Annotated in this window: 48 protein-coding genes (2 of these 48 cut by a window edge); 38 read left to right on the top strand and 10 right to left on the bottom strand. The window is 44.4% G+C overall.

From position 1 onward, the window contains the following. The 26 genes from A3860_RS37070 to A3860_RS36945 all read left to right on the top strand — a co-directional run. A protein-coding gene (locus A3860_RS37070) for a RagB/SusD family nutrient uptake outer membrane protein (protein WP_081155649.1) crosses the window boundary here: on the top strand, positions 1-143 show its 3' end. Its footprint begins 1,636 nt before the window's first position; 143 of the gene's 1,779 nt are visible here — the last part of the coding sequence; the start codon falls outside the window, past its left edge; the stop codon is at positions 141-143. Between the two features lie 103 nt (positions 144-246). Further along, complete coding sequence (locus tag A3860_RS37065; RefSeq protein ID WP_081155648.1) at positions 247-732, top strand: CHRD domain-containing protein; 486 nt, start codon at positions 247-249, stop codon at positions 730-732. Between the two features lie 167 nt (positions 733-899). After that, complete coding sequence (locus A3860_RS37060) at positions 900-2,387, top strand: glycosyl hydrolase family 28 protein (protein ID WP_081155744.1); 1,488 nt, start codon at positions 900-902, stop codon at positions 2,385-2,387. A 29-nt stretch (positions 2,388-2,416) separates the two neighbouring features. Next, positions 2,417-4,240 (top strand): glycoside hydrolase family 97 protein, encoded by a 1,824-nt coding sequence (locus tag A3860_RS37055; RefSeq protein ID WP_245843712.1) that lies wholly within the window; start codon positions 2,417-2,419, stop codon positions 4,238-4,240. A 1,190-nt stretch (positions 4,241-5,430) separates the two neighbouring features. Further along, entirely contained in the window at positions 5,431-5,982 is a 552-nt protein-coding gene (locus A3860_RS37050) for a UpxY family transcription antiterminator (protein ID WP_081155742.1), read from the top strand. After that, positions 5,979-6,782, top strand: a complete 804-nt coding sequence (locus A3860_RS37045) for a polysaccharide biosynthesis/export family protein (RefSeq protein WP_245843706.1) — start codon at positions 5,979-5,981, stop codon at positions 6,780-6,782. The genes A3860_RS37050 and A3860_RS37045 overlap by 4 nt, the downstream gene beginning before the upstream one ends. A 2-nt stretch (positions 6,783-6,784) precedes the next feature. Next, positions 6,785-9,166: a GumC family protein gene (locus A3860_RS37040; RefSeq protein WP_081155647.1), complete on the top strand. Its 2,382-nt coding sequence runs from the start codon at positions 6,785-6,787 to the stop codon at positions 9,164-9,166. A gap of 1 nt (position 9,167) precedes the next feature. Further along, entirely contained in the window at positions 9,168-10,256 is a 1,089-nt protein-coding gene (locus A3860_RS37035; protein ID WP_081155646.1) for an NAD-dependent epimerase, read from the top strand. An 11-nt stretch (positions 10,257-10,267) separates the two neighbouring features. Then, positions 10,268-11,869 (top strand): lipopolysaccharide biosynthesis protein, encoded by a 1,602-nt coding sequence (locus A3860_RS37030; protein ID WP_081155645.1) that lies wholly within the window; start codon positions 10,268-10,270, stop codon positions 11,867-11,869. Between the two features lie 9 nt (positions 11,870-11,878). Beyond that, positions 11,879-13,012, top strand: coding sequence for a glycosyltransferase family 4 protein (locus A3860_RS37025; RefSeq protein ID WP_081155644.1), 1,134 nt, complete (start codon positions 11,879-11,881; stop codon positions 13,010-13,012). A gap of 13 nt (positions 13,013-13,025) precedes the next feature. Further along, positions 13,026-14,294, top strand: a complete 1,269-nt coding sequence (locus A3860_RS37020; protein WP_081155643.1) for a hypothetical protein — start codon at positions 13,026-13,028, stop codon at positions 14,292-14,294. 7 nt (positions 14,295-14,301) lie between these two features. After that, a complete protein-coding gene (locus A3860_RS37015) occupies positions 14,302-15,768 on the top strand; it encodes a nucleoside/nucleotide kinase family protein (RefSeq protein WP_081155642.1) in 1,467 nt (488 codons plus the stop codon). Positions 15,769-15,824: 56 nt separating this feature from the next. Next, a complete protein-coding gene (locus tag A3860_RS37010; RefSeq protein WP_081155641.1) occupies positions 15,825-16,658 on the top strand; it encodes a hypothetical protein in 834 nt (277 codons plus the stop codon). A gap of 3 nt (positions 16,659-16,661) precedes the next feature. Next, a complete protein-coding gene (locus tag A3860_RS37005) occupies positions 16,662-17,861 on the top strand; it encodes a glycosyltransferase family 4 protein (protein ID WP_081155640.1) in 1,200 nt (399 codons plus the stop codon). Next, positions 17,848-19,020 (top strand): glycosyltransferase, encoded by a 1,173-nt coding sequence (locus A3860_RS37000; RefSeq protein ID WP_081155639.1) that lies wholly within the window; start codon positions 17,848-17,850, stop codon positions 19,018-19,020. Before A3860_RS37005 ends, A3860_RS37000 begins: the two co-directional genes overlap by 14 nt. 40 nt (positions 19,021-19,060) lie before the next feature. After that, positions 19,061-20,089 (top strand): glycosyltransferase family 4 protein, encoded by a 1,029-nt coding sequence (locus A3860_RS36995; protein ID WP_081155638.1) that lies wholly within the window; start codon positions 19,061-19,063, stop codon positions 20,087-20,089. A gap of 86 nt (positions 20,090-20,175) precedes the next feature. Then, a complete protein-coding gene (locus tag A3860_RS36990; protein WP_081155637.1) occupies positions 20,176-21,195 on the top strand; it encodes a polysaccharide deacetylase family protein in 1,020 nt (339 codons plus the stop codon). Next, entirely contained in the window at positions 21,179-22,198 is a 1,020-nt protein-coding gene (locus A3860_RS36985; protein ID WP_081155636.1) for a DUF354 domain-containing protein, read from the top strand. The genes A3860_RS36990 and A3860_RS36985 overlap by 17 nt, the downstream gene beginning before the upstream one ends. A gap of 6 nt (positions 22,199-22,204) precedes the next feature. Beyond that, a complete protein-coding gene (locus A3860_RS36980) occupies positions 22,205-23,512 on the top strand; it encodes a nucleotide sugar dehydrogenase (protein ID WP_081155635.1) in 1,308 nt (435 codons plus the stop codon). A 75-nt stretch (positions 23,513-23,587) separates the two neighbouring features. Further along, positions 23,588-24,328 carry a class I SAM-dependent methyltransferase gene (locus tag A3860_RS36975; protein WP_081155634.1) on the top strand — a complete coding sequence of 247 codons (741 nt, stop codon included), beginning with the start codon at positions 23,588-23,590 and terminating at the stop codon, positions 24,326-24,328. 44 nt (positions 24,329-24,372) lie between these two features. Next, the gene (locus A3860_RS36970) at positions 24,373-25,416 is read left to right on the top strand and encodes an exopolysaccharide biosynthesis polyprenyl glycosylphosphotransferase (RefSeq protein ID WP_081155633.1); all 1,044 of its coding nucleotides are present in this window, start codon (positions 24,373-24,375) and stop codon (positions 25,414-25,416) included. A 59-nt stretch (positions 25,417-25,475) separates the two neighbouring features. Continuing rightward, positions 25,476-29,945, top strand: a complete 4,470-nt coding sequence (locus A3860_RS36965) for a T9SS type A sorting domain-containing protein (RefSeq protein ID WP_081155632.1) — start codon at positions 25,476-25,478, stop codon at positions 29,943-29,945. 34 nt (positions 29,946-29,979) lie between these two features. Next, positions 29,980-30,984 (top strand): NAD-dependent epimerase/dehydratase family protein, encoded by a 1,005-nt coding sequence (locus A3860_RS36960; RefSeq protein ID WP_081155631.1) that lies wholly within the window; start codon positions 29,980-29,982, stop codon positions 30,982-30,984. A 5-nt stretch (positions 30,985-30,989) separates the two neighbouring features. After that, positions 30,990-32,201 carry an aminotransferase class V-fold PLP-dependent enzyme gene (locus A3860_RS36955; RefSeq protein WP_081155630.1) on the top strand — a complete coding sequence of 404 codons (1,212 nt, stop codon included), beginning with the start codon at positions 30,990-30,992 and terminating at the stop codon, positions 32,199-32,201. Further along, complete coding sequence (locus A3860_RS36950; protein WP_081155629.1) at positions 32,186-33,874, top strand: GNAT family N-acetyltransferase; 1,689 nt, start codon at positions 32,186-32,188, stop codon at positions 33,872-33,874. The genes A3860_RS36955 and A3860_RS36950 overlap by 16 nt, the downstream gene beginning before the upstream one ends. A gap of 20 nt (positions 33,875-33,894) precedes the next feature. Next, complete coding sequence (locus A3860_RS36945) at positions 33,895-35,595, top strand: GNAT family N-acetyltransferase (protein ID WP_143774453.1); 1,701 nt, start codon at positions 33,895-33,897, stop codon at positions 35,593-35,595. Between the two features lie 16 nt (positions 35,596-35,611). Here A3860_RS36945 and A3860_RS36940 read toward each other — a convergent pair whose 3' ends face one another. From A3860_RS36940 to A3860_RS36920, 4 genes are all read right to left on the bottom strand, one after another. After that, on the bottom strand, positions 35,612-36,421 hold the full coding sequence (locus tag A3860_RS36940) for a polysaccharide lyase (protein WP_081155627.1): 810 nt from the start codon (positions 36,419-36,421) through the stop codon (positions 35,612-35,614). An 89-nt stretch (positions 36,422-36,510) separates the two neighbouring features. Further along, complete coding sequence (locus A3860_RS36935) at positions 36,511-37,821, bottom strand: polysaccharide lyase (protein WP_081155626.1); 1,311 nt, start codon at positions 37,819-37,821, stop codon at positions 36,511-36,513. Positions 37,822-39,033: 1,212 nt separating this feature from the next. Beyond that, complete coding sequence (locus A3860_RS36925; RefSeq protein WP_081155624.1) at positions 39,034-40,419, bottom strand: PQQ-dependent sugar dehydrogenase; 1,386 nt, start codon at positions 40,417-40,419, stop codon at positions 39,034-39,036. Between the two features lie 401 nt (positions 40,420-40,820). Then, entirely contained in the window at positions 40,821-42,197 is a 1,377-nt protein-coding gene (locus tag A3860_RS36920; protein ID WP_158085482.1) for a PQQ-dependent sugar dehydrogenase, read from the bottom strand. Between the two features lie 450 nt (positions 42,198-42,647). Between A3860_RS36920 and A3860_RS36915 the strand changes: the two genes are divergently transcribed. Beyond that, the gene (locus A3860_RS36915) at positions 42,648-42,896 is read left to right on the top strand and encodes a hypothetical protein (RefSeq protein ID WP_143774452.1); all 249 of its coding nucleotides are present in this window, start codon (positions 42,648-42,650) and stop codon (positions 42,894-42,896) included. A 229-nt stretch (positions 42,897-43,125) separates the two neighbouring features. Here the strand turns inward: A3860_RS36915 and A3860_RS36910 are convergent, their stop codons facing one another. Continuing rightward, positions 43,126-43,386: a hypothetical protein gene (locus A3860_RS36910; protein ID WP_081155621.1), complete on the bottom strand. Its 261-nt coding sequence runs from the start codon at positions 43,384-43,386 to the stop codon at positions 43,126-43,128. 195 nt (positions 43,387-43,581) lie between these two features. Between A3860_RS36910 and A3860_RS36905 the strand changes: the two genes are divergently transcribed. Further along, the gene (locus tag A3860_RS36905; protein WP_143774451.1) at positions 43,582-43,821 is read left to right on the top strand and encodes a hypothetical protein; all 240 of its coding nucleotides are present in this window, start codon (positions 43,582-43,584) and stop codon (positions 43,819-43,821) included. Positions 43,822-43,914: 93 nt separating this feature from the next. Here A3860_RS36905 and A3860_RS36900 read toward each other — a convergent pair whose 3' ends face one another. Continuing rightward, positions 43,915-44,817, bottom strand: coding sequence for a hypothetical protein (locus tag A3860_RS36900; RefSeq protein ID WP_081155619.1), 903 nt, complete (start codon positions 44,815-44,817; stop codon positions 43,915-43,917). A 395-nt stretch (positions 44,818-45,212) separates the two neighbouring features. Further along, on the bottom strand, positions 45,213-45,533 hold the full coding sequence (locus A3860_RS36895) for a hypothetical protein (protein ID WP_081155618.1): 321 nt from the start codon (positions 45,531-45,533) through the stop codon (positions 45,213-45,215). On the opposite strand from A3860_RS36895, the gene A3860_RS42415 reads away from it, so the two are divergent. The 4 genes from A3860_RS42415 to A3860_RS36875 all read left to right on the top strand — a co-directional run bounded on the left by A3860_RS42415 (position 45,528) and on the right by A3860_RS36875 (position 49,624). Next, positions 45,528-45,740 (top strand): T9SS type A sorting domain-containing protein, encoded by a 213-nt coding sequence (locus A3860_RS42415; protein WP_158085481.1) that lies wholly within the window; start codon positions 45,528-45,530, stop codon positions 45,738-45,740. The genes A3860_RS36895 and A3860_RS42415 overlap by 6 nt on opposite strands. A 270-nt stretch (positions 45,741-46,010) precedes the next feature. Then, positions 46,011-46,445, top strand: a complete 435-nt coding sequence (locus A3860_RS36885; RefSeq protein ID WP_081155616.1) for a hypothetical protein — start codon at positions 46,011-46,013, stop codon at positions 46,443-46,445. Between the two features lie 64 nt (positions 46,446-46,509). Beyond that, positions 46,510-47,199 (top strand): sigma-70 family RNA polymerase sigma factor, encoded by a 690-nt coding sequence (locus A3860_RS36880; RefSeq protein WP_245843705.1) that lies wholly within the window; start codon positions 46,510-46,512, stop codon positions 47,197-47,199. Between the two features lie 253 nt (positions 47,200-47,452). Beyond that, positions 47,453-49,624: a TonB-dependent receptor family protein gene (locus A3860_RS36875; protein ID WP_081155615.1), complete on the top strand. Its 2,172-nt coding sequence runs from the start codon at positions 47,453-47,455 to the stop codon at positions 49,622-49,624. A gap of 439 nt (positions 49,625-50,063) precedes the next feature. Here A3860_RS36875 and A3860_RS42220 read toward each other — a convergent pair whose 3' ends face one another. Next, on the bottom strand, positions 50,064-50,279 hold the full coding sequence (locus A3860_RS42220) for a GDCCVxC domain-containing (seleno)protein (protein WP_081155614.1): 216 nt from the start codon (positions 50,277-50,279) through the stop codon (positions 50,064-50,066). A 229-nt stretch (positions 50,280-50,508) separates the two neighbouring features. Next, positions 50,509-51,021, bottom strand: coding sequence for a hypothetical protein (locus A3860_RS36865; protein WP_081155613.1), 513 nt, complete (start codon positions 51,019-51,021; stop codon positions 50,509-50,511). 175 nt (positions 51,022-51,196) lie between these two features. Between A3860_RS36865 and A3860_RS42185 the strand changes: the two genes are divergently transcribed. The 5 genes from A3860_RS42185 (at position 51,197) to A3860_RS36835 (ending at position 55,819) form a co-directional block, all read left to right on the top strand. Then, on the top strand, positions 51,197-53,284 hold the full coding sequence (locus A3860_RS42185; RefSeq protein ID WP_143774450.1) for a T9SS type A sorting domain-containing protein: 2,088 nt from the start codon (positions 51,197-51,199) through the stop codon (positions 53,282-53,284). A gap of 125 nt (positions 53,285-53,409) precedes the next feature. Next, a complete protein-coding gene (locus tag A3860_RS36850; protein WP_081155610.1) occupies positions 53,410-54,108 on the top strand; it encodes a DUF1826 domain-containing protein in 699 nt (232 codons plus the stop codon). 123 nt (positions 54,109-54,231) lie between these two features. Beyond that, positions 54,232-54,657 carry a YybH family protein gene (locus A3860_RS36845; RefSeq protein WP_081155609.1) on the top strand — a complete coding sequence of 142 codons (426 nt, stop codon included), beginning with the start codon at positions 54,232-54,234 and terminating at the stop codon, positions 54,655-54,657. A gap of 82 nt (positions 54,658-54,739) precedes the next feature. After that, on the top strand, positions 54,740-55,318 hold the full coding sequence (locus A3860_RS36840; protein WP_081155608.1) for a Crp/Fnr family transcriptional regulator: 579 nt from the start codon (positions 54,740-54,742) through the stop codon (positions 55,316-55,318). Positions 55,319-55,408: 90 nt separating this feature from the next. Beyond that, positions 55,409-55,819 carry a VOC family protein gene (locus A3860_RS36835; RefSeq protein ID WP_081155607.1) on the top strand — a complete coding sequence of 137 codons (411 nt, stop codon included), beginning with the start codon at positions 55,409-55,411 and terminating at the stop codon, positions 55,817-55,819. 138 nt (positions 55,820-55,957) lie between these two features. Here the strand turns inward: A3860_RS36835 and A3860_RS36830 are convergent, their stop codons facing one another. Further along, positions 55,958-56,950 carry a quinone oxidoreductase family protein gene (locus A3860_RS36830; protein WP_081155606.1) on the bottom strand — a complete coding sequence of 331 codons (993 nt, stop codon included), beginning with the start codon at positions 56,948-56,950 and terminating at the stop codon, positions 55,958-55,960. Positions 56,951-57,044: 94 nt separating this feature from the next. Between A3860_RS36830 and A3860_RS36825 the strand changes: the two genes are divergently transcribed. Continuing rightward, positions 57,045-57,671, top strand: the 5' portion of a protein-coding gene (locus A3860_RS36825; RefSeq protein WP_081155605.1) for a GlxA family transcriptional regulator. The gene runs 342 nt beyond the window's last position; the window shows 627 of its 969 coding nt (coding positions 1-627); the start codon lies at positions 57,045-57,047; its stop codon lies beyond the right edge, outside the window.

Below are 57,671 nucleotides of genomic sequence, written 5' to 3'. Positions count from 1 at the left end.
TTACGCGGGCCGCTAATGGCACCTTTTCTTACCGCATCATTCCAATAAGGAAACACGTGTTTACCGATGCCATGTATTTCTGGCCTATTCCGCAAAGCGAGATCGTAAAATCGCCTTCACTGGTGCAGAACCCGGGTTATTAAGTTTACAGCTCAAAGTTTACAGTTGCCTCGCAATTCAACTTTGAACTTAAAACTTTGAACTGAACAACTAAAAAACTTTTTAACAATTAAGAGAATCAGTTTTATGAAGATAATGACAATCATACTCATCATATTCTCTCTGGCCATCGCCTGTACCAAAGGTGGTAAACTCCGTGGCATCAGTGGCGTTCAATATTCCGTAATAGCGAAGGCCAGCAGCAAACAGCTGGTGCCCATGATCGATACCACCTCCACCGCCACGTTTACCGGATTGTACGATAAGGAAACAAATATTTTAACGTATACCATTACGTGGAACGATCTGTGGCGTGATACGAAAAAAGATACCATCACCGCCATCAATTTTTATGGACCTGCCGCTGCTACGGAGAACGGCCCATTGCTGCGTACGCTTCCATACGTAAACACCAATAAAGCCGGCAGTGTTAATCTTGGCCTGGCCGGCAATAACGGGTTCACCACCGATGAGCAGGCCGGTTTTTTGTCGGGTGCTTATTATTTCACGATCAATACCAAACGGTATGCAGCCGGAATTGTAAGAGGTCAGTTGTCGGTTGCAGAAAGATGATTATGGTGAATTGGTGAATGGTGAATTGGTCTCTCAATTTTTGTGTCTCGCTATTGATTTCGAGGCTTGCTCAATAGGGTTTTATTGACCATTGACGATTGACCATTGACCATTACAGTGAACACGATATTCTGGTTATTTTAATAAAGAAGAAAAAAGAAAGATGTATGAAGTATAGCCCGTGCGTGCCTCGAATGGCCTTGTTTGTATTATTGACCGTTTGTATAGTGAAATGGACAACCGCTTTTGCCTTTGATCCTGTGTTGCCCGGTTTAACGGTATACCCGGCCCCCACCAACGCGGTGTTAAATAAGGATTTTACCGTAAAGGTGCGGCAAAAAGGAAAAGCCTGGCAGTCGTTGGCCGTTTATACGGTTAAAGTAAGCAGGGCCACTGCTGCCGGCCACAAAGAAGAAAAAGCCTCTATGTGCTATTTTGATTTTACAGGAGTGGTAGAAGTGGCGGTAACCTATAACAAAGGCCTGGTGCAGCAAGCCAGGGTTAGGCCGCTTTCTTACAGTATTCCGCCTACGATCAACGGCAAAACGGTCTTCTTTCAGTTAAACAGGCCGGCCAACCTGTCGGTGGAAGTGAATGGCGATATCTTTCACAACCTGCATCTGTTTGCCAACCCGGTCTCTGCATTTAAACCCGACCTGCGCGATACCAACCTCCTGTATTTTGGCCCCGGCGTGCATGAAATAAAAGGACAGGTTTTGCATGTATCATCGGGTAAAACGGTATACCTCGCCGGCGGCGCCATTCTGAAAGGGCAGGTGCTGATCAGCAATGCGCATGATGTGCGGGTGTTGGGAAGAGGCATGGTAGACCAATCGGTAAAGCAGGGCGTTCGCATTGCCAATTCAAGGAACGTGGAGGTAGAAGGCATCTTCTGCACCCAATGTTTTACCGGCGGTAGCGACAGTGTGACCATTCGCAATGTAAAGTCGATGAGCTATTATGGCTGGGGCGATGGCATGAATGTGATCAGCAGCACCAATGTACTCCTCGACGGCGTGTTCAACCGCAATTCAGACGATTGTACAACGGTGTACGGAACCCGCCTCGGGTTCACCGGCAGCAGCCGCAACATTACCATGCAGAATTCAACCCTGTGGGCCGATGTGGCGCATCCCATTTTAATAGGCACGCACGGCAATACGCCTAATCCCGATGTATTGGAAGACCTGCATTACATCAATATTGATATCCTTGACCACAAAGAAGCGCAGATCGATTACCAGGGCTGCCTGAGCATCGATGCCGGCGACAATAACCTGGTGCGCAATGTACTTTTTGAAAATATCAGGGTGGAAGATTTCCGCCAGGGACAGCTCATCAATATCCGCGTGTTCTTTAATAAGAAATACTGTACGGCGCCGGGAAGGGGCGTAGAGAATGTACTATTCAAAGACATTACCTACAATGGCCAGCACGCAGAGCTCTCCATTATTTCAGGGTATAATGAAGAACGGAAAGTAAAGAATATCGTGTTTGAAAATTTAAAAATAAACGGCCGGGTCATTTCAGACGATATGGAAGGAAAACCAGGCTGGTATAGAACGGCTGATATGGCCCATATAGCGCTGGGCGATCATGTGGAAGGCGTGGAGTTTCGCGCTTCGGCTTCGCTCAGACTGAACAAAAACCAGTAATATCGCTTAAAAATCAGCAACCCTTGAGAGTGATCAAAGAATGGCTGCTTTTATTGACAGGTATGTTTGTGCTCACCGAAAGCAGGGCGCAAACCGGAAGGTCGTATACTGTATTCTCACCCGACCGGTCAACTTCGTTCGAGGTAAAAACAGCGAACGGGCTTTTATTGTACCGGTTTTCGTTTGCCGGCCAGGCCATAACGCGCTGGTCGCAATTGGGATTGCAAACAAATGCCGGCGACACAGCAGCGGGTATAGTCATAAAAAACAAACAGGAAGGCAGGCATACAGCCCAATTTCCCTGGCCTTTGGGCGAAGCAGACAGCATTACCGATAATTACAATGAGCTGGTATTGTCGTGCAGCAGCGGGCCAACCCGGTTCAATGTGCTTGTGCGTGCGTATAAAGGCTGTGTAGCCTTCCGGTACGAGTTGCCTGACATTTACAATGGCATCAACTGCATCAAAAAAGAAAGCACCACGTTTGGCTTTGAGGCACCGGTCACCCTGTACCAGTACAACCAGGAATCGGTGTTTACCCCGGTATCCATTGATACGTTTACAAAGACCTGCGATCTGCCCGCCACATTAACCAATGGGAAGTTCTTTGTAAGTATTGGCGAAGCAAACAATGTGAACTATACCAAAGCGGAGTTGAAAAGAAGTGGCGGGCCGTATACCCTGGCGGTTGTTTTTCCGCGGGATTCGGCTGTACAGGTGGCCGGTGCGTTTTCAACGCCCTGGCGCACCATCAGCGTGTCAAAAACGGCGATCGGGTTACATGATTTCAGTCAGTTGTATTTGAAGCTGAACCCGGCAGCCAGCAAGGACTTACCAGATTGGATAAAGCCCGGTAAACTCATCAGGGCGCAGTTAACTACACAAAGCGGACTCGATTGTATTGACTTTGCGGCAAAACACAACTTACAATATATAATGTATGATGCCGGCTGGTATGGCGCAGAGTTCCGCACCTCCTCCGATCCCACACAGGTTATTCCCGCCATCGATATGCCGAAAGTGATACAGTATGGAAAGGAAAAAGGCATAGGCGTTATCCTCTACGTGAATTATGTTGGGTTGAAAGCAAAGCTCGACACCATTTTACCTTTATACAAACAATGGGGCGTGGCAGGCTTGAAATTCGGTTTTGTAGATGGCCTCACCCAGCACGGGTTAACCTGGCTGGCAGGCGCTATTCAAAAAGTATATGAAGCTGGTTTTATCCTCGACATCCACGACAATTACAAACCAACCGGTTTAAGCCGTACCTGGCCCGCCTTGTTGACGCAGGAAGGCATTCGGGGCGATGAGAACAGTCCTGACGCATTTCATACCACCGTATTGCCCTTTACGCGTTTTTTGGCGGGACCGGCGGATTTTACGTTTTGCTATCCGAATGCAAAGAATCAGTTCTCAAAGAACCTGAAGGTAAGCAGGGGGCAACAGCTTGCTCTTACTGTTGTTTATTTCAGTCCGCTGCAGGCCCTTTTCTGGTATGGCATACCAGCCGATTATACCAATGAAGACGAAATAGAATTTTTCAAACTGGTCCCCACCGTATGGAACGAAACGCATTACCTGGCCGGCGATATTGGTAAAGGCATCAGTGTGGCCCGCAGAAAAGGCGGCACCTGGTTTATAGGCAATGCAGCCGGTTTGGATGACTGGCATGCTACTGTCCGGCTCGATTTTCTTCAAAAAGGAAAAAAGTATATTGCCATCGTATATGAAGATGATGCGGAAAAGAACAGTATCCGCAAAAGAAGTATTCCCGTAAAGAAAGGCGATCAATGGCCTGTTTCGCTGAAAGGAAAAACAGGCGAGGCCGTCATCATTCAACCCATGGAATAAAAGACCGCATTGCCCCGGTAGTTTGAGTTCCTATTTTAGTATTGCCTATGTAAAACTTTAAATTAGTATTACCTCACCTTATTAAGATAAAGCAGGGCTGCCTAAGGCCCTGTTCCTTTTTTAATGTGGAAAATTTTCCTCTCAAAGAATCATGAATATTTTTGAATAAAACGTTCCGGCTGCTGCTTATTTTAATTTTTGTATTAAATAAATATCATTAAATTTGATTTGCATTCACAAACGGAATTTATTTAGGGAAGTAATATTACCCTACAGTCCTTGTAGAATGTATTACAAGCAAGGAAATAAACGTTGAAATGCTTTGACCAAACACCCGCTAATCAATAACCTGGTAACTTAGTGTTATTCTTCTTTCGTTTTTCTATCCATTATTCATGCTAATACTTCCGCTATCCATTATCCATTCATACATTGTGAGGTAAGGTTAGTGCTCTAAGGCAATTTTTTATCTAAATCCATTAATGGGATGATGAGTGGCGAAGCCCTATATTCAAACTGACCTTATTCTAATAATGCCTACAAACTCCAAACCAATAAGCAGTTCTTTTAGTATTATTCTTCATGCAGGTTTTTATTCCAATCCATTATTCTTGCTAATTCGTTTCCAATCCATTATCCATTTATTTTAGTGGATCTTATTTTTACGGCCGGGGAAATAGGTGAGCATGATTGGCGGAGGCCATATGACGATGGTCATAAAATCATGCGATCATTTAGCGTGCAATTAACAGTAAACCCTTAGTGTGATTAAAAAAAAGGGTACTGTACTTGAATTGTTTTTCTAATGTTGCTATCTTTTGTTAACTATAGAATAACGATTACCAATCATCCCCTGAATATCGCTGTATCCCGAAAGCTTTGTAACAAGTAATGATTCCATCCCTTTGGTAATATATAACCTTGCCTGGTGTGATGCACGCAAACTCCATCTATTGATCGGTTCTTTTGTACCATTCTTCTTTCGCGTAGACCATTCCAATCCATTATCCATTCTCTATTCTCATCAGTATTAATCCATGTTTCATCCTGGAGAATTAATCCATTTTCTATCCATTAATTAATAGTAGTGGCCTTTAGGCTATTTGTCAAAATCAGGCAATGTGATTATGATAGGCGAAGCCCTTTATTCGTCTGGGCCATTGATCAATACCAACTTTAAAATTGCGCTTATGAAAAAATGGTATGCAATCTATACACATGCCAAATGGGAGAAAAAAGTTGCTACTTTATTAACCCGTAAAGACATCGAAAATTATTGCCCGCTGAACAAAGTAGCGCGGCAATGGAGCGACCGGAAAAAAATTATGTTTGAGCCATTGTTCACCTCTTATGTTTTTGTGCGCATAACCGATAAAGAATATTTAAGCGTGCTGCAAACAGATGGCGTACTTAATTATGTAAGCTGGCAGGGTAAGCCGGCCGTAATACGCGATGCTGAAATTGAACTGGTCAGGAACTTCCTGCTTGAATACAGCAGCGTTAGACTGGAAAGACTGGACGTGGAAGTTGATGATACGGTACGCATAAAATGCGGATTATTTATGGAACAGGAAGGTAAAGTAATGGAAGTACTGGGCAAAAGTCTCAGGGTATTTCTGCCTTCATTGGGTTATGCCATGCTGGCTGAAATTCCCAAATCGAATGTAGAGGTGGTTAGCACCAGAAGCAGGGGAGAGCTGTTGTTCATCCTATTATTTTATTATCAATTATTATTATCGTGAAAACATATCAAAAAAACAGCAAGCCGCACAGGCATGCCTGGCTGTATGCCGCTGTAGTATGCGGTGTATTGTTCACGGCCTGTACCAATATGAAAAAGGTAACGTACCTGAATGACGTTAATGGTACAGTAATTAAAAATGCCGTTGAGAACCTGGAGCCTGTTATTCAAAAGAACGATCTGCTTAGTATTACCGTCAGCAGCCCGAATGCAATAGCAAGCCAGCCTTTCAATACGGCTATAACCGTGTCGACCCAGGCGGTTGGTTATACCTCCACGCAGGCCGTCGGTTACCTGGTTGACCAGGATGGGTATATAGATATGCCTATGCTCGGCCGCATAAAAGCAGCAGGCCTTACAAAAAAAGAGCTGAAAGAAAATATAACAACGAACCTTGTTGAAAATAAATACCTGCTGTACCCGGTTGTAAACGTTCGTTACCTGAATTTTAAAGTTACTGTGCTGGGCGAAGTAGCCCATCCAATGGTGATCAATGTGCCCGATGAAAAAATAAATATTCTGGAAGCCCTGGGCTTTGCCGGCGATCTCACGGTTTACGCCCGGCGCAACAACGTTGCGGTGATCAGGGAAGAAAATGGAAGCAGGATCGTGCAGCGAATTGATCTGAACTCGGGCACCCTGCTTACCTCGCCCTATTATTATCTCAGGTCGAATGATATAGTTTATGTAGAACCCAATAAAGCGAAAGTATCTACTTCGGGCAATGTTCACAACTGGCTCCCGGTTATCTTGAGCGGGCTCTCGCTGGCCGCTGTACTTTTTTATCGTTTAAACAGATAGTCATGCAAACACACAAAAAGACAGGCAATGAAATGAATATCATTTCACTTGCCCTAAACTGGTACCTGCCCTACTGGCCTTTGTTCCTGATACTGATTGTGCTTGGTTCTGCAGGGGCATTGGTTTACCTGAATTTTTTTGCTACTCCTGTTTATGAAACCTATGCTACCGTAATGGTAAAAGACGAAAAAAAGGGTGTGGATGAATCGGGTATGGGTGAAGCCCTGCAGATCTTTCCCACAAAAAATATCGTTGAAAATGAAATGGAGGTCATTCATTCCAGGAAACTGATAACAGATGTGATCAACCAGCTACATTTATATGCGCCGGTGTCTGAGGCGGCTGATTTTGGCAGCCTGAAAATGCATGCCACTTCAGCTTACCTCAGCTCACCCATTACCATTGTGGCCCAGGACCCTGACCAGGTGAAGGAGACGGGCGATACGGATGTACTTTTCTCAGTTAATTATTTTCCCGGCCCAAATGGAAAAGCCTCAAAAGAAATTAAAGAAGTGGTCATTGATAAAAAGGCCTATCCAATGAACACCTGGTGTAATACACCGTATGGCGTATTGAAGTTTGAAAAAAATGCCAGGCAAACAACTGACTCTACCGGCCAGCTTTATTTTGATCTGTACAAAACGAAGAACCTGGCGCCCACCATCAGTCTCAATCTCGTTGTGACATCCGAGAACAAGTTGTCTTCAACAATGGACCTCACGTACAGCGATGCAGTGCCTCAACGGGGTGAAGATATTATGAACCACCTGCTGCTGGCGTATAACCAGCTATCAATAGACGAACAAAGAGGAACCGCGGCCAATACGCTCGCTTTTATTGAGACCCGTTTGAAAAGTGTTCGACATGAGCTGGATTCTATAGAAGGTAAAATACAAACGTTCAGGACAAATCAGGGAGTAGTTGATCTTACTGAGCAGGGCAAACAGTATTTGGAAAATGTGGGCACCAATGACCGGAAAATAGCCGATCTCAGTATGGAACTGGCGGCATTGGATGAAATGGAGCGCTATGCAAATTCGAAAGATAACAACACCGAGACAGTGCCTTCTACTATGGACATACCCGATCCGGTGCTCACCGATCTCATGCAAAAGATGTACACCGCAAAGGTCGAATACGGGAAGCTGATGAAAACAACCGGCGAGAATAATCCTGCTGCCATTGAATTGGCGAAAGTTATAGAACAAACCCGTCCAATGATCCTCGAAAAACTGCGCATGCACCGCATCAACCTGGAAGCCGGAAAAAAAGACCTCACGTCTACAAGTGGCAATTATAATTCCATGCTGCGCGGCATTCCCCAAAAGGAAAAAGAGTTGTTGGCTATTAGCCGGGAGCAGGCCATAAAGAGGAGCATCTATGACTTCCTGCTCGAAAAACGGGAGCAAACCGCATTGGCAAGTTCCTCTGCCGTTTCAGACAGCAAGATCATCGATATGGCCAATTCTTCCGTTTTGCCAGTTAGTCCCAAAAAGATGCTGGTTTATTTTGCGGTTTTGGTTGGTTTCCTTGGCCTGGGCATCGCGTACGTTTCTGCCAAAGAATTGCTGAACAAAAAGATCCTGTTCAGGTCTGAAATAGAATCGTTGACCAATGCGCCAATTATTGCAGAAATTTCAGCCAATAAAGAAGATGCTTCGCTTATAAAGACCGGTTCCAAAGTATCGGTCGTTGCCGAGCAGTTCCGGCATCTGCGGGCTGCCATTGCATTGGTTGGCCGGCAAAAGGAGCTGGCAATAAAAAGGATCCTGGTCACTTCCAGCATATCATCAGAAGGAAAGACCTATATCAGTACCAACCTGGCCCGAAGCCTGGCCCTGGCCGGTAACAAAGTGGTGCTGGTTGACCTTGATATTCGCATTCCAAAAGCTTCTTCTATTATGGGTGTGGCCAACGAAGCGGGCGTTGCTGAGTTCCTCGAAGGAACAAAGACGCCTGAAGAGATCATCAGCAGTACCACTGACGATAATTTATTTGTGATTGGGGCCGGTCAGCAAAAAGATAATTCAAGAGAACTTATTTTGAGCAGCCGGTTAAAGAGCCTGCTACAGTATCTCAGCAATACATTCGATTACATCGTGCTCGATGCTTCCCCCATTGACCCGGTTTCAGAATCATATGTATTCTCTGAATATTGCGATATGACCCTGTTTGTTATGCGGCATGGTCGTACACCAAAAGCTATGGTGCAAATACTCGATAGCAATAATAAATTCAAAGCATTGAAAAATCCGCACATTGTATTCAATGGCATCAGATCGAGAGGTGTTTTGAAGCGCATGTATGGCTATAGTTATGGGTATGGCTACGAAAATGTATATCGCGAAAAACGGAGCCGAAAACACAAATTGCAACACGCTTAGTATGAAAATACTGGTTACAGGAAGTGCCGGCTTTATTGGCTACTTCCTCACAAAAAAATTGCTTGAACGGGGCGACGACGTAACAGGCATTGATAACATCAATGAATATTACGATGTTAATTTAAAGTATGCCCGTTTGGCCGATAACGGGATCGACCGAACCAGCATTGCCTGGAACAAACCGGTGAAAAGCCGCAGGTACAATAATTACCGGTTCATTAAACTGAACCTGGAAGATAAAAGAGAGATCATAACCCTTTTTAAAAAGGAAAAATTTGATCTGGTTGCCCATCTGGCAGCCCAGGCGGGCGTGCGGTATTCCATGAGCAATCCCGATGTTTATATACAATCAAATATTACCGGCTTCCTGAATGTATTGGAAGCCTGCCGGCAAAACAACATATTGCACCTGGTTTATGCAAGCTCAAGCAGCGTATATGGTTTGAATGAACAGATGCCATTCTCGGTTACCCAGTGCACCAATCATCCTGTTTCATTATACGCAGCTACAAAAAAATCAAATGAGCTGATGGCGCATGTATACAGCCATTTGTTTAATATACCCACTACCGGTTTGCGCTTTTTCACGGTGTATGGGCCATGGGGCAGGCCCGATATGGCCTGTTTCCTTTTTGCAGATGCCATAATGAAGGGGCAGCCTATTACCGTGTACAACCAGGGTAAAATGAAACGCGATTTCACTTATATAGATGATATCGTGGAAGGCATTGTGCACGTGCTCGATAAACCGGCAGCACCCGCTTTCGCCTGGAATGGGCTGAGCCCTGATCCATCCTGTTCATCAGCTCCATATCGCATTTATAATATCGGTAACGATAACCCGGTTGAGTTAATGGATTTCATCAGGGAAATAGAAATGAATTGCGGAAAAAAAGCAAAAATAGAAATGAAGGACCTGGAACGGAGTGATGTGCTCACTACCTGGGCCGATATAAATGACCTGGCAACCAACTTTGACTATAGACCCACTACACCGGTTCAAACAGGGCTTCGGCAATTTATAGCCTGGTACCGGCAGTTTTATGCGGTTGAACAGGTGGAAATAGATCATTTGAATAAAGCATATTAATAACAAACGCAATGATTGAAAAACCAATAATAGGTAAACCCTCTGAAGATGCTGGTCTTGAGAAAAAGAAAAGAGGGACCAAAGAAAACCTGAAGCAACGAGCGTACCTGAATACCGTATCAAGCATACTGGATTATACAGCAAACCGGCTCGCCGGTTTGTTTGTAAATCCTTTCATGATCACGGGACTGGGAACTTCTTTATTCGGTATCTGGCAAATGCTTGGCCAGTTTACCAATTATGCTACTATTGTAGATACCCGGTCATCACAAGTGCTGAAATGGACGGTGGCACAGAAAAAAGACGTGGCTACTGCAGAAGAATTGAAACGCGAGGCTGGGGCCGCTTTTGTTGTAATGCTATTGGTAATGCCGGTGATATTAATTGCCGGTACTGTTATCACCTGGTATGCTCCCTATATTACGCATGCAGCCAAAGCGCATTACAGCCTGATCAGGATCACTTGCTCGCTACTGATCTTTTCAGTGCTTGTGTTTAAGATCTTCGAAATGTTTGAAGCCATACTGCGGGGAATGAACCTTACCTTCAAACGCATGGGACTGCGGGCCGCTATCGTGATCGCCGGCGGGGGCCTGAAGGTGCTGGCGCTTAAATTGGGTTATGGGTTAACAGGGCTGGCCCTTGTTCAGCTATTGGATACGCTGGTGATCGGAATATCATTTTATGTGGTGGTAAAAAGAAATGTGGAATGGTTCGGGTTCAGCAAACCAAACCGGTCAGATATTTTCCGGTTCGGTAAATTAAGCGCCTGGTACCTGGCCGATGCAGGCGCCAATATGCTGAATACGAACAGTGATAAGGTGCTGCTGGGGGTAATAGCAGGACCGGTCACCGTAGCATATTACACATTGACGAAGTTTATACCTGCCGCTTTACAGGGAATCATAAACAGGTTGATCCTTGGCATAATGCCCGGAATAGGAAAGCTGCTGGGCCTTAAAGATTATGCCCGGGTGAATGCCGTAAGAAAAAAATTAAACAATATCTCTTTACTGCTAACTACAGCGTTTGGGGTTACCATCATACTTTTCAATCAATCATTTTTAAGCGTATGGGTGGGCAACAGGCATTTTGCCGGCCATACCGCCAATATGCTGATAATGATCATGACCATTCAGGATACTTTTGTAAAGAATGACGCCTGTATCATCAGCGCAACATTGGACATTAAGAAAAAGGTTATTCTTACCCTCATTTCTGCGTTGTTGTTTGCCGGTTTTGGCGTTTTACTGGTGAGTTATATGGGCATTTCCGGACTTTGCCTCAGTTTTATGATAAGCAGATTGTATTTGTTTATAGGACAACGGAAAGTACTGTCAACAATAATAAATGCCGGAACACGGGCTGCATCCATCATCAACTTCAGGCCCTCTGTAACGGCGCTGCTTATGCTGGCGCTGGCCTGGTGGCTGGCCACAAAAACAGCAACAGCCGGCATTTATCAGTTAATAGTTTTTGCCCCCCTGGCATTCGTTAGCGCTTTGCTCGTGTTTTATTTTTTGGGATTGAATAGAACAGACAGAGGAGAATTACGGGACCTGGTTACGTCGATAAAATTCTTCAGATCGGATACAGGCTTCAGTAAAAATTAAAAGAAACTTATGAAAATTCTTTTCGTGGCCCCCCGGTTTCATACCAACCAGGTTCAATTGATAAAAAAGCTGATCGAAAAAAAGCATGAGGTAATTTTTCATGCCGCAAGTATTGGCCCAACCGAAGATCACAGCATAATAAAACCTGCACAATTCAAACAAAGTAAATTGTCGCTGGTCGCCGAAAAACTTTTTGGAAAAGGCGCAGCTACCCGAAGAAATTATTTTCCGCAGTTGGCAAAGTACTGGCGCACTTTTAAACAACTGAAGCCCGACATGGTGGTCATTCGCGATCCTTTTAAATTATTTTCTCTTACTGTGGCAATTTATGCGCGGCTTACAAACGCAAAGATCATTTTTTATACGCAGGAAGATATAAACAGATACAGATCGTGGCGAACGCTGTTAAAACAAAAAGGGACCATTCGTTTTTTTAAAGCTGCCTGGATGAGCCCGGTAAAAACCAGTCCTGAGTCAGTAAATAACGGTGCGTTGAAATATATGTATTATGTTCCTTTGCCTGTTATTGTTAACGGCGAAGAAAAGAACAACAACAATTTTTCGGGGGAAGCACCCAGGATATTGATGGTGGGCAAGTATCACCAGGAAAGAAAGAAACACGCCTTGTTCCTGCAGGCCCTGCACTCCCTTAAAGACAGGTACCGGTTTTCTGCAACCATTGCCGGCGAATGTGCAACCCCCGAGCAACAACTCAATTACAGGGTCATCAGGCAGGAAGCAGATAAGCTGGAACTGAACGGCCGCGTTGAATTCAAACAGGACATTCCTTATAATAAAATGGCCGAACTGTATGCCGCGCACAACATTTTTGTACTGCCAGCTATAAACGAACAATACGGAGTTTCGGTCAATGAAGCATTGGGCTATGGGTTGCCTGTTGTTTGTACCGATACCTGCGGCGCCAGCTTCAATATCACCAATGGCGGTAACGGTTTTGTTGTAAGGTCAAACAGCCTGGAAGAACTTACCTCCTCGCTTGAAATATTGGTTTCAGATCAGCAGAAGCTGCATCAAATGCATAGGCAATCTCTCCAATATGCCAGGGAAAACCTGAGCGCCGATGTTTTTTATGAAAAATTTTCCCAATTGGTCCTCGATCGTTTTTCAATTGTAATGAACTGAAATTCCCGCAGCCATGACACCTTTTTTCTGGTTCGTTGAAATTGTATTTTTCTATGGCCTTTTCTTTTATTGTTTGCTCGTAAAAAATGAGCTGAGCATTTTTTATATGCCGGTATTGCTTTTTGTCGACAAGATCATTGGTACAACCCATCCTGCATTTATTTTTTATGGGATGTTAAGTTTGATCGTTATCATACTCATCTTAAAAAGCGGCCTGTTTATTAAGTATAATGTTTGGGCAATACTTATAAGTATTTATTTTCTCCTTTTACTAAATAAATCGCATGACCTTGACCTGATACGCCCATATGCTTTTTCTGTTACCTGGTTCTTTGTTATGATGCCAATAATTCCTGCGCTCTACAAAAAGATCCCGCGCGATGTTGCATTCAGGGAACTAAGTAATGCTTCGTTCCTGATACTGGCGCTTTTTATAGTCAATGCACTGTTCAGTACTCATTATAAGTTTGCGCCTACCGATATGTATGGTTTCACCAACGGTATTTTATATGGCAACCTTTGGGCTGCTGCATTCAATACCATGCCTTTCGCTTTTTTTGTGGTATTCCTGAAAGGCGTCAGTGAACGAAAGCTCCTTTTTATTCTCCTTGCGGTGGCATCGTTCTTCTTTATCATGCTTACGCTGCGGCGTACGGTTATGGGATTAAGCGCATTAAGTGTTGTGGTTGCCCTGTTGACCATGATGACGCAACAGAAAGCAAAAATGGTTTTCCTTATCGGGGGGCTGGTCTTTGTGTTAGGTTATCTGGTGTATGCCAATACAGGTTTTATGCAGGAGATCAGGGATAGGGTAGAGGAACGTAAACTCGATGACCGGGCCCTGACAGAAGAAAAGCGCTTTATTGAATATTCCCTTATATACAATGATATGTTTGTTTACCACGCCTATAGTCCCTGGTTTGGATTTGAATTATGGAACAGCGCCGGAAATTACGGTCATGGCGTGCTGGGCGACAGAAGCCTGCATGGCGATTTAACCAACATCGTTCATTCAAGCGGATTTATCGGTTTAACCCTGTATCTTTTAATGGTAGCTACTGCATTCTGGCAGGCGCTGAAGGCTTCAAAGGGCTACCAGGATAAATTAATAATTCTTTTTTGTGCGTTGTCATTTGGGGTATTTACCGTTACCGGCCGGTATACCGAAACGGCGGCAACCACCTTGTTATTCCTCGTGCTCCTATTGCCATTGACAAAAAATGAAGATCCGGAAGCTTCTGAAGAAGAAACCCCACCCGTTTCCCCGGAAGCAGTAAAATAAATAAAATATGGTGCTGTTAACAGACCCTTCTGTTTCCCATTCTGATAGCGGGGCTGAATTGTCACGCGATCACATTACCCGTGAATCGGTTGAACTGCTGGCCGATTGTAAACGGGAACATCTCCGTTTTGCCCATTGGAAAGGTAATTCGCACCTGTTGCAATCACTCGAAGGAAGATCCGATATCGAGATATTGGTACACCCCAATTGCCGCCTGCAGTTTGAGGCCATATTACGGCGGCGTTCCTATAAAAAAATGCAATCGCAACCGCGCAATGCCTATCCGGGCATTGAAGATTGGTTGGGGTTCGATCCCGATACCGGCAGGCTCCTGCATTTGCATACGCATTACGATCTGGCCACCAAAACCGGTAAAGAAAAATTTCTCCATTTGCCCTGGCTGGAATTTTTCTTTCAGCAGCTGAAAATAGATCAACTAACCGGGTGGCCTGTACCAATACCCGAAATGGAAACCCTGGTGCTGCTGGTACGCATCCATGCCAATATGCTCCATGATAAACCGGTGATACCGATAGTAAAACAAAAGGAACTGCAGCAGCTGTTAAGCCAGGTACAGCTACAGCGCTTCAGGGAGGTTTGCTCCGGATTGCAATTGGAAGTGCCTGCCGGGTTGGAGGTAGAAATAAACAACATAGTACAATACCACAGCGTGCCTGCCATGATCCATCTCTCCGCACAGATCTATCACCAGCTTTCAGCCAGTATTATAACCGCCAGCCCAATGGCTGCAATAAAGACTTTTTATTATAAATATTTTCTCAAATTCTATAAGCATGCAGGCCGGTTTACCGGGCCTGTTCAATTAAAAAAAACACTATTGGCGGGTGGTAAGGTCATAGCATTGGTAGGCAGTGATGGGGCCGGCAAAAGTACGCTGTGTAATGACGTCATTAAATGGCTCACGTTTAAAATAGATACCCATTATTTTTATTTTGGCAAACGGCCATTCATCAAAAGTTATGGGTGGCGGCTTTTTTCCATAACGGCGTTCCTTTTCAATGACCGGGCTGTTTCAAAATACTTCAGAAAACTGGCAGGTAATATTTATTATCTGCTGCTGATACATAAAAAAATAAACATGCTACGGCTTGCCAACCGGTTGCGCCAAAAGAGAAGCCTGGTGATCTGCGACCGGTTCCCGCAAAAAGATATACTGGGGTTTTTCGATGGCCCCAAATTGCAGGCGAATACAAACACCTGGTTTGCCCGGCTTGAAAGAAAACAGTTCAGCCTGTTTTGCCAAAACGGAGCTGATGTAGTTTTCAAATTGCAGGTACCTCCTGAAATAGCTGCCCAACGTAAACCTGAGCACGATAATAAATTGATCGAAAAGAAATGTGAAAATCTTTCCGGCATATCATTCGGCCATGCAACCGTCATTGACATAGATGCCGGAAGGCCTTATGAACAGGTGCTGCTTGAAACAAAAAGAAAACTTTGGGAAGTGCTTTGACCGACCATTTGACCCATTTGACTTTTTTAAACCCTTTAGACACCCTTCGTTCAACTATGAAGCCAAAGATCATTGAAATAATTGGCCCGCCGGGAGTCGGGAAATCTGCTATTTACAAATCGTTGTGCAGAACCTGGAAGCCTGGTTCGCAATGGGCATACCCTGATGTGCTCCTGACAGCCAGGCCACATTTTTTTTCAGCCAGAAAATGGCTTGCCTACCACCTGCGTATGGTGCTGCATAGAAAGTTAACAAAGACAATTCCGGTAGAGTACGGCTTGCGATTTGCTGCAAAGGAACAGGAACTGGCAGCATTTTGCTGGAAACTTATTTCCTATATCCAATTTTATAATGACGATGAGATCAACCAACGCTACCGGTCGGCCTATTTTTTATTCACCACTTTTAGCACCTATCAGGCTGTATTGGAAAATGCGTCGGAGAAACCCTGTATTATAGAAGAAGGATTTTTGCAAAAATCTTTTTTTATAAGAGATACCAAGGTTGATGAACCGCTCACCAATTGTATGCTCGATAAATATTTACAGCTGGCGCCATTGCCTTATGCAGTCATTTATATGGATATACCCGATAACAGTGAGATCGTAAAGCGGCTTCGCGGCCGCAACAAGATCATCGCTTCGCACAGTGGCAAAGATGATGCGGCTTTGCTAAGGGATATTGAAAACTGGCGGCATGTTCAACACATCATCCTTGAAAAAATTCAACAGGCAGGTGTTGGGGTCGTGCGATTTAATGGGCATCAACCGGTAAAGGAAAATGTTGCCCGTATAATTAAGTTGTTAAAGAAAATTGAGACCACCCGGGATGCCGGATCAGAAAACAATAAAGAAGGGTCAACGCTGAATTTAATTACACAATCCTGTTAAGTTATGGCGCGGTTTTTATTTTACGACGACAAGCTCATCAACCTGATGATGCAGGCTGAAAAGCCCTGCGGCGGATCAGCCGTTCAAACATATGGATGGATCAGGGGATTGATGGAAGAAGGGCAGGAGGTATATATTATGACCGATTCGCCCGGCGCCAACCCGTTAAAAGAAGAATGCCGCAATATTCCGGTTGTTCCCATGTATGATCGCAACAAAGGCGTTCGCTGGTTGCGGTGGTTGTATTACCGGCTGCCGTATATCTGGAAACAAATGAAGGCGGTAAAACCCGATTATCTCTATGTGAGCATTCCGGGTTGGACCTCCCTGCTGCTCTGTATCATTTGCCGCCGGTTAAACATCAAATTCATTCAACGCATTTCGAACGACAACCAGTTAGACAACCGGTTCCGTAAAGATCATTCGCTGATCCATCAATTATTGTTGTTCTGGGGTTTCGGCCTGTCGCATCACATCTTATGTCAGAATAATTTTCAGCTTATGACCATCCGGAAAAAGTTCCCAGTTAAATCAGCCATCAAAATGACGAACCCGTTTTACTTAAATGATCAGGAGCTGGTTGTTACGAACAGGACCCGGCGCTATATTGCCTGGCTGGGCATTTACCGGTACCAGAAAAACCTGAAGCTTTTATACCAGATCGCCAGCCTGATGAAAAAAGAGCAATTCCTTATTGCCGGAAAAGAAGGGGCAAATTGTGATGAGGAATCACTTTGTTACCTGGAAAAATTAAAACAATTGCCGAATGTACAATTTGCCGGTTTTCTGCATCGTACGCAGGTGCTGCCCTTTTTGGCGAATGCCCGGTTTTTGTTGAATACCTCGCATCATGAAGGGTTCAGTAATACATTTCTGGAAGCCCTGTCGGTGGGTACACCGGTTATTTCAGGTGTGAATGTTAATCCTGATTCAATTATTTCAAAGAACGATCTGGGAATTATTTACGATGATGTGTTTGACCTGTGCAGGCAATACGCGGCTTTAACACCGGAGTTGTATCAGCTTATGTCGGCCAATGCCCGGGATTATGTTTCGCTCAATCATAATTACCGGTTGGTGTCGCGGAAACTGCTCCGGTATCTTTCCGTGACCGATAAAATAATACCCGGCAAAAACGACCGCACGCAGCTACCGATCAATTATACCATTAAGGAAAAATTAAAGGAACATGAAACTGAATAACTACAGGAAGCGTATCCTTTTTTTTATCGGCAGTTTCAAGGGGGGAGGAAAAGAACGGCGATTGATAGAATTATTATCTTACCTGTCGGGCAAAGACCGTTATGAATTATTAGTTGTAGTTACCGATCCCATAGTTGATTATCCCGCTTTCTACAATCTGAACCTTACCTGCCGCATAATTAAAAAGAAATGGCAAAAGAACGACCTCACCGTGTTTTACCAGTTCTATAAGATCTGCCGGCAATTTAAACCGCATCTTATCCATACCTGGGGCCGCATGCAAACATTTTATGCGCTGCCGGCTGTAATTGGCCAGGGTATACGGCTGGTGAACGGACAGATCACTTCTGCTCCGCCCCATGCAGCAAGGTGGTCGCTTAAAAAATTGATCGATTGCATCAATTTTAATTTTTCAACGGTTATTTTATCAAACTCCCGGGCAGGTATAGAAGCGTACAGACCGCCATTCGCAAAAATGAAAATAATTTACAACGGAATAAGTTTTCAGCGATTTGAGCACCTGCCTCCGCTGGAACGGGTACGGTTGAAATACGGGATCACTACACCATTTGCCGTGGTAATGGTTGCTACCTTTTCGGCCAACAAGGATTATAAACTGTTCTTCAGCATTGCAGAAAAGATCACCAAACAAAGAAATGATATCACCTTTATTGCAGTGGGCGATAGTTGCAAAGACCCGGACGCCTGTGCGCGTTACCAGGAGTTGACCCGCTGCAATCCCCTGATAAAAATGACCGGAAGGATCTATGACGTGGAAGCGGTTGTCAATTGCTGTACAGTGGGGGTGCTTTTTTCGAATACCGCCGTGCATGGAGAAGGCATTTCAAATGCCATTATAGAATACATGAGTCTTGGCCTGCCGGTGATCGCCAACGATGCGGGTGGAACCAAAGAAATAGTGCAACACAATGTGAATGGTTACCTGGTAACGCGGCAATCACAAACCGAAATTAGCGGCATGATCCTGAGCCTGATCGATAACCCGGAGAAATGCACTGCTTTTGGAAAGGCGGGCCGGAAGATCATTGAAGCAACTTTTTCTATCGACAGAATGGGAAAAGCTTTTGAACAAACCTACGATGAGATTTTGGGGTTTCGGGATGTAGGGATTTCAGGATTTGTAGGATCGCCACAGTAAATAAGATCTCAAAATCTCAAAATCAAAAAATCAGAAATCGATGAGAATATTATTCGTCTGTAGCGGTAATAGTAAAGAATTCGACATCGCTCCTTTTATTAAAGAGCAGGGCGAGTCGTTGAAAGCGGAAGGAATTGAAGTGGAATATTATCCGGTTGTGGGAAAAGGTTTGCGGGGTTATATAAAAGCAGGGTTCAGTCTGCGCAAATTGCTGAAAAGGGAACCCTGTGATCTTATTCATGCACACTTTATTTATTCCGGTTATGCCGCCCTTATAGGAGCAGGTAGAAGAACACCTGTAGTATTGTCGTTAATGGGCAGCGATGCCAATGGGGAATATAAAGGGAAGAACAAGGTTAAATTAAGCAGCAGGATCTCTTCGTTTCTTACCTGGCTCATACAACCTTTTGTAAAAGCCATCATTTCCAAATCGGCGAACATAGAAGAATCAGTGTACCTCAGGCATAAATCTTTCGTTATTCCCAATGGCGTGAATCTGGAAAAATTCAAACCGCAATGGCGGGTAATAAATAATGATCATTCAGGGGAAAATAGAAAGATGAAAGTGTTGTTCCTCGCCAGTAAAACAAAACCCGGTAAAAATTTTCCGTTGGTACAGGCTGCCATGAGTTACCTGGAAGGGTCGCCTGTAGAACTGATATGTCCTTATCCTGTATCGCATGCCGATGTGCCACGTTATTTGAATGAAGCGGATGTGCTGGTTTTTCCTTCGTTTATGGAAGGCTCGCCCAATGTCATCAAGGAAGCAATGGCCTGCAATTGTCCCGTTGTTTCAACCGATGTGGGTGATGTACGCTGGGTGTTTGGTAAAACAAAGGGCTGCTATCTTGCTTCATTTGATGCAACCGATTTTGCGGAAAAAATAGCGATGGCAATACATTTCTCGCAAACGCATGGGCGCACCAGCGGAAGGCAACGGCTCATAGCACTGGGGCTCGATCAGGGAACTGTTGCCCGGCGCATTATAGCTGTGTATAAGCGGTCATTGGGGAGGGCTCCCGGCTTGCAGCTTGCAGTTAATAGTTCAAAGTTTACAGTTCATAGTTAATAGTAAGCGCCTTTGCCTATTGTAAATTGTTTATTGCCTGTTGTTTCTTTTCTCCCTGGTTTGTTCAACTTTAATGGAACTGATTTATGAAAAAAAGTTTTAGAAACTTATTGGGTTATCTGGTAGCGACTGTATTCATCATGACAGGCTTTGTAAGGCATGCCAGGAAAAAGGCCCAGAATACAAATTGTATTCTTGCCCTGTATTTTCACAAGCCTGCCAAAGATGAATTTGAACAGTGCGTCAGGTGGCTGAAATCAAAGGGATTCAAATTTTTAAGCCTGCATGATATCAACAAAATAAAGAATGAGGAACTGCCCTTTCCAAAAGGTGCAGTGTTGCTTACGGTCGATGATGGCTGGCAATCGAATGTGACCAATGTTGTGGAGGTGGCAAATACGTATGAAGTGCCGGTGACTATTTTTGTTGCTACCACGCCGGTTGAAGAAGGGCCGTATTGGTGGTCGTATGTACAGCAGGCAAAAGAATGTGGGCTTATACAATATTCCAAAAAGGCGTTGAAAAAAATGCCCGAAGAAAAACGGCAGGGCATTCTGCAGGAAGTAAAAAAGAAGGTAGAGCCCGGCAGGGACGCTATGACCGTAGAACAGGTAAGGGCTATATCTGCATCGCCCTTTATTACGATCGGCGCCCATACGCAAACGCATCCCATTCTTATTAACTGCAGTGAACGGCAGGTGTATGATGAAATGAAAAAATCACGGCAGAAACTGGAAATGTGGACCGGTACCGAAGTAGCCTCGTTTGCTTATCCGAATGGCGATTATAGCAACCGTGAAATACAGATCCTGAAGGCCTTGAATTACCGGCTGGCTTTTTCTTCAGATCCTGAATACCTGACACCGGAGCTGCTGAAAGATAATTTTACCTTACCAAGGTTCGGTTTCCTCGAAGGCGCTTCAATGGCAGAGAATATCTGCCGCATCACTGGCGTATGGCAACCGATCATGTTCAAATTGCCACATCACCCTTCGAGGCGTTCGAATGTTAAAACAGAAGAAGGTTCAGTACTGGAAAAGGTTTTACAGGATGCATTATACCGGATATTGATAATTGCAGTTCTCCTTTATGAAAATTCTCTTTGATATCAAACACCCCGCCCAGCTCAATCTTTTTAAAGGGTTGTGCAATGAGTTACGCAATGAAAACTGGGATGTAACAATATGTTACCTGCAAAGGGGCAAATTGCCAAATATTATTAAAAAGGAATATGGTGGCTTTACTGCCATCCCCGTGGGAAGCAGCAGGGGTACCAGGTGGTCAATACTATGGGATGGAAATGTGAAACGAACATTCGCCTTCCTTGAACTGATAAGAAAAGAACAGTACAATATTTGTGTGGCGGCAAGCAGCATCCCACTGGCTCTGGCGGGTAAGCTCGCCGGCATTCCGGTCATCCAGTTTTACGATGATCCCGAAAGGAAGCGGATCAATGCTGTAAATGCCAGTCTTTCTACCCAGCTGTTCTTTCCGCCAATAGTAAAAAAAGACCGGAAGGTATCGGTTTTCAATTGCCTTAAAGAATGGAGCTATCTGAGCCCCCGGCGGTTTCAGCCCAATGAGCAGGTGCTGCAACAGTATGGACTGGCGCCTTATGAATATGTTTTTGTGCGGGAAGTGAGCAATAGATCTTTTAATTATTATAATCAGCCCGATGGCATCATCAGCTGTTTCGCGAATGACATAAACACCAACACAAAAGTTATTCTATCGCTTGAAGATAAGAGTTACACCAACAGGTATCCTGCACACTGGACCATTTTGCAGGAGCCCATTGCCGACATTCATTCGCTTATTTATTATTCCAGAATGGTGATCTCATCGGGCGATAGTATGGCAAGGGAGGGCGCCATGTTGGGCGTGCCGAGCGTGTATTGTGGAACAAGGAAAATGAAAGCCAATGACCTGTTAATACAGGCAGGTATGCTGGAACATTTATCCGGCTTCGGCGCCCTGTCTTTTATAAATAAGACCATTGAAAACAAGTTTGATCCCGGAAAACAACTCAGCACCAGGAACAACCTGCTTGAGCAATGGGATGATATGACCGCATTCATGAAAGAACAGATAAACCGTTATAAAATTTAGTTCACCATGAAAATTTCAATTTTTGGTTTGGGATATGTTGGCTGCGTCAGCCTTGGCTGCCTGGCAAAGAACGGGCACGAAGTGATAGGTGTTGATGTAAGCAATTTTAAAATTGAGCTCATCAACAATGGCCGGCCCACGATACAGGAAAAAGATATTAACGAGATCATTGGCGAAGGATTTGAAAAAGGCCGTATATCAGCAACCCCATTCGTTGAGGAGGCGGTGTTGAATACTGAAGTAAGCATTATTTGTGTGGGTACACCGCCTTCTTCGAATGGGCATTTGAACCTCTCCTATATTTTCAAAACGGCAGAACAAATAGGAAAAGCGTTGCGGGCAAAAGATAGCTTTCACACAGTGGTCATTCGCAGCACGGTGATCCCCGGCACCAACCGGCGTTATGGCGACATCATAGAAGAATTTTCAGGTAAAAAAAGGGGCGTTGATTTTTCAGTGGTCTCAAATCCTGAATTTTTACGGGAAGGAACGGCCGTCCATGATTATTACCACCCCGCGGTTACAGTGGTAGGTGGCGATAATACGTTCGCCATGGAGCAGGTGGCTTCTTTATACCGTTGTCTCGATGCGCCCATTGAAATAACGGATGTTAAAGTGGCCGAGATCATAAAATATGTCAACAATTCCTTCCATGCCCTCAAGATCGCTTTTTCGAATGAAGTGGGCGCCATCTGCAAATCGTTGCACATCGATCCGTTTAAAGTAATGGAGCTCTTTTGCAAAGACACCCGGCTGAATATTTCAACCGCTTACTTAAAACCGGGATTTGCCTTTGGTGGTTCCTGCCTGCCGAAAGACCTGAAAGGCCTTGTAACCCTGGGGCACGACAATTACCTTGATACCCCCATTTTGTCAGTGATCAATTCCTCGAATGAACAGCACCGGCGAAAAGCATTTGAATTAATAAACGATACGGGGAAGAAAAACATCTGTATGGTAGGCCTAAGCTTTAAAGAAGGTACCGATGATCTGCGTTTCAGTCCTTTCGTTGAACTGGCCGAAACCCTGATCGGGAAGGGGTATCATGTTACCATTTATGATGAATATGTTTGTCTTTCAAAACTCATTGGCGCCAACAAGGCGTACATCAATGAACGCCTGCCCCATTTATCGGAGCACCTAAGTAACAACCTTGAACAGTCCATTGCAGAAAATGATGTAGTGATCATCAGTCACAGGAATTTTGACCCCAAACAATATCAACATTTGTTAAAAGATAAAACAGCTATTATAGATCTGGTAAGGATCCACGATCTCGAAGCGTTGCCCAATTATGAGGGCATCTGCTGGTAAAACACACCAATGTGAAATAGTAAGGGCCTGTAGAAACTGTAGAAAAGAACCGATTAACATTTAAATGCTTTTGCTATGGCACAGAAAATTGAAACAGGTTTTTTTGACCAGGTGGTCAACCGGAAAATGTATTCCAGTAAGAAAAATCTCAAATTTCACCTCGACAATCTTTTTGAACATGTAGAGCTGGCACAAAAAGAAGTGCTGGATGTGGGCGGCGGCAAAGGCCTGCTCACGTTTTATGCGGCCATTAAAGGCGCTAAAAAAGCCATTTGCCTGGAACCGGAACAGGCAGGATCGACCCGGGGAGTGATCAACGCATTCCGTGATCTGCAGCAGGCATTTCCGGCAACGTTGCCCGTTGAATTGATGCCGTTTACCCTGCAGGAGTTTTTACAGCAAACCAAACCCGCCACCTTTGATGTGGTCATTATGTATAACTCCATCAACCATCTCGACGAGGAAGCATGCATTCATTTATTGAAAAATGAAACCAGCTATAGGCGATATGTAAACATTTTTAAAAATGTTTACCGGGTAATGAAGAAAAAAGCCACGCTGATAGTAACGGATTGTTCCTGTAATAATTTCTTTAACGATGTGGGAATGAAAAACAGGTTGGTTCCAACTATTGAATGGCATAAACATCAGCAGCCACATACCTGGATTAAATTATTGAAGGAATCCGGATTCAGGAATCCGGAGGTGGTATGGCTCTCTCCAAACCGGCTGGGAAGGCCCGGCCGGTTCTTTTTCGGCAATTACTTCATTTCATATCTCACTACAAGCTTTTTTAAGATCAGTATCGAAAAATAACCCTGATGTAGAATCGATTTGTTAACATTAAAATCAGCTGCTTTATGACCGTTGTAAAACAGAGACGTGCGATCCCGTTCATGGCATTTGACATACTTCCCTCCAACCCGAAATACGTTATTGTGGCAGGTACGGGGAATAAAGCAAAAAGAATTGAAGACGAGGTGCTCACAAGTCATTACCACGGTTATCATCTAAAGGGATTTATTAGCTGCGATAACCAGGAAGACTGTATGATCGAGAATAGAAAGGTGCTGACCGATCTGGATTCAGTTGATCAATACCTGCAATCGAATCCCATTGATGAGATCGTTATTGCCTTGCCCGATAACCAGATAGGGGCCATACAAAAAATTTTGACAGTTGCCGATTACCATGGCATCAGGGTTAAATATGTATTGGATTATCATGAATTGTTTGGCAATCATTACAGGATCACCCGGTTTGGGCAGGTTGATGCCGTGAACATCAGGGAACTGCCCACTGACGGAAAAATGGCCGCCTTCTTTAAGAATTGTTTTGATAAAATATTCGCCGTTGCAGCGCTGCTGCTGCTGCTGCCACTTTTTCTTGTTATTGGTGCTATAATAAAGCTGGAATCACGAGGCCCTGTTTTTTATTCCGCCATCCGTATCGGAAAAGGCGGAAAGCCTTTCAAAGTATACAAGTTCAGAAGCATGAAGGAGAACGATAATTCTGCAGATGGTATTTGCTCTACCACATTAAATGATCCAAGGATCACCCGGTTTGGCAGAATAATAAGAAAATACAGCATCGATGAATTGCCTCAGTTTTTCAATGTTTTAAAAGGTAATATGAGCGTAGTGGGCCCAAGGCCGCACCGGCGGTACCTGAACCGGCAGTTGCAGCTGAATGTATACCATTATATGCTCAGGCAATATGTAAAACCCGGCTTAACCGGCTGGGCGCAGGTGAACGGCTGGCGGGGACCTACCGATACAGAAGAACAAAAAAGACAACGCACCCTGCACGATCTCTGGTACATTGAGAACTGGTCGTTCTGGCTCGATATAAAGATCGTTTTCCTTACCATCTTCAGCCACAAAGTGTATAAAGCTGCTTTTTGATTGTTAGTATACCCTATTCAGGCTAACTCAAAAATATTGATCAATTAAACCACTGTGTCATGAAAACGTGTGTCCTATTCTGCCTGTTTTTATTGTTAGGCAGGGAAAATGTATTTGCGCAAACCTCGATCTTCGCTTATGGTTCAGGCTGGAAGTACCTCGATAACGGTACAGATCAGGGTACTGCCTGGCGATCCCTTGCATTCAGCGATGCTTCCTGGAAAACCGGGAATGGTAAATTTGGGTATGGGCTCAGCGGGCTTTCAACCATTGTAAGCTATGGGCCCGACTCAAAACAGAAATATATTACCACTTACTTCAGAAAGATCATTGCTGTTTCAGACACTTCCCACTTCATCTCTTTTACTGCCGGTGTATTGAGGGATGATGGCGTGGTGGTTTATGTAAATGGGGTGGAAGTGTACCGGAATAATATGGGCACGGGAAGTGTCAATTATTTAACTACCGGTAAAGATGCCAGTGATAATGGAACGGTTACCCAGGCTTTTACTATTAATACATCTGCTTTTGTAAATGGCAATAATATTATCGCCGCTGAAATTCATCAAAAAACGGGCAACAATGCAGACCTGGCTTTTGATATGCAATTGTCGGGGGTAAAAGATGTAACTCCGCCGGTTGTTGTAAGCATCCTGAGGCAATCACCTGCCACCCAGGTGACCAACGCCTCAAGTGTTACATTCAGGACCACTTTTTCGGAAAAAGTAACGGGTGTTGATAATACCGATTTCACGTTGACCACGGTTTCCGGAACAGCAGGCGGTGTGCTGGCAAATGGGGCCGTAGTGCCGGTTGGTACAAATGGCATTGCTTATGATGTAACAGTAAGCAATGTACAGGGTGATGGTATCCTGCGCCTGGATTTGAACAATAGCGGCACCGGTATCACAGATACCGTCGGCAATGCCATTGGCACAGGATTTACCAATGGTGAAACCTACAATGTCGATCACACGCCACCATTTACCGTAAGCATCTTGCGGCAATCACCCGCCACTCAGGTGACCAACGCCTCAAGTGTTACATTCAGGACCACTTTTTCGGAAAAAGTAACGGGTGTTGATAATACCGATTTCACGTTGACCACGGTTTCCGGAACAGCAGGCGGTGTGCTGGCAAATGGGGCCGTAGTGCCGGTTGGTACAAATGGCATTGCTTATGATGTAACAGTAAGCAATGTACAGGGTGATGGTATCCTGCGCCTGGATTTGAACAATAGCGGCACCGGTATCACAGATACCGTCGGCAATGCCATTGGCACAGGATTTACCAATGGTGAAACCTACAATGTCGATCACACGCCACCATTTACCGTAAGCATCTTGCGGCAATCACCCGCCACTCAGGTGACCAACGCCTCAAGTGTTACATTCAGGACCACTTTTTCGGAAAAAGTAACGGGCGTTGATAATACCGATTTCACGTTGACCACGGTTTCCGGAACAGCGAGCGGCGTACTGGCAAATGGGGCTGTAGTTCCGGTTGGTACAAGTGGCGATGCTTATGATGTAACAGTAAGTAATGTACAGGGTAACGGTACTTTGCGCCTCGATCTGAACAGTAGCGGCACCGGTGTCAGCGACACTTCCGGCAATGGCATAAGCGCAGGATTTACCAATGGTGAAACCTACATGGTCGATCGCACACCACCATTTACCGTAAGCATATTGCGGCAAACGCCCGCCACCCAGTTGACCAACGCTTCAAGTGTTACATTCAGGACCACCTTTTCAGAGAAGGTAACAGGAGTGGATAGTTCCGATTTCACGTTGACCACGGTTTCAGGAACAGCAGGCGGTGTGCTGGCAAATGGGGCTGTAGTTCCTGTTGATACAAATGGCATTGCTTATGATGTAACAATAAGTAATGTACAGGGTGCTGGTACTTTGCGGCTCGACCTTAACGGCAGCGGCACCGGTATCGCTGACACTGCCGGCAATGTCATTGTCACAGGATATACCAATGGTGAAACCTATATTGTTGACTTTACGCCACCATTTACCGTAAGCATCTTGCGGCAATCGCCTGCTGCCCAGTTAACCAACGCTTCAAGTATTACATTCAGGACCACCTTTTCAGAGAAAGTAACAGGAGTGGATAGTGCCGATTTCACGTTGACCACGGTTTCCGGAACAGCAAGCGGGGTGCTGGCGGATGGGGCTGCAGTTCCTGTTGGTACAAATGGGTTAATTTATGATGTAACAGTTAGTAATGTACAGGGTGATGGCACCCTGCGCCTCGACCTGAACGGGAGCGGCACCGGTATCAGCGATACTGCCGGCAATGCCATTGGCACAGGATTTACCAATGGTGAAACCTATATTATTCAGCAGCAGCTTCCTGATGTGCCGCCGGTAGTCACCAGCATCAACCGGCTATCGCCCGCCACCCAGGTGACCAATGCTTCAAGTATTACATTCAGGACCACCTTTTCAGAAAAAGTAACAGGAGTGGATAGTGCCGATTTTACGGTGACCACGGTTTCGGGAACAGCAAGCGGTGTGCTGGCGAATGGGGCAGCAGTTCCTGTTGGCACAAATGGCGTTGCTTATGATGTAACCGTAAGTAATGTACAGGGTAACGGCACGCTGCGGCTCGATCTGAACGGTAGCGGCACCGGTATCAGCGACACTACCGGTAATGCCATCAGCACAGGATTTACCAATGGCGAAACTTATATTATTCAGGATCTTAACGGGCCGCCGGTAGTCACCAGCATCAACCGGCAATTGCCGGTTAACCAAAACACCGATACCACCACGGTAACATACAGGGTTATATTTTCCAAAAAAGTAAGAGGGGTCGATGCGGCAGATTTCATCACCGTTGCCACCAGTGGCAATGTGCGGGGAACCCTCTCGAAGGTGGCCCAGCAGGCGGCTTCCACGGCGCTCACCGATGCCGTAAAAGTGGTGGGAACCGATAGCACTACATATGACGTAGCTGTAAGGGCGCTGGCCGGAAACGGCGTGCTGCGGTTAGATGTGAAGAACAGCAATACAGGAATAACCGATGTTAGTGGCAATGCGCTCAGTGGCGGTTATACCAGCGGGCAAACCTATACTGTAAATGTGGCTTCATCGCAGTGCTTTCAATCCTTTATGGACCTTGATCCGGTAACCATCTCAAGTACAACGCGCGAAATACCACAGGCAAAAGTATGGAGCTATGCAGGCAAATGGTGGGCGGTTGCAGCAACATCAGCCGGTACAAAAATTTACCGGTTGGATAATACCAGTTGGACAGATGTATTAACGATAGCCACCGCAAACAATTCCAGGACCGATTGCCGGGTAGTGGGCAACCTGGTGCACATGCTGCTGTTCAGGGGTGCTTCTGCTACTTCCTATATTGTTTCGCTTGAGTATGATCCGGCTGCAAATACCTATAAACGCTGGACACAAAGGACCGCCAATGTAAACATCGTTTTTGAGGCCGGAACAATAACAGCTACGCTCGATAAAGATGGTACCGGCAGGCTCTGGATAGCATCCTGCAGCAATGGCAATATGCTCGTTCGTTACAGTGATGCGCCTTATTCAACCTGGAGTTCACCCATCACCATTGCTTCAGGCGCAATGAGCGAGGATATTTGCGCCATCACTGCTTTACCCGGAAAGATCGGGGTATTCTGGTCGAACCAGACTGCAAAGCGGTTTGGCTTTAAAACGCATACTGACGGCGCCGATCCCACGCTGTGGTCGGCCGACGAAGTGCCGGCATCACAATCGGCTCAGAACATTAATAAGGGAATGGCCGATAATTACGTAAATGTATTGGCCGCCAGCGATGGCACCCTGTACTGTGCTGTAAAAACCGGGTACGATAAAGCCGGCCTGCCAACAATGGCATTACTGGTACGCCGCCCCAACAACAGCTGGGATAATTTGTATGCAGTTACTTCATCCAAAGAAGGGAACAGGCCCATCGTCATAATGAATGAGGCCGCGGGTAAAGTAAAGGTGATCTATTCAACCCACCTCGACAATTTCGATGGCACCCGTAGCGGGGATATACTGTACAGGGAATCTTCTACGGCAAATATTTCGTTTGGCCTGCCGGTGACCCTGATTAATGGATTGGGCGTCAACAGTCTTGAATATACTACCAGCATCCATCAAACCTATAATCCCGCCATTGTGGTCCTTACAACGAATGAAAATGTTAACCCGCTTAAAGCTTTGGGCGTACTGGCTACCGATGCACCGCCCGGCAACCTGGCAAGGGTTGCCACTGCTTTGCCTGTGGCGGCTGAAAACTGGCAGGTGCGGCCAAATCCTTTTGTGAACAATGCAACACTTGATTTTAAGCTAATGCTGCCGGGACCCTATAGCATTACGTTATACGATAGCGAGGGAAGAACGATCAGGGTGTTGAAACAGGGCTGGGCTGCAGCGGGCATTCAAAATTATGTTTCTGTCGACGGTTCGTACCTGGCCAGCGGGCTTTACCTCATAAAGATCCAGACCAACTCGCAAATACAAACACTGAAGCTGCTTAAAAAGTAAAGTGTACCCATTTACTAAATTAAAACGTGAGAATATGCAACTGACCCCCAACCAATCAGAAAAAATAGCCGGGTCCTCCTTCCTCATTACAGGAGGGGCCGGTTTTATAGGCTCGCATCTTGCCGAATGCCTGTTGACAGACGGCGCCAGCAAGGTGCGTGTGCTGGATAATTTCTCAACGGGCCGTTTTGGTAATCTGGCCCCCTTTGCCAATCATCCACAGTTTGGCTATACCGATGGCGATATCCGGGATGTACATACCTGTAAAAAAGCCTGCGAAGGAATAGATTATGTTTTCCATTATGCGGCTACCCGGTCAGCAAACGACCCCGTGACCATCAATAATGTAAATACGCCCGGTTTTTTAAACATGCTGGGTGTTGCACATGATGCCAAAGTGAAACGCTTTGTGTATGCGTCAGATTTCTTTTGCAATGGTTCAAAAGATATCAATGAGTTGTATGCCGGACAGTTCGCCAGTTTGTATGGAATGGAAACCATCGGGCTGCGGTATTCAAATGTTTTTGGCCAGCGGCACGATCCCCGTAGCGGGTATGCTGCCATTATTCCAACCTTCGTGATGCAGTTGATGCGGCACGAATCGCCGGTGATCAATGGCGCGGGTGCGTATGTACACGATTTCAATTATGTTGAAAACGTAGTACAGGCAAACCTGTTAGCGGTGCTAACCAATAACCCGGCAGCAGTGAACCAGGTGTACGATATCACTTTTGAGGAAAAATATTCTTTACCTCAGCTGGCCCTGTGCCTGAAAGAATTGCTGAGTGTATTTGATGCACGCATTGCTGCCGTTGACCTGGCGCATGAGCCGGGGCCTGAGCAGGATGCACTTCCCGAAGCAGTTGCCGAAAAAGCAAAGGAATTGCTGGGGTACCACCCATGCTATTCATTACGCCAGGGCCTGCTGCAATCTGCCAGTTGGTATTGGACCTATCTTCCAATTTTTCAGGAAGAAGCAGTGGAAAAAAAACGATGGAATGCGGAAGTAGCAAACGAGCAATTATTAATTAGAAATTGAAAGTTATGTGGGCACGCCGACTGGCCATTTGGCCAACATTGCCGATAAACGTTTATTTCAGGAATGAGTCAACCTGTTTGCCTTACCCGCTGAATGATGATGGATGCCGGGTGTTCTCCAGGGCACGCCATGCCATTTGGAATGCCTGTCATACCCTGGGGTTGGGGGCTAAAGATATTGTGCTGGTGCCGGCCTATCACCATGGCAGCGAAGTGGAAGCCATGCTGCAGGCGGGTGTGAATATCCGTTATTATAAAATGACTGAACTGTTGGAGCCGGACCTTCAAAACCTGGAAAGCCTGCTCACGCCCGATGTGCGGGTGCTTTACATTATACATTACCTGGGGTTTCCCCAGGATGCCGGGCGCTGGCGTCAATGGTGCGATGACCGGGGCCTGTTGCTTTTTGAAGATGCGGCCCAGGCATTTCTTACTGAAATTGATCACAAACCCGTTGGGTCTTTTGGGCATGCCGGTGTGTTCTGTTTGTACAAAACGTATGGTGTGCCTGATGGGGGCGCTGTGATCTCCATGGCGCCGCCGCCACTACCGGGGTCGGCAATTAAGCAGGGTGGATGGCGGGTGTTTAAACGCCACTTTAACTGGCTGGCCGAACGCTGGGCTGCGATAGGCTCCATGCATCTGAGTTGTAAACCTATGTTGAAATGGTTTAAGAAAAAGAAGTGTGATCCGCATAGAGAGTTTGCCCTGGGTGATCCATTTTCACCACCTTCAGCCATGACGATGCGCCTGTTGCCAAAAGTAGTTGACAGCACCACGGCTGCACGGCGAAGAAAAAATTACTATTTTCTGCTTCACAAGCTGGGGCATCTGGTGCCTCGTCCATTTGCAGCGTTGCCTGCCGGCGCCTGCCCGTTTGCATTTCCGGTAGAAGTAAATGATGCGCCATCGGTGCTCAAAAAATTACGCCGCTATGGAGTGGAAGGTATTCTTTTCTGGCGCAATGCACATCCCTCGCTTCCCGTACAGGAATTTCCCCGGAGCATGGCATTCCGGAACCGGGTGTTTGCCATACCGGTTCACCAGGATCTGACCCCTTCTGAATTGAACCAGATCGCCGATGCAGTGCTCAATGCAACCAGTTCAGCAGAAATGCAACAATCGGTAACAGGGACCAACTCCCGGGAATCATTAAAACAACTGATTAAAAGTATATTTCTTGTAATCTGGGATTGTAATTTATGTCAACAACTATAACAAAAATAAAGACCTTCGGCGTTGCCATTCCACCTGCAACGGCATCAATAAAACTGTTGACGGGGTCAGCAGTGTTGAACCTGCTTAACGACGAAGCTTTCCTTGACGGGTGGAACCGGCTCAACAACGCCTGTCCCTGGGCAACCGTATTTCAGCACCCTTCTTTTGTAGCAACCTGGTACCGGGTATATGAAAATGACTGGCTGCCTGTTCTGATAAAAGGTGAACAGGCGGGTAAACTTACGGGACTGCTTACCCTGGCAATGGATAAAAAAGGCCTCATAACCGGCGCCGGGGCCAATCAGGCTGAATACCAGGTATGGATCACCGCAGATGCAAACGACGAAGCGTTTATAAAGAATGCTCTGCAGGTGCTTCGCCGCACTTTTCCCCGTAAAAAAGTGTTGCTCAAATATGTACCCGCAGGTGTTTCACTGGTCTTCACCAAAAAGGACCCGGTTTTTAAAAAGCGCTGTTTTGTAAAAACATCCCCGCAGCCGGTCATGCTCATTGATGAGGCGCATTTTACCAGTGAGCTAAAAAAGAAGAACCGGCGCGAAAAGATCAACCGGCTGAAAAAAATGGGTGAATTGTCGTTTGAACGCATTACCGGTTTTAACAGGTTTGTTGGGGTATTTGATGAGCTGGCGCTGCAATCTGATTTCAGAAAAGGGGCGATGTATAATAAGGTTGCTTTTAAAACTGATCCATGGCGAAAAAAGTTTTTGCTGCTATTGTTCCAACAAAATATCCTGCACACGACTTTATTAAAAATTAATGATAAAATAGTTTCCGCCAATGTAAGTATAGGCGATAACAGGCAGCTTCATTTGCAGGGCATCAATTCCTTTGATGCAGCTTATGCCCGGTATTCGCCCGGTATCATCCATTTTTTAATGCTGGGTAAATTACTGGCGCAGGAAGGCGCAACAGTCTTTGATCTTACCCCCGGCGCCGATGGGTACAAAGAAACGCTGGCAACAGATTATTCGGTAGCACATACACTCAGTATTGGCAATAATTATCATGGCTTTACAAACCGGTTAAAAACCGGGCTCAACAACTATTTAAAAAATGCTGCTACCAGCATTGGGATAAAAAGGGATGTGTTCAAAAAAGGGCAAAGGAGCTATATCCTGCTCAGAGGAAAATGTATGCATATGGCGAGGCAGGGTGTAGCTTCCTTCTTTGCCCTTTTTTTCAACAAATTAAAAAGCACCCGCAAGACATCGAAATGCTGGGTCGTTTGCAAAGGTTTTGCCACTTCCGGCTTATTGAATTGCAGGCGCGATGACCTGCACCATTTGCTGCAGTATGATCAACAGGGGAGCTGGTATAGCCGGCAGGAATTCCTTGCTGATGCCATGGACCGGTTTACAGCAGGCGGGCATTGTTACAGCTGGGCCGAAGATGGGCGGTTATTAGCCTGTGTATGGATAGCCAGTGCGCCGGCTGAGAATACCGCATACAAATTTGTTCATGAAACAGAAGGGTTCATCATTTCATTGTCAGCGCTCTATTGCAATCCAAAAGGCCGTAAACAATTTCCACTGTTCCTGCGATCGCTGGGGAATGTGTTAGCGCTCGATAATCCGCATTCCTCCTTTTATTTGCTTACAGATCGTAATGAAGACCGGGCATTTGAAAAAGCAGGGTTTTACCGGTTACAGTGACCAACCAAAAAAATACCTATATGAATACAACAGCAGATACCCAAAATGAATTATACAAAGACGTTGTTCCTGAAGTAAAAAACAAAATAAGGCTCAACGATGGTTATTCCATAGAGGTGATAACAGGCATTGCAGTAATTGATCTGTTGTTGGAACCTGCGTTCCAACAAAGCTGGGATATGCTATATGATTGTTGCCCATGGGGCACTGTTTTTCAAAGCCGCCCATTTGTTACGGCCTGGTATCGGCTATACCGCGATCAGCATTTGCCCGTTTTGGTGAAAGCAACTGAAAGGGGGCAATTGAAAGGCCTGTTGCCAGTGGTTTTGTTAAATGCCGGCGATGGTGGAAAAGGCGGTAAAATTGCGGGTGCAGGGCATTATGAAGCGCAATACCAAACCTGGCTGGCGGCGCCTGCTGAATCAGAACTTTTCATAAAAAAAGCCCTGGCCGCTCTTCTGAAAAAATTTCCGGCCCATCCCATAGCATTCCGGTTCCTTTCGCCCGGAACGCCGCTGAACTGGATAAAAGAAGATAAACAATTAAACCGGTACAGTATCATTCAGTCGTACACCCGGCCATTGTTAAATTTCAACAACCCCAACCATGTGAACCTGTTTCAGCGCAAACATTTCAAACATAAATTGAACCGGCTGAAAAAACTGGGCGAGGTTGAGTTTGAGACCATAAATGATTATACAAAGTTTGAAAGCAGTTTGAATGAAATGACCGTTCTGTTCGATTTCAGGCAAAGCGCCCTGTTCAATAAATACCCTTTCAGGGATGATCCCGCAAAAAAAGAATTCCTGTTGCAGTTGTTCCGCCTTAACCTGCTTCATGTAACCGTATTGAATGTGGATGGAAAAATGATGGCCGCTGTGGTGGCGGTAACCGGTAAGGATAAGTGGGTGCATTTGGCCGGCATCAACTGCCATGCGCCATTTAACAGCAGGTACTATTCACCGGGCTATATGAATTTTGTATTATTATTCAAACAGCTGTCGGCAGCAGGTATTTCCTGTTTTGACCTTACCGCGGGGTATGATACTTATAAGGAAGAACTGGCCAATGCGCATGATGAAGTAAAGGAATGGGTGATCAGCAGCCAACTGAAATTTCGTACGAAAAGGAAAATAAAAAGTAAGATGCATGCCCGCCTTGTTGCTGCGGGTATCAGACCTATGTCGGTAGAGCTTAACCTGAAAAAATTCCTTTACCGGGTACGGCATTGGCGTTGGTCAGATCCGGTTAAAGCGCTGGTAAAAAAAATACAGGGAAAACAAATTCAAAAACTGTATCAGGTTGATACCAGTACATTATCATCAGTAAAAATATCATTGCATAAAGACAACCTGAATGACCTGTTGCAGTTTAAACAGGAAAAAAGGGTGGATATAACCAGGTGGGCATTCCTGTCAGATGCCATGCATCGCTTCGAAGATAAACAACATTGTTATACCTGCACAGAGAATGGCCGCCTGTTGTGCTGTGCCTGGTTCAGTTTTCCCGATGCAGTTTCAACTGACAAGCCGGAGGTACCGGCGCCTGAAAGTGCGATGGTGCTGGAAAGGCTGTATTGTAATAATACGGGAAAAGACCGGTTGCTTTCATTTGTGAAAAGCATGGCCCTGGAGGCGGCTAATTATACCGGAAGGAAAACTATTCAACTATTGTCGGCTGACCCGTTGTTTTGTAAAACCATGAATGCTGCGGGATTTTAGCTCGTAAACAGGTAGGTTATTTTTTCATGTCGCCAAGGGTGGCATGCGCATCGCCCATTTTTATGGCATCAAAATATAAAACCCTTTTATTGCTCTCCGTTTCAGCATTATTATTCCAGTCGGCTTTATAAATTCCCAGTTTCCAGTTTGGCAAATGAAAGTTGCCGTTAGAGATGTCATACATGTTGATGCCGGCATGCTTTACTACCTGTTCTCCATTCTGCCATATTTCAATGAGCCCATCTGCTGCGGCGGAATGTATTATGTGTATCACATAGTATTGCCAAACCTCTTTTTTAATTTCTCCCATTTCTATCCATTCTTTTTTATCGATGTCGGCTTTTACGCGGAGTTTTATGCGGCCAGCCTTTGTTCTGATGCATAAGGAAGGCGTTGCTTTTCCACCCTGGTGCCATTGGCAGATCACTTCATCGCTGTTGTCAGGATCATAATCGTTTTGCGGGAAATAAACGGCAAATGCATACCACCGCTCCAGGCTGGTTGCTTTGTCGGGCTGGGGAAATGATATTTCGGCCCTGGTGCCATTATTATTTTCGGGGTCGCCATGCCTTAGCTCAAAACGGGCAGCTTTATTTCCATCATAAACCGGGTTGTTCACCAGTTGCATTCCGTAAGGCGTGGCTGTTTGTAATGATACAAAGGCGGGAAGTGTATTGGCTTCAAAACCCGTTTGGTAAAGAATATGGGTTTGCAGTTCCGTTGGGGGCAATGGAGGCCTGTTGTCATGGAGCATATCTTTATAACTATAAACCATGCTTCCTGATAATAAAACCCCTGCCAGTAGTATATGTTTTTTATGGATCACACGGGGCGAAATTTAACTTCCTTAAAGATACAATAAAAAAAGGCAGCCTTTTTACAGGCCGCCCTTTTTTTCATTAACAATAACCCCCACTATTTCGCGATAGTGAAAGTGATTGTTTTAGAAGTACCCGCTGAACCACTTGCATTATCTAAAGTGTAAGGGGTAGCTTTCAAGGTATATGTTCCCAGAGCTGGTGGATTCCAGTTACCATAATAGAAATTGCCGGCGCCATTATCGCCCATTAACGCAAAGGGAGCTGCATTATCAGTAGAAGTTTTGCTTTGCGTTCCGCTTAATTCGAATTTAACACTTCCCACGACGGAGGTGTTGGTGTATGCGCGAATGTTGCATTTGGTAACGCCCAGTGCGCTCAGGCTAATGGTTTGTCCATCAGTTATGCTGATCACATCCTGCTCGGTGGCTGCGTTAACCAGCTTGAGATTGGTCACACTTTGTCCGGAAGTGGGAGTGGTTGTGGTTGTTGTGGGCGGAGTGGTTGTTGTTGTATTGGTAGTTGATGTGGTATCTGTAGGTGTAGTGGTAGTGGTTGAGGTGCTGCCACTGCCTTGTGGCACCATGTCATTATAGGTAGCGTTTTCGTCGCCGATCCTGATGTCATCGAAATAGAGCACGCGAACATTGGTAAGTGTAGTGCCGCTGCCATTCCAGTTCGACTTGTAAATACCCATTTTAAGCCAGGGCATTGAATAAGTGGTGCCTACGGGGTATGCATTGGCGCCTGTTTTGCTGAACACCTTTGCTCCGTCGATCCAGATCTCAGTTAATCCATCTGAGTTGGATGAGTGATTCACATGCAATACATATGAATGCCATTTGTCTTTACCCAGTGTGCCAAGGTCGTTCCATACTCCCAGGATCCTTACGTACAGGTGGTCTTGTTTTACGCGGAGGCAAAGGGCCGGTGTAACACCGCCACCCTGGTGAAACTGGGTAATCACATCGTCATCTGTGTCGTACTTGAATTGATCGCTGGGAATATACATGGCATAAGAATACCAGCGATGCAGATTGGTGGTTTTCGGGAAACTCAATTCTGCCCTGGTTCCGTTCGACACCTCTGGATCTGTATCATGTAATTCAAACCGCACTGCTTTGGTGCCATTGAAAAACTGTGTGGTGGATTGTGTAATACTGTAGGATGCAGCTGCCTGTTTGCTGGGATAAGTGCTTAAGCTTGATCCATCAGCAGTTTCATGATAAATAAGGTTGCCAATTGAGCGGGCAGAAACAGTAGTGTTCAAGGTACTGTCTGTAGTGTTTTCAAGGGACGGTTCCATAACTCCTTTTTTGCAGGAATAAATTGAAGCCAGTAACAAGGACACGGTCAGCACGCGCTGATGCTTGCGAAAGAAATTACCTGTTTGCATTGATGTTTTCATTTTAGGTTATTAATTAATGAATGATACACTACTCACTGGCCTTTCGTGGTTACGCACTTGCATAGAGCTTCCCCTTTCACATCACAGGTTTGTTTTTTACCTGCGATGTGTTAACCACGATGGCGGTTCTTGTTTTTCAATTTGCTTTAAGAGTGGGGCATACTTGTCCCGGGCCGCATGCTGTGCATGGCAGCCATTGTACTTCAGCAGATCTCCGAACTTGATTAAAACTTATTCAGGCATAACTTAACCAGGAAACAAGGTTCTGTTTTTATGCTTTCGGTTAGTCGGAATACGCTGTTAACATAGGATTCACTCTTGAATAGGAAAAAGCTTAAGCGACAGGTAAGATTAATGTTAACGGTGTAACTGTGTTAGGTAAGGTTCTTTCACAAGGTTGCGGTTGCTCTCTATCTCAGGTCACTTTGTTCTCCCGGGTATGCACTTTCTCAAAAACTTTCTTTACTTCACAATAACAATATGCTTCAACCAGTACCGGAATTTTGTATTCCAGCCCTGTCTGGTTGGGGAATCACTGAATTTGCAACACTTTTTTTCTGCCTGGCGACTGTACAACTCTCTTTACGAAAATCTCCTCGTGGAGAATTTTAGATAACCATTTAACCGGTGCTGATGCTGATGTAAAAGTGAAGAACAATTTTTAAGTCATCGTTCTGTCAGTAGTTCCTGCGTTCTACTATTGGTGGAGTATGCGTCCTTAACCATTGGTCCATATAGCGGGACCTTTCTAATTTGGGACTGTGTAGGGGAGAAAGTGTTTGAAGCGCGTAATTGCGGCTGAGTGCACGTTTTATACTATAAGTACGGATATCTTTTTTTTCTGCTCGTAGCAGTGGAGCTAAAATAATTCCGGTTGCCATCTTCCACGCATCCCGGAGGAAATTAAACATTGTGTTCATCACAGGGATATTTTAGTTTTTCAAAAAGAGTATTTATCTGAACTGTTCGATTATTTAACAAACATAGTGCCTGAAATTAATATGAGGGCCGGTTTATTTAGAAGTTGATCGAATACTAAAAAGTTATTTATAAATGCGAATAAGTATTTGTACTTATAAAACTTCTTTTTTGAACAGGATTCCCCAAAAAAGAAAAACGGCAATGATGATGTATCATTGCCGTGTAGCAGTAACCATCTTTTTAAATAAGAGTAAAATACCAGGGTGAATGAGTGTTTTTGTTATGATTATTTTACTTTACCGATGATTTAAGCAGTTTAAATACCTTGCCGGTATTGCCCCCGGGGCCGGCATTGGAAGAAACTGTGATATAGAGTTCGCCATTATTGTCCTGCCCAAAACCTTTCAAATAATAACCCAGATCACTGGAATTCTCTTTTAACATAAGTTTTTCATATGACCAGGCAGTGCCTGGCCCGCCCAATGGAGTGGTTATAAATAATTCACCATTAGGTGTTGATGGGGTTTGTGAAATGCTGCCAAAGATATATTTGCCCTGCCATTCCGGAATTTTACTGCCCCGGTAAACATAGCCCCCTATAATTGTTGTTGCTTGTCCGCCCAAAGGATTTTGCCAGTTGTTGATCTCTATTACCGGTTCCAGCAATTGCTTGCCTCTGTCATCAATTGTAGGGCATGATGGCAACACCTTCGAATTGTTGGCGGTACTGAAGCAATGCGTTCCTTCCTTTACATTCCAGCCATAATTGCCACCTTTGTTTATAACATTTATTTCTTCCCACAAAACCTGACCGGCATCTGAAGCTATTAACTGATGATCGCCTTCCATATCGAACGACATCCGGCAGGGGTTCCGGAATCCAAATGCAAAGATCTCATCGCGGCCCGGTTTATTTACAAAGGGGTTGCTTTCGGGGATGCTGTAAGGGCTCCCATTATCAACATCAATACGCAGGATCTTGCCCAGGAAATTGGCTTCAATATTCTGTGCATTGCCACCGGCATTCACGGTGTACCAGTCGTCGGCATGCCCCGGCCCCGTATCATTGTCGCCACCGCCGTCACCAATGGCAATGTACAGGTAATTATCATTGCCAAAAGCCAGCGATCCGCCATTGTGATTGGGTTGCGGATCGTCCCATTCAAGCAGTACTTTTTCTGAATTGAGATCGGCCCTGAACAGATCGGGCAGCACCTGGAATTCTGAGATCCGGCTGAGGTTATTCCAGGAAACGCCGGGGGCTGGTCCACCGGCACGGGGCGGTAATTGGTAATACACAAAGAAACGGCCGTTGAGTTTGAAATCGGGGTGCAATGCAAAACCGATCAGGCCACGTTCATCATAACCGGCATCGAGTGATACGAGTTTACTGCTTATGTCAAGAAAAGGAGTGGGGCGTTTGTAGCCGGTTCTGTCAATGACCCATACTTTCCCTATTTGGTCAACTACATACAGGCGTTCGCTGTAGTGCGAAGCAACAAGCTGTATTGGCGATACAAGATCTTCTGCGATCAGTTTCATGCCATCCTCATTCAGATCTTCATGTATGTTTTTTTGGCAGCCTTCCAAAATGAACAGGCTTAGCAGGAGCAGGTCAGTCAATACGATAAAAGTGACAATCAAATGCTGGGCACTGGTTGGTGGGTTGAGCCTCATAACACATCAATTTAAACGGTTAAAACAAACAAGGCGATCTCAATAAGCATTGTACAAAATGCTTTCACTCACTCAGGATATTGTTTCAACTTTAATAAGTGTTTTTCGAATAGTTGACCAGGCGTGGGCATTTCAACAGGATTTACTTTTCGCTACAACGAACTATCAGGCAGAAAGTAAGGGAAGTAATTATCGTTGATGGTATCAGGGATCCTCTATTAAAATACGAACCATAATTCATATTTGCAATTAACCTAACCACAATCAGGTTCTTCGTTTACAGACCACGTAATGAAGAAAAAAGCTGCCTGGTCATTATGGAGAATTGCGCAGGATTTGGAGCGCGGTTTTACATACCCGTGACGATCAGGCTACGCATCAGGACCTTAATATCAGTTATTTTATTTTCCAAAGACCGGAACAATTTTATACACCTTGCCGGTATTGCCTTGCGGGCCCAACATCGAAGAAACGGCTACATACAATTCATCGTCATCATCCTGCCCAAATCCCCGCAAATAATAACCCAGATCGTCAGGGTGGTTCAGCAACGAAATTTTTTCATACGGCCATGAGTCGCCTGTAGGGGTAGCCATAAAAAGCTGGCCATTGGGTGTGGTGGGTGTTTGTGAAAAGGTGCCGAAAATATATTTACCCTGCCAGTCTTTGAGCGTTTCGCCGTGATAAACATACCCGCCAATAACCGCGGTGGCTTTGCCGCCCAGCGGGTTTTGCCAGTTGTTAAGCTCTATTACCGGTTCCAGCAATGGTTTACCTCTGTCATCAACCGACGGACAGCTGGCTAATACTTTCGAGCTGTCGGCGGTGCTGAAGCAATGGCGGCCTTCTTTCACGTTCCAGCCATAATTGCCACCTTTTACCAACACATCAATTTCTTCCCATAAAACCTGGCCTGCATCCCCTACGATCATCTGGTGTCCTGGCTTATCGACCGACATGCGGTAGGGATTACGGAAACCAAAAGCAAAGATCTCATCGCGGCCTGGTTTGCCTACAAAGGGATTGGTAGGCGGTATGCCATAAGGATCGCCACTATCTACATCAATGCATAACACTTTACCCAGGAAATTGGCTTCAAGGTCCTGCGCATTGCCGCCGGCATTTATAGAGTACCAGTCGGTACTATGGCCCGGCCCAATATCATTGGCGCCGCCGCCGTCGCCAATGGAGATGTACAGGAAATCGTCGAGCCCGAAAACAAGGGAGCCGCCATTGTGATTGCTTTGCGGATCATCCCATTCAAGGATCACTTTCTCTGAGTTGGGATCGGCTCGCGACCAGTCGGGTAAAACCCTGAATTCTGAAATGCGGCTGAGATTATTCCATGGAATGCCGGGAGCTGGCCCGCCTGCGCGTGGCGGCAACTGATAATAAACATAAAAACGGCCATTGGTTTTGTAATCGGGGTGAAAGGCAACTCCCAGTAAACCACGTTCATCATAGGTAGGGTCAAGTTTTACCAGTTTGCTACTGATATCGAGGAATGGCGTGGGCCGTTTATTGTTGTTTCTGTCAATGAGCCAGATCTTCCCGATTTGGTCAACTACATAACGGCGTTCGCTGTGGTGGGTGCTCAGCACCTGAACGGGCGACACAAAATCATCGGCTAACAATTCCATGTCGATACCTATCATGATCTTAGGTTCATTTGATTTTTGGCAGCCGGGTAATATCAAAATGGTCAGTAACAGGAGGGTAATGCAGTTAGAAAAAGCCGGAGTCACCATACAGGCAGTGTTTGGGTAGTTAGTTCTCATAACACGTAAGTTTAAGTTGTTATAATAACCGAAGTGTAAGGCACAAAAAACGCATACGGTTACAGGCCATGAATAATTATGGATTGCCGGCATTCATGCAGGATATTGCCAACAGCGTTGCCGCTTTGTATTTATAAAGCACTCATTGGGAGGTGTGGGTAATTCAACAGGATTATCTTTCGATTGGGGCTACATCAGGCACGCTGTGATACAAGAGATATTGGGAGTAAATACATCAGAAGTTTTTGGGGAATGATCTCTATGCAAGTTAAAACATTTCTTTGTATGTTGGGTGTGGAATCTTTTGCACTGTCAATATTCCTGTAATGCTCAATGGCCTTTCAGTTGAATGTAAAAGGGCGCTGATCTGCATCTCTGCATCTGCTGCAGGAATGGTCCTTTAAAGTTCTTTTGTTTTCAGCCTTTCCTCTTCAATAATAACTATTTTAAGTGCTAACTCTTATTTGGCAAAAACTGGATTGGAGTTTGCTGAGGTTTGAGATTATGCATCAAAAGTACCAGCATCTTGATTTGCAAACGTTGGTTGACTTGCTGGCAGAGGAAACGCAAAAGTACACAAAGGCATTTATTAGTGGCAAACCAGAGGAAGTTAAGCAACAAAGGATAATCATTGATTTCCTTGTTGAAGAGATCAAAAACAGGAAACAGCGTACGTTATCTGATGGTGTTGATCACTAAATGCACCTATTATTCTGCCAGTTACATAGTGAAGCGCTGAATTAGTAAAAAGAAAGTCTGCATGAAGCTCTCCCGATGCATCGGGAGGGCCTTTCTTTTACTATACTCTTTTCATGGAATATAAATTGCATTTATTCGCCATTAGTTAAAATGGATGAGCGGGGCCTTATATCCATAAGAACTCGCCCTTTTTATTAGTCCAATCCACAATTATTCAGCGATGGAACTGTTACTGATCTGTTTGTAAAGTTTCTTCCCATACTTCCACGGCTATATGATAACCGATATCAAGGTATCTTATAATTCTACGCTGGGCATTTTCACCGGTATCACCATCGTCGGGCTTAAGCATGATCTCGAAATAATGTTGTTCGGTTTTAACTACCTGATACAGCTTTTCTTTTTTAGTTGAACTGTAAATTGACGAGGGTAAAAGCTTAACTGTATCACCCAGTGCTAATTTATCACCTGGTTGTATAATTTTCCACATAGTTTAGAGTATGGATAACAATAAAGCCGAGATCCTTTATTAACAGGATTCGGCCTGGCTTAGGTTAAAAGCAAACATTATACCATATTGTAATGTGATTGATTTGCATGGGTGAAACACTTAGTATTGAATAAGTGTAAACTATGAGAGATGCGTAGGAATAACAATTGCTATAATAAAAAGAAAAAGTGTAGAATGGAACCACGTTTTCAAAAACTTTCTGCAGCCCAGCTTAGAACAATTATTATTCATGAAATGCGAAAATTCGCAATGGCATTGGAGTTTGGCGCCACCATCAGCGATCTTCAGGAAATCAGGGAACAAATAAGGTTACTTGCCGATGCACTTGCTGAAAAGGAAAAAGATGAGGATAGCAGGGAAGCAATTGTAGAAAATCTTCCACAATCAATTGCGAATATCTCTCTTTACTCATAACTCCAATACGAAAAAAGCGACAATTTTGTTTCATCCCATCTTTTATCAGCAATCTTATTTGCTGAATAAGATTTATTCTTCCCTCCAATAAGTTTAATTCGCCAGGCCCGCAATGATCAACAATGGTGGACGGGGTTTTTCGGCAATGATCTTGTAAGTGAATGCGTTTTTCCGTTTGGAGGCAACGTCCTGCTTTAAATCATTGGGAATACTTGAAACTTTATCATAGTACATCACCTGGACGGTGATCTTTTGATCGGCCTTCTTGCTATTGTCGTTCAGCCGGTATTCGATCTTTACTTTTTTGAAGTGTCCGTTCCTGGGGTTCTTACCCAACAGGCCATCATCCAGTGATTTTTTCAAATTGATAATGCCGCTGACAGTGCGTACACGCAATTTTTGCGCGTTTGCCCCCTGGCTGGTTGTATCATCATCAAACTGGCATTTATTATTCCCGTTATGGTTGCCGTTGTCGGGGTAGTCGGTATCATCGCTGCCATCACAAACAGGGGAGGCATTGGGGTTAGCATTAAAAATGGGCGCGGCAAGGGTATCGTTTTTTGACAGTACATAAATGCTGTCGATATAAGAAACGCCACCGAGGATAAGGGTACTGATACAGGTATCAGTCGTTCCTTTTTTTACAAAGGCTACGTTGTACCTGATGCCGGTTTCACTTTGCGTAATATTGATAAGGCCGGTAGTAGCGTTGATGTCGAGTCCTTCGGGCCATGACAGGTATGTACCCTGCACGCCTTTGTTATTGACGGGTTCAACCGTATAATTGCCCTTTACAGGTTGCAGGTACAGTATGCTGTCGCCATAGCTGGGTGCATTGGGGCATTGGGTAGAAGTGGTGTTGGTGAGGTTGGTCTCATTACCTGACTCATTGCCTGTATCAACCGCATCAGGGTCTGTTTTATCAGCTTTATTACAGGCAGGAATTACAAATAGAATTAGCAAACAGGAAGCGAAAGTACACAATGTGCTCTTCATGCAAGTTCGGGTTTTAGCATAGGAAACTCAGGTAATGGTTGGGCGTATTGGCGTGTTTTCAGGGGGTTAACAATGCAAATATTGGTTATTTAATTAATGATATACGAATATTTATAATGATCCTATCTTATTATTTGGTTTTCAAATTATATATCAAATTTTATACCTTGTAAATTTCAATAAATAGCCGGGCTGTTATGTAAGTAGTACGTTATAGTGAGGTGGCTTTGTAACAGGTAAGCCTAAGTCATTTGCAGAGCTGCTGAGCTGAAATGATTGCTGCTATTTGAGCCTGGTATGGGGAAAAATTTATATGTTTAATAATGACTTTGTTTGGCGATGAGGCCAGGGTCGGAGGAATAAATCAAAACAAAGATTTGAAGGGCTCTGTTGGTTTAGAAATCACTTTTTTTTAATCTGCTGAAACCTGCATGTAGCATCCAGCCCACATTTAACTGCAATTTTAAGCCTGTATAAGATATCAATCCCCCGATCTCAGGCGAATAATTTGCAGAGACAATATACTTACAGGCAAGGTCAACGAAAATATGATTACCGGTGCGGCTGAAAAAACCAAGGCCTGCTTCGGCTGCATATGGCTGCTGGTTATAGACTTTCACCTTCATGTTATCGGGGTTTCCGCTGCCTTTTACCCGGCAGGAGATTGGTACTAATGATACCTGCACCCAATATTCCATATATCCTGGGTATTGCATGTAGTTTTCTGCTGGTCCCTGCAGCTACAGTTAAATACAGCCGCAGCAGTACAAGTACGACTGTTTGATCTATTCGGCAGAACTGTGTTCAGCATCTCTCAAAAACTGACAACAAGCTTCCAGTCATTGCATTTAAATGTTCCGGCAGGTCTTACACCGGGCATCTATGTGCTGGAAGTTACGGACGGTAGTAACCGGTTATTATAGAAAAAACTGCTGAAAAAATGAGCATATCAGTAGCAGATGAATGTAAACAGGCATGAGTTCATACAGCAAAAGCCTCCCGATGCATCGGGAGGCTTTTTGATATCAGTTAAGCCTTTTTGCACCGGGCAGCTATTCAATGTTCGGGGCATTCCGCGGGGCACATAGGGCCTCTTGAAAATTTATTGTTCCTGGCATTTGTAACCTTTTGTACGCTCATCTGCTCAATTGTTTTGAAGAGTTTTACTTTTCAGGTCATCAAAAACAAATATTATGGAAACGGCAATTTTAACTTCACCAAGAGTGGAGCGCATTTACAAGCTTATGAAAGTTACTTATGGATTGGTGCCCATTGTGGCAGGTTTAGATAAATTCACCAACCTGCTTACAGATTGGGAAAAATACCTCAATCCCACCATTGCACAAATACTTCCGTTTAGTCCACATACATTTATGCTGATTGTTGGTGTGATTGAAGTTATTGCGGGACTGATCGTTCTTTCAAGACCTGCGCTCGGAGCTTATATTGTAAGTGCATGGCTTGCACTCATTGGTTTATCGCTTCTTGCTACCAAAGGATATCTCGACGTAGCGGTTCGCGACCTTGTTATGTCCATAGGCGCTTATTCGCTTGCTCAAATAGCCCAGGCAACCGGGGCATCAAAAGCGCAGGAGGCTAATAGCAGCGCATCATTCTCCAGGGGATAGGTATAATAATATTACTCACGATTTGGTAACTTTGAATTACCGGTAGCATTAAACAGGAATAGCTATGGCATTAAACATGTCGGACAAGAGCATTCAAAAATATACCGATATCGAAATCATTCAGCAGGTATTGGCAGGCAATACTGCTGTGTTTGAAATTATAATCCGCAGGTATAATCCTTACCTCTACAAAGTGGGAAGAAGCTATGGTTTTAACCACCAGGACACGGAAGACCTGATGCAGGAAACATTTATTAATAGTTATGTCAACCTTAAGCAATTTGCTGAACGCTCTTCCTTTAAAACATGGCTTATCAGGATCATGCTGAACCAATGCTATCGCAATGCACACAAGTTCAATTACCTGAAAGAACTCCCGGCAGATATTTTACCCGACAATTCATCGCTTATGTTTTTACCCAACCATAGCTACACCAACGATGCAGTGATCAGCAAAGAATTTAATAAAGTTGTTGAAGCCTGCCTTCAACAACTTCCGCAAGAGTATAGAACAACATTTACGCTTCGGGAACTCACGGGTCTTAGCGTTGCAGAAACGGCAGAGGCGATGAACACTACCGCCAGTAATGTTAAGGTCAGGTTAAACCGGGCAAAAGCCATGCTTCGAAAAGAGATTGAAAAAACATATTCCACCGAAGATATTTACGAATTTAACCTGGTTTGCTGCGACCGCATTGTAAATGGTGTAATGAAACGAATAGATGAATTGGGAAACAAATACCTTCACACGTGATTCCCGTTTACTATTGTCTTCTATGCTGAGTTTCGGTGCTGCGCCAGGATCTGCGGGTCCTGTACTTCAAGGGCTTAATAGTCTGTGCAAAATATCACTGAATGTCTAATTCATTCAACTGCAATCTATTATGTGTGACATTGAAGTTATGGTAGAAAAATATTTAATTTTTCTTATTTCGTAATATATTTTCCTGCTCATGTAAATTTTCATTAATGTATTTATTCAATTTTGCGGTCAAATCTGAACTGCAATGAAATGTTATTATCTCATACTCCTTTTTGTAATACCCATAACCCTGTATGCCCAGCAACCGAAGGATAGCAGCAAAACCCGATACCTTAAAGAAGTAACAGTTACCGCCATTAAAACAGTTCGTGGCACCGGCCATATGCCTGAAGTCAAAGACGGAATTATTTATGCCGGTAAAAAAAATGAAGTGATTGTGGTTGATAGCCTCGATGCCAATAAAGCCATCAACAATACCCGCCAGATCCTTGGCAGGATACCAGGATTAAATATTGTAGAAACGGAAAGCGGCGGATTTACCGCCAATGGCATTGCCACGCGAGGATTAAATCCTAACCAAAGTATTGAAATGAATACCCGCCAGGATGGCTATAATATCAGTGCAGATATTTACGGTTATAATGAAGCCTATTATTTACCACCGATGGAAGCTGTAAGCCGCATTGAAATGATAAGAGGTGCAGCTTCGCTGCAATTTGGTTCGCAATTTGGCGGTATGGTAAACTATGTATTAAATGAAGCGCCAAAGAATAAGCCTTTTGAATGGACGACTTCCGAAACCGGCGGCAGCTATGGCTTATTTAATACATTTAATGCCATCGGTGGAAGCATAAAAAAATGGAGCTACTATGGATTTGTTCAATATAGAAGAATGGATGGATGGAGACCTAATAGCCAGCAATGGCAACTATCGGGTTTTGGAAGAGTGCAATACAATGCTTCCAATAAATTAAATATTGGCGTTGAATATTCTTTATTGAGAAACCGCATTAAAATGCCTGGCGGCCTTTCTGATAGTATGTATAATGCCAATCCACGTTCTTCCTTCCGCAGCAGAAACTGGCTGAAAAGTCCGTGGAATTTAGTAAGTGCTTATGCCAATTATAAATTGTCGCCCCAAACATCGCTGAATGTAAAAACCTCATTGCTGTTTAGCAACCGGGCTTTGGTTTGGCGAAATGAAGATGGCGGCGCCGAAGCGCTTGATGAAAAAGATCCGTTAACCGGTGAATATGTTCCCAGGGAAGTGGAAAATGAAGACATGCATAACAGCACTACAGAAATACGGCTGTTACACAATTACCATTTAGGCAGTATGAATAATACTTTAGCAACCGGTATGCGTTATGCCTATGCCTGGTTTAAGCGACAGGGTGGGGGTGAAGGGACAACAGGATCAGATTTTGATTTAACCATTAAAGGCGACTACGAATACGACCTTGATTTTACCACTACTAATTTCGCCCCTTTTATAGAAAATGTTTTCAGGCTTACCAACCGTTTAACGGTAACGCCCGGCTTCAGGTTTGAATATTTGAAAAGCACGGCAAAGGGTTATAAAGTGGAGGATAACGATAAGCTGATTGCCAATGAAAGCCGGAATCGTTCAATACCATTATTTGGATTGGGAATAGAATATAAGGTAACAGACAACACAAATGTGTATGCAAACATCAGCCAGGCATACCGCCCTATTGATTACTCGCAGTTAACCCCGATAGGGGTAACTTCTAAAATTGATCCCAACTTAAAAGATGCAAAAGGTTATAACGCCGATCTGGGTTACCGTGGCACTGTTAATAATTTCCTGAATTTTGATATCGGTTTATTTTACCTCGCTTACAATAAACGCATTGGAACAGTATTGATGAATGAAGGCACTGCTACTGAATATACGCTTCGAACGAATGTAGCCAATAGTGTTCATAAGGGAATAGAAAGTTATATTGAATTTAACCTGTTAAAATATCTTAACCAGCAGTCTAAAAAAGGGCTTGGTATTTTTAATTCGCTGGCTATTACCGATGCAAAATATACCAGTGGCGAATTTAAAGGCAACCGGGTTGAAGCAGCGGCTAATTATATAAACAGATCAGGGATTACTTATTATGATTCCCGATTATCTGCGACATTTCAGATGAGCAATGTAGGGGGCGCCTACGGAGATGCAACCAATACAAAACTAAGCGATGACCCGGTTGCAGGTTATATACCATCCTATTCAGTATTGGATGTCAGCGCCTCGTACAAAATAAAAAACATTGCGTTCAAAGCTGGTGTAAATAATATTGCTGATAAAGCCTATTTTACCCGACGTACAGATGAATATCCGGGTCCCGGTATTATCCCTTCAATTGGCAGAATGATGTATGTTGGAATATCGGCAGCATTTTAAACAGATACCAGATACTACATAACACTTCCGTTCGAAAAAATTCTTATTGAACTAAAACCCGCTCTCGCAGCGGGTTTTTTAAACATAAAAGGCAACCCGCTATCCACTTTTATCGAAACGGGGAAGAATATTACACTGAATAGCAACATTGACAATTAAATTCCGCTTTTCGCAACTACTTTTCCCGTTTCCTACAATAAAACAACCCTTACTTGATCAAATTTGCGGCAAAATAGATGAAATAATACAAAAGGTAAGGGGGCTGCTTATCGTCTTACCTTACAGGTGAAGCTATAACTTTGAATTATAATGATAATAAAGAAAAGGAGTACAAAATTGGTTGTGCTCCCTTTTTTATTTTATGGGAATTGAACCTGAACGGAAAGATGTTATTACAAGCAGCAATAGTAAATGATCTACAAAGTCGCATCAACATTTGTTATTTATTACAGCATGAAAAGTTTTCCTGCTTTGGCGGACATTTTACAGTTCCATAGCTGCAAAACACACAACAATCACCTGTAAGTGGTTTTAAAATCGTTTTGCACTTTTCACATTCATAAAAATACTGGCAAGCATCGGTAGGCATAGTTTCTTCTTTAGAATGTCCGCAAACCGGGCAGGTAATAGTTGACTTTAATATAATTTCACTCATAATTAATCGTGTTTACAATCGTTCTTTACTTATATATTTTTTCTGCAATAGAATAGATAGGGTGAGTATTACTGCCCCCCGTTAACAAAATCTACTGCCCGTAAAGGGAAATTAATCAAATGCAATATTAAAAAAACCTTCAAATCCAACGATCTGAAGGGTTCATTTTTTAGTCGGGACAACTGGGAAACATCAACTTTTCAGGGGCCGGGTATTACACGTTTGTATTTTATTGGATAGCGCCGAGCAGCATATCATGCGGAAAATCGGAGCGCTTGCAACCGTCTGCACTTGATAATTCGCCGCCATCCCCATTACAACTGGTAAAATTCCAATAATCTCTTCTCCGGTAGAGCGGGCCCTGGCCCGGATCGCCCCAGTTGCCGTTGAAGTTGAACTGTGATATATCACAATTCATCAGGCTAATATTGTTCCACGTATGAGCTTCGTCCTGGGAACCGGCAGGGTTGCGGTAATCGCCCCAGTAGGTGCATTCGTAACCTAAAAAGCTCTTGGATCTTGAATTATCGTACATGCCGTGTGCATGTTTACCCACATATTCAAAGGAATGATAGCTGGCTGGCAATCCCCGCCAGTCTCTGGTATACCATCCCGCATGTTGGAAATAGGTAATGCTTATGAACTTCTTAGTGTTGCTGTAGCCCTGTACTACTATATGTTCAAGGTCATAGTCATGGCCGCCTGAACTGCCGACGCAGTTTCCCTGGCGTTTGTATAACAACCAATAGGCGAATTTCCGTTATGGGCAGCTATTCACTGGCCGGGGCATTCCCAGGGGCACACAACATACAAGTAACGAATTATCAGTATACAACTAATACTAGGAAACAGGTTCCTCCATTTGTTCATTTTTACGCGTCTATGTTCTGATACCTATAATAAAAATCCATTACCTGATGAGATCCGTTTTACAAAAATGCCCTGTCAAATGCTTCCTGGTTATATTGTGTATAGCGATATTATCAGTAAATACGGTACAGGCGCAAACCTGCCCGTCGCCTGTTACGGCTACAATAACTTCTTTTTCCAATACATATTATCCCGGGCAACTGGCAACAGTAAGTGCAGGAAGTACTTCTGTTACCATAGATGGGGCCACTTACGGAACAACCCCTATCAGTGCAGGAGATGTTTTACTGATCATTCAAATGCAGGGGGCGCAGATCAATTCAACCAATAACAACACCTATGGCGATAGCGTAAGTGGGAGAGGTTACCTGAATAATGCTGAATTATACGCCGGAAATATGGAATATGTAATAGCAACTAATTCCGTTCCGTTGACCGGCGGTATGTTGACGCTGCAGACGGGAACGGTTAATAATTATAAAAAAGCCGCTTTTGGCACTGATGGCCAGTACACTTACCAGGTAATTCGTGTACCTGTATATTACGACCTCATTTTGAACGCCGACATTACACCGCCTAATTGGGATGGCGCTACCGGCGGGGTAATAGTGATGGCTGTAATGAACACGCTTAACATGAACGGGCATACGATCAACGTTACCGGTGCCGGTTTCCGCGGTGGTGGTGGCGTACAGCTGGTTGGTGGCACAAGTACCACCCGCGACTTTGCCGTGGTGTCGCCCACCAATGCCAACATTAGTGCCCAGGTTGGTAACCATGCTTCGAAGGGAGAAGGGATTGCCGGAACACCGCGGCTTATTAACAGCAACAATTATAGTTCTTTGCAGAAGAATACAGAAGAAGGATATCCCGGCGGAAGTTTCGGTATGGGCGCCCCCGGCAATGCCGGTGGAGGCGGAAGCGATGATAACACCCTGATCAATGGTAACAACAGTGGCGGTGGTGGCGGTGGTAACGGCGGTGCAGGCGGAAAAGGCGGCAACAGTTATGGAACGAATGGGCCGTACGGTGGTTACCCTGGCGCCCCATTCGCGCAGGGAAGCGCGTTGCGGCTGGTGATGGGTGGCGGCGGCGGAGCCGGCGACACTAACAATGGTACCGGCAGCCCCGGCGGCGGATTGGTTTCCGGCGGCGCCGCGGGTGGTGGCATTGTTATTATAAGCGCCGGCACCATCATAAACCCCGGCTTTGTATTGGCGAATGGTAGTAACGCAAACAGCACCATTGTCAACGATGCATCAGGCGGCGGTGGCGCTGGTGGCAGCGTATTGATCAACGCCCGCAGCGGTCATTCAAACATCACAGTATATGCGAATGGCGGCACTGGCGGTACCAATTTTTGGAATCATGGCACAAGCTCTCCGCATGGACCCGGTGGCGGCGGCGGCGGCGGCGTTATATATACCGACGGAACACTGAATGCTGCCTCTTCGGTAACCGGCGGAATGGCCGGCACTACAAATAATGGATCGGGCACTATCCCTTATGGCGCCCAGGCCGGTGACGGAGGTATATCAGTTACAGGCCCGGTTATGGCATTCCCGCCTGGCTGTATAGTTTTACCTATGCAATTCCTGTTCGTAAAGGGAAAAAAGAACGGGGCGCAGGTGTTGATCAACTGGGAGGTTGCCAATGAAAAAGATGTAACAAACTATATCATAGAACGAAGTAACAATGGGAACAATTTTGTGAAAGCCGGCATAGTAAGTAAGCGGGGCAATGGCGACATTGGCAAGTATAACTTTTCAGATGCATCAGCCGGTAAAGAAGGGACTGTCTTTTACAGGATCAAAGCACGCGGTACAAACGGCCAAACATTTTTGAGTAAGATTATTACCATACAAACTGGTTTCGCTGAAGATGCATTGGATATAAGTCCTGTACCTGCCATCGGGCAATCCACGATCAGATGGTCTTCAACCGGCAATAACAAACTTCAAATTACCGTGTTTGATGTAACCGGGCATGCCGTGCTGAGCCGGCAATACCAGTTAAAAACGGGCCTCAATGAATTGCTGCTTACGAACCTGCAAAGCTTGCCGGCCGGAATCTATTTTGTTAAAGCTTCCGATGGCGCCAGTTACCGGAATGGTAAATTGGTAATTCATAACTAATCCAATATCCGAAGGAAATGCAACGTGATTTAAGATTTTCCCTTAACAGGGTTACTTCGTCATCTACTATGAGAAATTTCCAAAATTCCCGTACTTCGTTGTAAAATGAGCTTATATTAGCTATTATGATAGATTTGCCTCATGCCGGGAATCAAATTCACTGTGTCACGAATTTTCAAGACCTTGTTTCTACGCCATTTAATGGAATGATTAATGCTGTTTGTTGGACGCGTAAACTAATAGGTGATTTTTCTGAGATTGTTAAAAAGGTAGCGCTAAGCGGAAATATAACGGCAATTGAACAAGAGGAACTTTGTGAACTTCAGTTGAGTGAACAAGGGCAACTTGCCCGTGAAATTCTTTTAAATGACCTGAAGGTATTGAAAGCTCATGGCGCATCGCCAATCCTTAATGTGATCAACCACTATGATCGGGATGATACCTACCCATTCTTTCCAACCGATGTTTATTCTTTTCACGTAGATCGTTCTCCTATACCGATCGATACCTTTTTATGCACTTACTATGGCGAGTCGAGTGAAATATTGCCAAATTCTCAAGGCAAAAAGAAAGTCCTTATTCCGGAAATACGTGATGAACTCAAAAAGCTATATCATGGAGCAGAGGAAGGTTTTGAATCATTCTTAAGTGAACATTTTTTTGATCTACACTATCAGGCTGAACCTGATGCACGTCCAATAAGCTTAGGCTTGGGTCACCTATGGAGGTTGGCGGTTGATCATCCTGAAAGTCAGGTTCCCCCTTGTCTTCACCGTGCACCAAAGGAAAAATCTGGACAGAATAGGTTGCTGATGATCTGTTGAATGAACTTTTGTAACTTTATTTAGCATTTGTTTAGGGCGAATGCCAGACATAAATGCTTTATCGGTAACCGCAATTAACCTGTAGCGGTGCAATAATTTTTGGGCGACTTAATATATGGAGCCATGAACATCCAACTCACAATAGAAGAATATCACAAGGCTGCTGATATTTTTTCACGTGGCAACCCTGACCCCGTGAAAAAAATGTACGCTCATTCAGATGATGTTATGCTGGCCAACCCGTTCGGATCAACTGTAAAAGGATGGCAACGGGTTTCCGAAGCACTTGATTTGGCATCATCACGCTTCAGAGATGGTGAAGTAAAAAGTTTCGAAAGAATTGCTACTTACGAAACTAATGACCTTCTAACCATATTTGAGATCGAAAAATGGACATCCAGGGTTGGTGGAAAATCAGAAATTTCTTCATTTGATCTCAGAGTCACTACTACATTTAGAAAGGAAAATGACAATTGGAAGCTGGTACATCGCCACGCAGATCCCATTGCAAGTTTTAATGACAAGGGACCAATTCGAGGAGACATTTAGCTAGCCTGTAATCGTTCCGGTTTTTTTGCAGGTTGAGCACTTCCTGCATTCAATTGCACATTAAGATTGCTATCTTTAGCCAATGAGCCAAGATGCTTTCTTCCAAAAAATAAAAACTTACGCTGAACTCTCGCAGCAGGCAGAAGCGGCGTGGACTGCATTGCTCCGCGAAAACACCTACAACAAGGGCGACAATTTTGTTACCGAAGGCCAGACACCTAAAAAGGTGGCCTTTGTTGTGAATGGCTTAATGTATCAATACTCTACTGCCGAAAACGGCGATATGGTGGTTAAATATTTCTTCCCAGAGAACCGGATTGCCGGTTCCATGACAGCTACGCTCACCCAGTCGCCAAGTAATTTTACTATAAAAGCGCTTGAGGATACTGATGTGCTCGAATACAATTTCATGGAATTTAAAAAACTTGTTGCCATTTATCCCGATATCGCCGCTTTTTATATCCGCTATATGGAGCAGCATTGGATAATCGAAAAAGAACCATATGAAGTATCGCTGCGATATGAATCGGCTAAAACCAATTACGATAATTTTCTCCGCAAATACCCTGGTTTAGTAAAAAGGCTAAAGAAACAGCACATTGCCGCCTATCTCGGCATCACTCCAACGAAGTTAAGCCGGATATTTTTTGCGAATAAGTAAAGATTTTTTGCTTTTCTCAACATATGTAAATTTTTGTGGAAAACGGTTGCCGCAACTTTGAGCATCAATAACAATTAAAAAATTACAATCATGGCAACAAAAATTTTCATCAACCTTCCTGTTAAAGACCTGGACCGGTCAAAGGCATTTTTCAGCGGACTTGGCTACAGCTTTAATCCACAATTTACCGACGACAAGGCAGCCTGCATGGTGGTAAACGAGCACATTTATATAATGATGTTGGTAGAAAACTATTTTAAAACTTTCACCAAAAAAGAGGTGGGCAATGCACACCTGGCAACTGAAGTATTGCTGGCGCTTGATGCGGCGTCGCGGGAAGAAGTGCAGCAAACCATCGCAAAAGCAACTGAACTTGGGGGTTCCATTTATGCTGAACCGCAAGACTACGGCTGGATGTATCAGCACAGCTTTGCAGATCCTGATGGACATCAATGGGAAATAGTTTATATGGACGCAACGAATATGCCGAATTGTGGTTGAGGCTGAATGCTGTTATGCACCCTCGAAGCGCCTTTTTTTAACAACCGAATTTTTACAAGAGACTTCGAACCAAAAGGGGCCTTCAGATCCTATGACTTGAAGGCCCTTAACGTCATAGGATTTGAAAGCCACATATCTTTATATGTGTGAAATTTTAAAAACATGCTTACCTTTTTGAGGAAACTTTATACTCTCTGCAATAGCCATGCCAAAATCTTCTAAACCGTGTAATCCTCCTAACGGCACCTGAAAATCTGGTTGTGCAGATAGCGTTATGATCTCTTTGAGAATAGTAGTGTCCTTTTCTTTCGGCGGGTTGAAAAAATAACGATATACATGGGATTTGATTTCTATGCCCCTCAATAAAATATCAAAGTTATGCAATTCAAACCTGTTGGCACTCATTCCTCCATTAATTATCAGCCGTCCACCAAAAGTCATGCTTCGGATCAATTCACCTGTAACCGGGCCACCGACATTATCAATTACTCCGTTAATTCCCTGGTTTTCTGTAAGTTTCATAATTCGCTCTTTTAATAAATCATCCGGCAGATTAGAAAGTTCAACAATAGCATTGGCACCCATTGAAGTAAGATTAATTGTTTTTTGGGCATGGCGTACTAAAGAGATAACATTTATGCGCATATGCCTGGCAAATTGCGCCACCATCGTAGAAATTGTTGAATTACCTGCAGTAAGGGCAAGCCATTGGCCCGGAAGTAATCCTACCTGATCAAGTAAATCCCATGCCGTTATAGGATTCACTAACTGCGCTGCCAGCTCAATTGGATAATCAGCGGGTAAGGGTATCAGCCATTCAGCTGGCACAGCCGTATATTCAGCCCAGGTATTGTAATAACTGAATGCAACAAATGTCCCTGGCTGTAATTTAACCTGTCTTCCTGCTTTTTCGATAATTCCGGCACCGTGGTTTCCTGCAATCTGACCGGGAAATTGTGGCTTTTTAGGTTCCGGATAAAGATTCTGTATGAACAAAAAATCGCCCGGATTTATGGATGCAGACACCATCCTGACTAAAACTTCATCATCACTTATTTCAGGAACAGGTACATCTCTAAGTTCCAAAACTTCTTCAGGAGAACCAATTCTGTCAAATACAATCGCTTTCATAATTTATATCAGTATTTATTGGATGGCAATATTATATCAGATTGCATAACTTTGACCTGTCGTTTTTGACAAATACTATGCAAAAACTGCCACTATGCATTTTGTGATTTATTTACCATCAGGGTTTTATTCGGCAATTGCTTCAACATTCGTTGAGATCCTGCAGGCAATAAATGATCTCAATGAACCGAAGCCCTTTACATTTGAATTTGTTTCACCTTACAGGCAGGCTGTATCAAGATCAGGCATTTCTTTTAATGCAAAGAGCAGACCCTCGAAAAAAATAGATGTGTTAGTTCTTTTAAGTGGTTTGGGGTCGGAAGTGATTTCAGCGCCAAGGCTGTTAGATGAAGAATGGCGGATTGCCAAACCTTTGATAAAATCTGCACAAAAACAACAAGCTATTCTTACAGCAACCTGCGGTGCATCATACATGCTCGCCGCCTCCGGCATATTGAATGGTAAACGAGCAACAATATCCTGGTGGTTGAAAAAAGAAGTTCAGGCGCGATTTCCAAACGTAAAGTGGGAACCAACACGCATTCTGGTTCGTGATGGCCGGATTTATACCAGCGGGGGTGGCTTTTCAGGATTGGAATTAATTACCACGCTTCTCTCTGATCTCGGTTTTTCAACACAGGAACGTCGTGTACGAAAACTTATGGTTTTACCTTCTTCACGTCAGTTTCAAAGCCCATATGAATTTTCATTGGATAATTAT

It is taken from the genome of Niastella vici, assembly GCF_002077945.1.
Taxonomy (GTDB): domain Bacteria; phylum Bacteroidota; class Bacteroidia; order Chitinophagales; family Chitinophagaceae; genus Niastella; species Niastella vici.
The sequence above is the reverse complement of the archived record's forward strand: the minus strand, read 5'-3'. Positions and strand labels throughout refer to the sequence as shown.

Bases quoted from the DNA above. Each gene is read 5' to 3' on its own strand.
- A3860_RS36835 (WP_081155607.1), top strand. From the start codon at position 55,409: ATGGCAACAAAAATTTTCATCAACCTTCCTGTTAAAGACCTGGACCGG.
- A3860_RS36900 (WP_081155619.1), bottom strand. From the start codon at position 44,817: ATGAAGAGCACATTGTGTACTTTCGCTTCCTGTTTGCTAATTCTATTT.
- A3860_RS36840 (WP_081155608.1), top strand. From the start codon at position 54,740: ATGAGCCAAGATGCTTTCTTCCAAAAAATAAAAACTTACGCTGAACTC.
- A3860_RS36960 (WP_081155631.1), top strand. From the start codon at position 29,980: ATGCAACTGACCCCCAACCAATCAGAAAAAATAGCCGGGTCCTCCTTC.
- A3860_RS36875 (WP_081155615.1), top strand. From the start codon at position 47,453: ATGAAATGTTATTATCTCATACTCCTTTTTGTAATACCCATAACCCTG.
- A3860_RS37005 (WP_081155640.1), top strand. From the start codon at position 16,662: ATGGCGCGGTTTTTATTTTACGACGACAAGCTCATCAACCTGATGATG.
- A3860_RS37030 (WP_081155645.1), top strand. From the start codon at position 10,268: ATGATTGAAAAACCAATAATAGGTAAACCCTCTGAAGATGCTGGTCTT.
- A3860_RS37050 (WP_081155742.1), top strand. From the start codon at position 5,431: ATGAAAAAATGGTATGCAATCTATACACATGCCAAATGGGAGAAAAAA.
- A3860_RS36965 (WP_081155632.1), top strand. From the start codon at position 25,476: ATGAAAACGTGTGTCCTATTCTGCCTGTTTTTATTGTTAGGCAGGGAA.
- A3860_RS36935 (WP_081155626.1), bottom strand. From the start codon at position 37,821: ATGAAAACATCAATGCAAACAGGTAATTTCTTTCGCAAGCATCAGCGC.
- A3860_RS36830 (WP_081155606.1), bottom strand. From the start codon at position 56,950: ATGAAAGCGATTGTATTTGACAGAATTGGTTCTCCTGAAGAAGTTTTG.
- A3860_RS36980 (WP_081155635.1), top strand. From the start codon at position 22,205: ATGAAAATTTCAATTTTTGGTTTGGGATATGTTGGCTGCGTCAGCCTT.
- A3860_RS36970 (WP_081155633.1), top strand. From the start codon at position 24,373: ATGACCGTTGTAAAACAGAGACGTGCGATCCCGTTCATGGCATTTGAC.
- A3860_RS36950 (WP_081155629.1), top strand. From the start codon at position 32,186: ATGTCAACAACTATAACAAAAATAAAGACCTTCGGCGTTGCCATTCCA.
- A3860_RS36880 (WP_245843705.1), top strand. From the start codon at position 46,510: ATGGCATTAAACATGTCGGACAAGAGCATTCAAAAATATACCGATATC.
- A3860_RS36920 (WP_158085482.1), bottom strand. From the start codon at position 42,197: ATGAGAACTAACTACCCAAACACTGCCTGTATGGTGACTCCGGCTTTT.
- A3860_RS37025 (WP_081155644.1), top strand. From the start codon at position 11,879: ATGAAAATTCTTTTCGTGGCCCCCCGGTTTCATACCAACCAGGTTCAA.
- A3860_RS37035 (WP_081155646.1), top strand. From the start codon at position 9,168: ATGAAAATACTGGTTACAGGAAGTGCCGGCTTTATTGGCTACTTCCTC.
- A3860_RS36975 (WP_081155634.1), top strand. From the start codon at position 23,588: ATGGCACAGAAAATTGAAACAGGTTTTTTTGACCAGGTGGTCAACCGG.
- A3860_RS36845 (WP_081155609.1), top strand. From the start codon at position 54,232: ATGAACATCCAACTCACAATAGAAGAATATCACAAGGCTGCTGATATT.
- A3860_RS36945 (WP_143774453.1), top strand. From the start codon at position 33,895: ATGAATACAACAGCAGATACCCAAAATGAATTATACAAAGACGTTGTT.
- A3860_RS37040 (WP_081155647.1), top strand. From the start codon at position 6,785: ATGCAAACACACAAAAAGACAGGCAATGAAATGAATATCATTTCACTT.
- A3860_RS36895 (WP_081155618.1), bottom strand. From the start codon at position 45,533: ATGCAATACCCAGGATATATGGAATATTGGGTGCAGGTATCATTAGTA.
- A3860_RS37015 (WP_081155642.1), top strand. From the start codon at position 14,302: ATGGTGCTGTTAACAGACCCTTCTGTTTCCCATTCTGATAGCGGGGCT.
- A3860_RS36905 (WP_143774451.1), top strand. From the start codon at position 43,582: ATGGAACCACGTTTTCAAAAACTTTCTGCAGCCCAGCTTAGAACAATT.
- A3860_RS36850 (WP_081155610.1), top strand. From the start codon at position 53,410: ATGATAGATTTGCCTCATGCCGGGAATCAAATTCACTGTGTCACGAAT.
- A3860_RS37020 (WP_081155643.1), top strand. From the start codon at position 13,026: ATGACACCTTTTTTCTGGTTCGTTGAAATTGTATTTTTCTATGGCCTT.
- A3860_RS37010 (WP_081155641.1), top strand. From the start codon at position 15,825: ATGAAGCCAAAGATCATTGAAATAATTGGCCCGCCGGGAGTCGGGAAA.
- A3860_RS36955 (WP_081155630.1), top strand. From the start codon at position 30,990: ATGTGGGCACGCCGACTGGCCATTTGGCCAACATTGCCGATAAACGTT.
- A3860_RS37065 (WP_081155648.1), top strand. From the start codon at position 247: ATGAAGATAATGACAATCATACTCATCATATTCTCTCTGGCCATCGCC.
- A3860_RS36995 (WP_081155638.1), top strand. From the start codon at position 19,061: ATGAGAATATTATTCGTCTGTAGCGGTAATAGTAAAGAATTCGACATC.
- A3860_RS42185 (WP_143774450.1), top strand. From the start codon at position 51,197: ATGAGATCCGTTTTACAAAAATGCCCTGTCAAATGCTTCCTGGTTATA.
- A3860_RS36985 (WP_081155636.1), top strand. From the start codon at position 21,179: ATGAAAATTCTCTTTGATATCAAACACCCCGCCCAGCTCAATCTTTTT.
- A3860_RS36885 (WP_081155616.1), top strand. From the start codon at position 46,011: ATGGAAACGGCAATTTTAACTTCACCAAGAGTGGAGCGCATTTACAAG.
- A3860_RS36925 (WP_081155624.1), bottom strand. From the start codon at position 40,419: ATGAGGCTCAACCCACCAACCAGTGCCCAGCATTTGATTGTCACTTTT.
- A3860_RS42220 (WP_081155614.1), bottom strand. From the start codon at position 50,279: ATGAGTGAAATTATATTAAAGTCAACTATTACCTGCCCGGTTTGCGGA.
- A3860_RS36990 (WP_081155637.1), top strand. From the start codon at position 20,176: ATGAAAAAAAGTTTTAGAAACTTATTGGGTTATCTGGTAGCGACTGTA.
- A3860_RS36910 (WP_081155621.1), bottom strand. From the start codon at position 43,386: ATGTGGAAAATTATACAACCAGGTGATAAATTAGCACTGGGTGATACA.
- A3860_RS37000 (WP_081155639.1), top strand. From the start codon at position 17,848: ATGAAACTGAATAACTACAGGAAGCGTATCCTTTTTTTTATCGGCAGT.
- A3860_RS37060 (WP_081155744.1), top strand. From the start codon at position 900: ATGAAGTATAGCCCGTGCGTGCCTCGAATGGCCTTGTTTGTATTATTG.